General features: G+C 68.4%; 45 protein-coding genes and 3 tRNA genes (1 of these 48 running past the window's edge). 19 read left to right on the top strand and 29 right to left on the bottom strand.

The features are described 5' to 3' along the window. Positions 1-1118 (top strand): Ig-like domain-containing domain (locus AC5RTY_RS16250; RefSeq protein WP_494139927.1); only part of this gene is annotated, 1118 nt, incomplete at its 5' end. A 270-nt stretch (positions 1119-1388) separates the two neighbouring features. On the opposite strand, the gene AC5RTY_RS16245 is transcribed toward AC5RTY_RS16250, so the two are convergent. The 4 genes from AC5RTY_RS16245 to AC5RTY_RS16230 form a co-directional block, all read right to left on the bottom strand. After that, positions 1389-2195, bottom strand: coding sequence for a carbon-nitrogen hydrolase family protein (locus AC5RTY_RS16245; protein ID WP_494139926.1), 807 nt, complete (start codon positions 2193-2195; stop codon positions 1389-1391). 222 nt (positions 2196-2417) lie between these two features. Beyond that, entirely contained in the window at positions 2418-2666 is a 249-nt protein-coding gene (locus tag AC5RTY_RS16240; RefSeq protein ID WP_494139925.1) for a hypothetical protein, read from the bottom strand. Beyond that, positions 2573-3814, bottom strand: a complete 1242-nt coding sequence (locus AC5RTY_RS16235) for a pyridoxal phosphate-dependent decarboxylase family protein (RefSeq protein WP_494139924.1) — start codon at positions 3812-3814, stop codon at positions 2573-2575. Before AC5RTY_RS16235 ends, AC5RTY_RS16240 begins: the two co-directional genes overlap by 94 nt. A gap of 343 nt (positions 3815-4157) precedes the next feature. Beyond that, positions 4158-5447 carry an adenylosuccinate synthase gene (locus AC5RTY_RS16230; protein ID WP_494139923.1) on the bottom strand — a complete coding sequence of 430 codons (1290 nt, stop codon included), beginning with the start codon at positions 5445-5447 and terminating at the stop codon, positions 4158-4160. Positions 5448-6067: 620 nt separating this feature from the next. Between AC5RTY_RS16230 and AC5RTY_RS16225 the strand changes: the two genes are divergently transcribed. Next, positions 6068-6931: a DUF72 domain-containing protein gene (locus tag AC5RTY_RS16225; protein WP_494139922.1), complete on the top strand. Its 864-nt coding sequence runs from the start codon at positions 6068-6070 to the stop codon at positions 6929-6931. A gap of 96 nt (positions 6932-7027) precedes the next feature. Here the strand turns inward: AC5RTY_RS16225 and AC5RTY_RS16220 are convergent, their stop codons facing one another. Both AC5RTY_RS16220 and AC5RTY_RS16215 read right to left on the bottom strand, forming a co-directional pair. Next, positions 7028-7648: a thymidine kinase gene (locus AC5RTY_RS16220; RefSeq protein ID WP_494074387.1), complete on the bottom strand. Its 621-nt coding sequence runs from the start codon at positions 7646-7648 to the stop codon at positions 7028-7030. A 199-nt stretch (positions 7649-7847) separates the two neighbouring features. After that, positions 7848-8276: an SRPBCC family protein gene (locus AC5RTY_RS16215; RefSeq protein WP_494013306.1), complete on the bottom strand. Its 429-nt coding sequence runs from the start codon at positions 8274-8276 to the stop codon at positions 7848-7850. 70 nt (positions 8277-8346) lie between these two features. Here AC5RTY_RS16215 and AC5RTY_RS16210 point away from each other — a divergent pair, with 70 nt between their 5' ends. After that, the gene (locus tag AC5RTY_RS16210) at positions 8347-8676 is read left to right on the top strand and encodes an ArsR/SmtB family transcription factor (protein WP_494139921.1); all 330 of its coding nucleotides are present in this window, start codon (positions 8347-8349) and stop codon (positions 8674-8676) included. Further along, entirely contained in the window at positions 8673-9065 is a 393-nt protein-coding gene (locus tag AC5RTY_RS16205; protein ID WP_494139920.1) for a VOC family protein, read from the top strand. Before AC5RTY_RS16210 ends, AC5RTY_RS16205 begins: the two co-directional genes overlap by 4 nt. A gap of 58 nt (positions 9066-9123) precedes the next feature. Here AC5RTY_RS16205 and AC5RTY_RS16200 read toward each other — a convergent pair whose 3' ends face one another. From AC5RTY_RS16200 to fbaA, 3 genes are all read right to left on the bottom strand, one after another. Beyond that, positions 9124-9903 (bottom strand): cyclodeaminase/cyclohydrolase family protein, encoded by a 780-nt coding sequence (locus AC5RTY_RS16200; protein WP_494139919.1) that lies wholly within the window; start codon positions 9901-9903, stop codon positions 9124-9126. A gap of 190 nt (positions 9904-10093) precedes the next feature. Continuing rightward, positions 10094-10516, bottom strand: a complete 423-nt coding sequence (locus AC5RTY_RS16195; RefSeq protein ID WP_494002017.1) for a DUF3151 domain-containing protein — start codon at positions 10514-10516, stop codon at positions 10094-10096. After that, on the bottom strand, positions 10516-11538 hold the full coding sequence (gene fbaA, locus AC5RTY_RS16190; protein ID WP_493977221.1) for a class II fructose-bisphosphate aldolase: 1023 nt from the start codon (positions 11536-11538) through the stop codon (positions 10516-10518). Before fbaA ends, AC5RTY_RS16195 begins: the two co-directional genes overlap by 1 nt. Before the next feature lie 242 nt (positions 11539-11780). On the opposite strand from fbaA, the gene AC5RTY_RS16185 reads away from it, so the two are divergent. Then, positions 11781-12860, top strand: coding sequence for an NUDIX domain-containing protein (locus tag AC5RTY_RS16185; RefSeq protein WP_494139918.1), 1080 nt, complete (start codon positions 11781-11783; stop codon positions 12858-12860). A gap of 278 nt (positions 12861-13138) precedes the next feature. On the opposite strand, the gene AC5RTY_RS16180 is transcribed toward AC5RTY_RS16185, so the two are convergent. Further along, complete coding sequence (locus AC5RTY_RS16180; RefSeq protein ID WP_494139928.1) at positions 13139-13741, bottom strand: TrmH family RNA methyltransferase; 603 nt, start codon at positions 13739-13741, stop codon at positions 13139-13141. Between the two features lie 400 nt (positions 13742-14141). On the opposite strand from AC5RTY_RS16180, the gene AC5RTY_RS16175 reads away from it, so the two are divergent. Continuing rightward, on the top strand, positions 14142-14633 hold the full coding sequence (locus tag AC5RTY_RS16175; protein WP_494139917.1) for a YciE/YciF ferroxidase family protein: 492 nt from the start codon (positions 14142-14144) through the stop codon (positions 14631-14633). A gap of 200 nt (positions 14634-14833) precedes the next feature. Here the strand turns inward: AC5RTY_RS16175 and AC5RTY_RS16170 are convergent, their stop codons facing one another. The 4 genes from AC5RTY_RS16170 to AC5RTY_RS16155 form a co-directional block, all read right to left on the bottom strand. Beyond that, positions 14834-15844, bottom strand: a complete 1011-nt coding sequence (locus AC5RTY_RS16170; RefSeq protein ID WP_494002014.1) for a thioesterase domain-containing protein — start codon at positions 15842-15844, stop codon at positions 14834-14836. A gap of 26 nt (positions 15845-15870) precedes the next feature. Continuing rightward, positions 15871-16449, bottom strand: a complete 579-nt coding sequence (gene pyrE / locus AC5RTY_RS16165) for an orotate phosphoribosyltransferase (protein ID WP_494002013.1) — start codon at positions 16447-16449, stop codon at positions 15871-15873. A gap of 209 nt (positions 16450-16658) precedes the next feature. Further along, positions 16659-17081 carry a hypothetical protein gene (locus AC5RTY_RS16160; RefSeq protein ID WP_494013314.1) on the bottom strand — a complete coding sequence of 141 codons (423 nt, stop codon included), beginning with the start codon at positions 17079-17081 and terminating at the stop codon, positions 16659-16661. A gap of 95 nt (positions 17082-17176) precedes the next feature. Next, positions 17177-18379, bottom strand: a complete 1203-nt coding sequence (locus AC5RTY_RS16155; RefSeq protein ID WP_494023874.1) for an ROK family transcriptional regulator — start codon at positions 18377-18379, stop codon at positions 17177-17179. A gap of 116 nt (positions 18380-18495) precedes the next feature. Here AC5RTY_RS16155 and AC5RTY_RS16150 point away from each other — a divergent pair, with 116 nt between their 5' ends. From AC5RTY_RS16150 to nadE, 8 genes are all read left to right on the top strand, one after another. Continuing rightward, positions 18496-20214: a sugar ABC transporter ATP-binding protein gene (locus tag AC5RTY_RS16150; protein ID WP_494139916.1), complete on the top strand. Its 1719-nt coding sequence runs from the start codon at positions 18496-18498 to the stop codon at positions 20212-20214. After that, positions 20211-21260: an ABC transporter permease gene (locus AC5RTY_RS16145; protein ID WP_494139915.1), complete on the top strand. Its 1050-nt coding sequence runs from the start codon at positions 20211-20213 to the stop codon at positions 21258-21260. Before AC5RTY_RS16150 ends, AC5RTY_RS16145 begins: the two co-directional genes overlap by 4 nt. After that, positions 21257-22363, top strand: a complete 1107-nt coding sequence (locus AC5RTY_RS16140; RefSeq protein ID WP_494074395.1) for an ABC transporter permease — start codon at positions 21257-21259, stop codon at positions 22361-22363. The genes AC5RTY_RS16145 and AC5RTY_RS16140 overlap by 4 nt, the downstream gene beginning before the upstream one ends. 1 nt (position 22364) lies before the next feature. Then, complete coding sequence (locus AC5RTY_RS16135) at positions 22365-23600, top strand: substrate-binding domain-containing protein (protein WP_494024856.1); 1236 nt, start codon at positions 22365-22367, stop codon at positions 23598-23600. Between the two features lie 202 nt (positions 23601-23802). After that, the gene (locus AC5RTY_RS16130) at positions 23803-24651 is read left to right on the top strand and encodes a sugar phosphate isomerase/epimerase family protein (RefSeq protein WP_494101453.1); all 849 of its coding nucleotides are present in this window, start codon (positions 23803-23805) and stop codon (positions 24649-24651) included. Positions 24652-24737: 86 nt separating this feature from the next. Beyond that, complete coding sequence (locus tag AC5RTY_RS16125) at positions 24738-25931, top strand: Gfo/Idh/MocA family protein (RefSeq protein WP_494139914.1); 1194 nt, start codon at positions 24738-24740, stop codon at positions 25929-25931. Beyond that, positions 25921-26916 (top strand): sugar phosphate isomerase/epimerase family protein, encoded by a 996-nt coding sequence (locus AC5RTY_RS16120; RefSeq protein WP_494139913.1) that lies wholly within the window; start codon positions 25921-25923, stop codon positions 26914-26916. Before AC5RTY_RS16125 ends, AC5RTY_RS16120 begins: the two co-directional genes overlap by 11 nt. Positions 26917-27251: 335 nt before the next feature. After that, positions 27252-28076, top strand: a complete 825-nt coding sequence (gene nadE, locus AC5RTY_RS16115) for an NAD(+) synthase (protein ID WP_494139912.1) — start codon at positions 27252-27254, stop codon at positions 28074-28076. A gap of 117 nt (positions 28077-28193) precedes the next feature. Here the strand turns inward: nadE and AC5RTY_RS16110 are convergent, their stop codons facing one another. Then, positions 28194-28796, bottom strand: coding sequence for a uracil-DNA glycosylase family protein (locus AC5RTY_RS16110; RefSeq protein ID WP_494139911.1), 603 nt, complete (start codon positions 28794-28796; stop codon positions 28194-28196). Between the two features lie 105 nt (positions 28797-28901). On the opposite strand from AC5RTY_RS16110, the gene AC5RTY_RS16105 reads away from it, so the two are divergent. Both AC5RTY_RS16105 and AC5RTY_RS16100 read left to right on the top strand, forming a co-directional pair. Further along, complete coding sequence (locus tag AC5RTY_RS16105; protein WP_494139910.1) at positions 28902-29705, top strand: exodeoxyribonuclease III; 804 nt, start codon at positions 28902-28904, stop codon at positions 29703-29705. A 1-nt stretch (position 29706) separates the two neighbouring features. Continuing rightward, positions 29707-30531 carry a DUF8083 family protein gene (locus AC5RTY_RS16100; RefSeq protein WP_494002000.1) on the top strand — a complete coding sequence of 275 codons (825 nt, stop codon included), beginning with the start codon at positions 29707-29709 and terminating at the stop codon, positions 30529-30531. Between the two features lie 25 nt (positions 30532-30556). Here the strand turns inward: AC5RTY_RS16100 and AC5RTY_RS16095 are convergent, their stop codons facing one another. The 4 genes from AC5RTY_RS16095 to AC5RTY_RS16080 form a co-directional block, all read right to left on the bottom strand. After that, the gene (locus AC5RTY_RS16095) at positions 30557-31567 is read right to left on the bottom strand and encodes a LacI family DNA-binding transcriptional regulator (RefSeq protein ID WP_494139909.1); all 1011 of its coding nucleotides are present in this window, start codon (positions 31565-31567) and stop codon (positions 30557-30559) included. A 7-nt stretch (positions 31568-31574) separates the two neighbouring features. Beyond that, positions 31575-32531 carry a carbohydrate ABC transporter permease gene (locus AC5RTY_RS16090; RefSeq protein ID WP_493977240.1) on the bottom strand — a complete coding sequence of 319 codons (957 nt, stop codon included), beginning with the start codon at positions 32529-32531 and terminating at the stop codon, positions 31575-31577. Beyond that, positions 32528-33493, bottom strand: coding sequence for a carbohydrate ABC transporter permease (locus AC5RTY_RS16085; RefSeq protein WP_494001997.1), 966 nt, complete (start codon positions 33491-33493; stop codon positions 32528-32530). Before AC5RTY_RS16085 ends, AC5RTY_RS16090 begins: the two co-directional genes overlap by 4 nt. A gap of 97 nt (positions 33494-33590) precedes the next feature. After that, positions 33591-34940, bottom strand: a complete 1350-nt coding sequence (locus tag AC5RTY_RS16080; RefSeq protein ID WP_494139908.1) for an ABC transporter substrate-binding protein — start codon at positions 34938-34940, stop codon at positions 33591-33593. A gap of 242 nt (positions 34941-35182) precedes the next feature. Here AC5RTY_RS16080 and AC5RTY_RS16075 point away from each other — a divergent pair, with 242 nt between their 5' ends. Further along, a complete protein-coding gene (locus tag AC5RTY_RS16075; RefSeq protein ID WP_494139907.1) occupies positions 35183-37036 on the top strand; it encodes a glycoside hydrolase family 13 protein in 1854 nt (617 codons plus the stop codon). Here the strand turns inward: AC5RTY_RS16075 and AC5RTY_RS16070 are convergent. The 10 genes from AC5RTY_RS16070 to AC5RTY_RS16025 all read right to left on the bottom strand — a co-directional run bounded on the left by AC5RTY_RS16070 (position 37033) and on the right by AC5RTY_RS16025 (position 41544). Further along, positions 37033-37644: a hypothetical protein gene (locus AC5RTY_RS16070; protein ID WP_494139906.1), complete on the bottom strand. Its 612-nt coding sequence runs from the start codon at positions 37642-37644 to the stop codon at positions 37033-37035. The genes AC5RTY_RS16075 and AC5RTY_RS16070 overlap by 4 nt on opposite strands. Then, positions 37641-38255 carry a hypothetical protein gene (locus tag AC5RTY_RS16065; RefSeq protein WP_494074404.1) on the bottom strand — a complete coding sequence of 205 codons (615 nt, stop codon included), beginning with the start codon at positions 38253-38255 and terminating at the stop codon, positions 37641-37643. The genes AC5RTY_RS16070 and AC5RTY_RS16065 overlap by 4 nt, the downstream gene beginning before the upstream one ends. Beyond that, positions 38252-38716 (bottom strand): hypothetical protein, encoded by a 465-nt coding sequence (locus tag AC5RTY_RS16060; RefSeq protein ID WP_494139905.1) that lies wholly within the window; start codon positions 38714-38716, stop codon positions 38252-38254. Before AC5RTY_RS16060 ends, AC5RTY_RS16065 begins: the two co-directional genes overlap by 4 nt. Beyond that, on the bottom strand, positions 38713-38904 hold the full coding sequence (locus AC5RTY_RS16055; RefSeq protein ID WP_494001991.1) for a hypothetical protein: 192 nt from the start codon (positions 38902-38904) through the stop codon (positions 38713-38715). The genes AC5RTY_RS16060 and AC5RTY_RS16055 overlap by 4 nt, the downstream gene beginning before the upstream one ends. A gap of 31 nt (positions 38905-38935) precedes the next feature. Further along, positions 38936-39475 carry an Asp23/Gls24 family envelope stress response protein gene (locus AC5RTY_RS16050; RefSeq protein WP_494139904.1) on the bottom strand — a complete coding sequence of 180 codons (540 nt, stop codon included), beginning with the start codon at positions 39473-39475 and terminating at the stop codon, positions 38936-38938. A gap of 47 nt (positions 39476-39522) precedes the next feature. After that, positions 39523-40089, bottom strand: coding sequence for a hypothetical protein (locus AC5RTY_RS16045; protein WP_494139903.1), 567 nt, complete (start codon positions 40087-40089; stop codon positions 39523-39525). 222 nt (positions 40090-40311) lie between these two features. Continuing rightward, positions 40312-41082 carry an MBL fold metallo-hydrolase gene (locus tag AC5RTY_RS16040; protein WP_494139902.1) on the bottom strand — a complete coding sequence of 257 codons (771 nt, stop codon included), beginning with the start codon at positions 41080-41082 and terminating at the stop codon, positions 40312-40314. A 96-nt stretch (positions 41083-41178) separates the two neighbouring features. Then, positions 41179-41254: transfer RNA gene (locus tag AC5RTY_RS16035), tRNA-Phe, on the bottom strand. A 58-nt stretch (positions 41255-41312) separates the two neighbouring features. Beyond that, positions 41313-41386: transfer RNA gene (locus tag AC5RTY_RS16030), tRNA-Asp, on the bottom strand. 85 nt (positions 41387-41471) lie between these two features. Further along, positions 41472-41544: transfer RNA gene (locus tag AC5RTY_RS16025), tRNA-Glu, on the bottom strand. A gap of 146 nt (positions 41545-41690) precedes the next feature. Between AC5RTY_RS16025 and AC5RTY_RS16020 the strand changes: the two genes are divergently transcribed. Together AC5RTY_RS16020 and AC5RTY_RS16015 are read left to right on the top strand one after the other, a co-directional pair. Then, positions 41691-42062: a metallopeptidase family protein gene (locus tag AC5RTY_RS16020; protein ID WP_494001987.1), complete on the top strand. Its 372-nt coding sequence runs from the start codon at positions 41691-41693 to the stop codon at positions 42060-42062. 384 nt (positions 42063-42446) lie between these two features. Continuing rightward, positions 42447-42501, top strand: partial view of a C40 family peptidase gene (locus AC5RTY_RS16015; RefSeq protein ID WP_494139901.1) — the start only. It continues 1526 nt past the right edge of the window; the window shows 55 of its 1581 coding nt (coding positions 1-55); its start codon is at positions 42447-42449; the stop codon falls past the right edge of the window.

Here is a 42501-nt window from a genome sequence, read left to right as displayed (position 1 = left end):
GCACCACCTTCCGGGTCACCAACGCGGCCGGCACGGCAGTGACCGCAACCGTCAGCTACGACGACGCAACCCGGACGGCTACCCTCGACCCCGCCAATCTGCTGGCCAGCCGCACCTACACGGTGCAGCTGACCGGCGGCATCCGGGACCTTTCGGGTAACCCGATCACGGCCACCACGTGGAGCTTCACCACCGAGGCCGCACCGGTCATCACCGAACGGACCCCGGCGGTGAACGCCACCAACGTGGCCACCAACAGCAACATCACCGCCACGTTCAGCAAACCGGTCACCGGAGTCGACGGCACCACCTTCCGGGTCACCAACGCGGCCGGCACGGCAGTGACCGCAACCGTCAGCTACGACGACGCAACCCGGACGGCTACCCTCGACCCCGCCAACCTGCTGGCCAGCCGCACCTACACCGTGCAGCTGACCGGCGGCATCCGGGACCTTTCGGGTAACCCGATCACGGCCACCACGTGGAGCTTCACCACCGAAGCCGCACCGGCCATCGCCGGAAGGACCCCGGCGGTGAACGGCACCAACGTGGCCACCAATGGGAACCTGACGGTGACGTTCAGCGAACCGGTCCGGGGCGTCAGCACCAGCACGGTGACGCTGAAGACCGCCGCAGGCACGGTTGTACCGGCGACGGTCAGCTACAACTCTGCGAAGCGCACGGTCACCGTGACTCCCAAGGCGATTTTGCCGAGCAGCACCCGCTTCACGGTGAGCCTCAGCAACGGCATCACGGACGTCAACGGCAACCGCCTGGCGGCCTCCAGCTGGAGCTTCACTACGGAAAGCCGCCCCACGGTGTCCAAGCGGACGCCGGCAGCCGGAGCCACGTCGGTCAGCCGGAGCGGCATCGTGTACGTGAAGTTCAGCGAGGCTGTCTCCGGAGTCAGCGGGTCCAGCTTCAAGCTGGTCGACAGCAGGGGCAAGACCGTTTCGGCCAAGATCAGCTACAACTCGAGCACCAAGACGGCAACCCTGAACCCGTCGAGCAACCTGAAGGCCAATGCCAGCTACAAGGTTCAGCTGAGCAGCAGCATCAAGGATGCCTCGGGCAACCGGCTGTCGGCCACCAGCTGGTCCTTTCGAACCGGACGGTAAATAACCGCCTCAACCAATAGAGTCCAGGCTTCGGAGTAATCCGGGGCCTGGACTCTGTTCGGGCCCAGGAGCCCCGAGGCCCACCGGCGTCAGCACATCCCCGACCACCGGGATGACAGAAGCCGCGCCACAGCTTGTTGGGGGGTTAAGCTCTGGCGCGGCTTCCTCATCTACGTAATCGCGGCCGGATACGGAAAAGTTACGGGTTGGGTGAAAACTTTCTCGAAAATATTTTTGACCGTCCCCGGCCGCCGCCCGGCCGCCGCAGCATCAGTGCGCCGAGACGATCTCCACCGTGTTGGTGAGCCGCCGGTTTTTCAGCACCGGCAAAAACTCGCGCACCTCGTCGATCCGGCGCCTGGTCACGTCAACGGTGACCACGCCGCGGAGTTCGTCGTCCAGGAAGCCCTTCGGGATGCCCATCGGGTCCAAGATCGCCGAATGGCCCACGGTGTTGGTGCTCGACGTGCCGGCCGCGGCCACCCAGCAGGTGTTCTCGATGGCACGGGCGCGCAGCAGCGTTTCCCAGTGGTCGATCTTGTGGTCACCCTTGAACCAGGCGGCCGGAACGCAGAGTACGTCGGCGCCCTCCGATGCCAGCGCGCGGGCGAGCTCGGGGAAGCGGAGGTCGTAGCAGGTAAGCACCCCGAAGTTCAGGTCGCCCAGCTGCACGATCTTCAGGCCGCCGTCGCCGGGCTTGATGCGCTTGGACTCCTGATACGAGAACGCGTCGTAGAGGTGCAGCTTGCGGTAAGTGTCGACAATCCGGCCGGTGGCGTCGACGATCACCAGCGTGTTGTACGGCCGTTCCTCGCCGCTGTATTCGTAGCCGCCGGCGATGATCGCGATGCCCACTTCGGCGGCGATGAAGGACAGCTGCTGCACGAACTTGGTCCAGTTGGCGTCCACTGCGGCGGCGAGGTCGCCCTCGACGTGGCGCACGGTGAACATCGATTCCTCGGGAAACACGACCAGCTCGGCGCCGTCGGCCTTGGCTTCTTCCGCGAGCGAGCGCACCGTCTGGAGGTTCTCGGTCACGTCCCCGCTGGGGTTGAGCTGTCCGACGCTGATCTTCATGATGCGCTCCCGTCTTGATGGCGGTGTGTGTCCTTCCAGCCTACCTAAGACCAACTGGCCGGGCGCTTCGAGGAACGCGGAGGATTCACAGCCCGACGGCGGCGGGGCGGGGCCAGTGGGTACCGGGGCCACTCCTTGGCCCGGCCAGCGGAGTGCCCCGGCAATCCGGGCCTGCCCTGCAATGCCGGCGGCTTGCCGAGTTATCCGGCACTCCGGTCGGCCTCAGCCGCTACCGGCGCAGCGCAGGATCGCCTCCACGGAGCGGTCGGCGTCTTCTTCCGTGGTGGACCAGTTGCTGACGCTTATCCGCATGGCGGCCCTGCCGTGCCACGTGGTCCCCGAGAGCCAAAGCGTTCCGTCCTCCTGCACCCGGCGGACTACCTCGCGGGTGAAGTCGTCCGGGTCCGAGCCGTCCTCCGGCGTGAACCGGACCAGCACCTGGTTGAGCACCACCTCGTTGAGGATCTGCACGCTGTCCGCCCCGGCCAACCGCCTGGCCATCCGCGATGCCAGCGAACAGCAGCGCCCCACGAGGTCCGCCACCCCTCGCGGCCGAGCGTCCGCAGCGCGGCGTAGGCGGGGAAGCCGCGGGCACGGCGGGAGAACTCCGGCACCCACGCCACCTCGTCCCGTTCGGCCCCGTACTCCAGGTAGGCGGCATGCGGCGGGGACATGGTGCGCTGGTGCACCTCGGCGTCGCGGACAATGGCCACGCCGGAGTCGTACGGGACGTTGAGCCACTTGTGCGCGTCGGTGGCCCACGAGTCGGCCAGGTCCACGCCGTCGAGCAGGTGCCGGTGCTCCGGGCTGGCGGCTGCCCACAGCCCGAACGCGCCGTCGATATGGATCCAGGCGCCGTCCCGGCGTCGTACACGGTCCACCGCCGGCCGGATGGGATCGAAGGACCCGGTGTTCACATTGCCGGCCTGCAGGTTGACGATCAGCGGCATGTCGGCGGGAATCCGGTCCAGCACGGCGTCGAGCGAGTCCAGCGTGATGCGGCCCTGCGCGTCGGTGGCCACCGAGTAGACCCTGCGGCGACCCAAGCCCAGGTACTGCAGCGCGGTGAGCACGGTGCTGTGGGCTTCTTCCCCTACGACGACGGCGATCTCCGGCGCGCCGAACAGGCCGTCGCCCACCACGTCCCAGCCCATCCGTTCCAGCACTGCCGTCCGTGCCGCAGCCAGGCAGGTGAAGTGGGCCATCTGGCAGCCGGTCACCAGGCCGAAGCCGGAATCCGCGGGCAGCCCGAACAGGTCCAGCAGCCAAGCGCCCACTGCCTCTTCCACCACGGAGGCGGCCGGGCCGGCCACGTACAGCCCGGCGTTTTGGTCCCAGGTGGAGGTCAGCCAGTCGGCGGCGAGCGCTGCGGGCTGGGCGCCGCCGATCACGAAGCCGAAGTAACGCGGACCTGCCATCGCCACGGCGGCCCGCCCGCCGACGTCGGCCAGGTGCTCAATGACCGCCTGCGGATCTTCGCCCTGCCGCGGCAGCTCTCCCGCCAGCTCGCGGCGCAGGGCAGCCACATCCAGCCCCGATTTCACCGGTCGTCCGGGCAGGGATTGGAGGTATTTTGCCGCCAGCTCGGCCGTGCGGTGGAGAAGTTCGTCGTCCGCCATGACGAGCATGTTACGCCGCGGCCCTGCGCTGCGACAGGCGGGCGGGGGGCAGGAACACGCTTGCCGCGGGGACATCCCGCAGCAAGCAGGGCAGGTCCCGGCACTCTTGGGTCGGCCGGGACGGCGTCGGTGATCCGCGGCCCGAGGCGGGCGCAGAGCGGGGCGCGGACATCGCTGCCCGCGCCCCCCGTCGTCTTCTATTGGTGTCCGTTGAGGCCTTAGCCCCGTGCCCCGCCGTCGTCAGCTAATGGTGCCCGTTGAGGCCTTAGCCCCGTGCCCCGCCGTCGTCATCCAGCGGTGAGGGCCCGACTGCGCGCCCGACGCACCGCCGTCGTTGGTCCTGCTAGTCGCTGATCAGGTCCCGCACCACGATGGTCTGGTCGCGGTCGGGGCCAACGCCGATGGCGGAGAACCGGGTGCCGGAGAGCTTTTCGAGCGCCAGCACGTAGTTGCGGGCGTTCTCGGGCAGGTCTTCCAGGGTTCTGGCGCCGGTGATGTCCTCGGTCCAGCCCTCGAAGTACTCGAAGATCGGCTTGGCGTGGTGGAACTCGGTCTGGGTCATCGGCATCTCGTCGTGCCGGATGCCGTCCACGTCGTAGGCGACGCAGACCGGGATCTGTTCGATGCCGGTGAGGACGTCCAGCTTGGTCACGAAGTAGTCCGTGAAGCCGTTGACCCGGGCGGCGTGGCGGGCCAGCACGGCGTCGTACCAGCCGCAGCGCCGCGGCCGGCCGGTGTTCACGCCGAACTCCCCGCCCTTCTTCTGCAGGTACTCGCCCATGTCGTCGAACAGCTCGGTGGGGAACGGCCCGGCGCCCACGCGGGTGGTGTACGCCTTGATGATGCCCACGGCACGGTTGATCCGGGTGGGCCCGATGCCCGAGCCCACGGACGCGCCGCCGGCCGTCGGGTTGGAGGAGGTCACGAACGGGTAGGTGCCGTGGTCCACGTCCAGGAAGGTGGCCTGGCCGCCCTCCATCAGCACGACCTTGCCCTCGTCCAGCGCCTTGTTCAGCACGTAGGTGGAGTCGATGACCATGGGGCGCAGCCGCTCGGCGAAGGAGAGGAAGTACTCGACGACCTCTTCCACGTGCACGTCCCGGCGGTTGTACACCTTGACCAGCAGTTCGTTCTTCTGCCGCAGCGAGCCTTCGACCTTCTGCCGCAGGATCGATTCGTCGAACACGTCCTGCACGCGGATGCCCAGCCGGGCCACCTTGTCCATGTAGGCGGGGCCGATGCCGCGGCCGGTGGTGCCGATCGCGCGCTTGCCCAGGAAGCGTTCGGTCACCTTGTCCATGGTCTGGTGGAACGGGGCCACCAGGTGGGCGTTGGCGGAGACGCGCAGCCGCGAGGTGTCCGCGCCGCGGGCCTCGAGCCCGTCGATCTCCTCGAAGAGGGCTTCCAGGTTGACCACGCAGCCGTTGCCGATGATCGGAGTGGCGTTGGGGGAAAGGATGCCGGCCGGCAACAGCTTCAGCTCGTACTTCTCCCCGCCGACGACGACGGTGTGCCCGGCGTTGTTGCCGCCGTTGGGCTTAACCACGTAATCCACGCGGCCGCCGAGCAGGTCGGTAGCCTTGCCTTTTCCTTCGTCGCCCCACTGGGCTCCGACGATCACAATTGCTGGCATGGGATCCTCCCCCATTCGATGCGGCGGAAGCCCCGGACAGACTGCACATCAAGGAGCCGCTGCCGCGCATGAGAACGCCCCTCACTCCGGACGGAGTATTTGGGGCTCTTACCCGCCAAGTTTAGCGGATGGGCCTCAGTCGACCGGAATCCGCGCGGTCGGATGCGGTTTTGGGGCCGAAACCGGTGGGTGGTGGCGGACCCTGCGGCTCCTGGGAGCGGGATGTCGCTCGGCGGTCGAAACCGGGACGCGGCCGCAGCCCCTCCGGCTCCCCGGGACCCGACGTCGCCAGACCGGTCGCGCCTTGAACGCGACCGCAACCCCTCCGGCTCCCCGGAACCGACGTCGCCAGACCGGTCGCGCCTGGAACGCGTCCGCAGCCCTTCCGGCTCCCGGGACCCGACGTCGCTTGGCCAGCCCGAAACCGGGATGCCAGATTCGAGTGGTGAGAAGATGCAGCGAAACCGGGCGTTTGGCTGCATCTTCTCGCCACTCGATGAGGCTAAGGCTCTCGTGCCCGGATGCGGCAACGCTCCAACGGATGCCCAGCGCCCCGCAGCACGACGGCGGAGCGCGGCCTGCTCTGGCCTGCGCCGCCGGGGCCGGGTAGCGTGCGGGACATGGCGGCCTCTCAACCGATGGCACGGATCGGCATCTCCGGCTGGCGATACCCGCGCTGGCGCGGCACGTTCTACCCAAAGGGCCTGCCCCAGCGCCGCGAGCTGGAGTATGCCTCCGGCCGCCTGAATTCAGTCGAAATCAACGGCACGTTCTATTCGCTGCAGCGCCCCTCCAGCTTCCGGCAGTGGCACGCCGAGACCCCTCCGGACTTCGTGTTCGCGGTCAAGGGCGGGCGGTACATCACCCACATGAAGGGCCTGAAGGACGTCCGGGACGCCTTGGCGAATTTCTACGCATCGGGGGTCCTGGGCCTGGGCGAGAAGCTCGGACCGTTCCTGTGGCAGCTGCCCGAACGCGCCAACTACGACGCCGAGGTGATGGAGAAGTTTTTGGTCCAGCTGCCGCGCAGCACGCACGCCGCCGCCACCTTGGCCGCCGGGCACACCGACCTGATGAAGGACAGGACCTGGATTCCCGACGACGGCGCTGACCGGCCGCTGCGCCACGCCCTCGAAATCCGCAGCACCACGTTCATCAATGAGGAGTTCTACGACCAGCTGCGCCGGCACAACACGGCCCTGGTGCTGGCCGACAGCGCCGGAAAGTGGCCGATGCTGGACGAGATCACGGCCGACTTCGCCTACGTCCGGCTGCACGGAAAGGACGAACTCTACGTCAGCGGCTACCGGGACGCAGACCTGGACCGGCTGGCCTCGATGGTCACCGGGTGGCTGGACGGGTCGGGCTGCCCCGACGGCGCCGGCCGGGATGCCTATGTGTACTTCGACAACGACGTCAAGGTCCACGCACCGTTCAACGCGATCGGGCTGGCCGAACGGCTGGGCATTCCAGCCGGCACGTGACCCGGGGCTGCGCCGACACATGCCCGCTCACGGAAATCCTCCGCTGCCCGGCTCTGCCCATGGGCCGCGGCCCGCCGCCACCGCTGCCGCCGAACGCTAGAGCGCGCCGCCGGAGGCCTCAAGGTAGCAAGTGCCGCAGAGCGATTCGTACCAGACGTCCTCGCCGTCGATGGCGACCTGCTCGCCGTCGAACACAATCTCCCCGCCCACGCGGCGCGTGTTGAAGACTGCTTTGCGCCCGCAGCGGCAAATGGTCTTCAGCTCCTCGAGGGAGTGCGAGATTTCCAGGAGCCGCCGGGCCCCCGGGAAGGCCTGGGTGCGGAAGTCGGTGCGGATTCCGTAGGCCAGCACCGGCACGTTGTCCATCACTGCGATGCGGAACAGGTCGTCGATCTGTTCCGGTTCCAGGAACTGCGCCTCGTCCACCAGCAGGCACGCCACCGGCTGCACGTCCACATGTTCCAGGAGGGCTTCGGGGTCCTCGCCCGCGGCCACCCGACCGAAGTGTTCGCGCACGGATTCACCCGGCCGGATCAGGAAGTCCACGTCCCGGGCCATTCCCAGCCGGGAGACGATCTTGCTGTCCCCCTTGGTGTCCATCTGCGGCTTGGCCAGCAGCACGCGCTGCCCGCGCTCCTCATAGTTGAAGGCTACTTGGAGCAGTCCGGTGGATTTGCCGGAGTTCATCGCCCCGTAGCGGAAGTAGAGCTTGGCCAACGCAGTCCCTTTCAAGCGGTCCCAGCAGTCGATTCTACTGAGCCGGAAGCCGTGTGGGCGGCAGGAAGACCGGCGCGCGGCTCCCCCACAGCGCTCTGGGGGATCAAGGCGAAGCTTCCGCAGCGGCTTCCGGGATCGCGGCGGCTTCGCGCAGCGCAAGACCGGGACGGCGCGGCTCCAGCGAAGGACACGACCGGGATCACGGCGCAGCTTCCGCAAATCGCTTGAAGCGGGCCAGCTGGCCGGAATCGGCCTCCGCGATGGCCCGCCGGATCTGTTCTGCCATGGCGGCCAATTCCTCGCTGACCACGACGTCGGCGGTAAGCGTCAGCCGGGTCGCGCCGCCGTCGCCGTCCAACTCGTAGCGGTAGTCCGCCCGCACGTCCCCCTGCGAGGACGTGATGGTGATGCTGCGGCCGACGTCGAGCTCGGTCACCGTGCTGCTGCGGTCGTGGCCCTGGGAGCGGAAGCTGATGGATTGGCCGACCGCCAGCGGTCCCTCGGCGTGCATCTCGTTCACGCCGGGCATCCATGCGGGGGCCGCGGCCCAATCCGTCAACAGCGCCCAGGCCCGCGCCGGCGGCACAAAGACCTGCTCGGAGACCGTGAATGCCGTGGTCGCACCCATACCTGCATCATGCCTGCCCGGCTGCCGCGGCGAAAGACCACGCGGCCGAGCGCCAAGAAACCCCCCTCCCTTGATTGGCAACCTGCGGGTTGCCTATTATGGACGGGTGGACACGGTCTTCCAAGCCTTAAGCCATCCGACTAGGCGGATTCTGCTGGACGAACTGGCCGCGCACAACGACCAGACGCTGTTTGAGCTGACCGTGCGCCTGATCAACAACCATCATCTCGCGATCACCCGTCAGGCTGTCACCAAGCACCTCGCGATCCTGCGCGAGGCCGGCTTGGTGACCGCCAGCAATCGTGGACGCACCACCATCCACCATTTGAATACTGCCCCGCTCACCCCTGCGAGGGAATGGCTAGCCAATCTCCCGCCGTCTTCGAAGGAGACACCATGATCATCACCACCACCAGCGTCTTTGTTGACGACCAGCAGAAGGCCCTGGAGTTCTACACCGAGAAGCTGGGGTTCCAGCTCAAGAACGATGTGCCCGTCGGCGACGACCGATGGCTGACCGTTGTCTCACCCTCGGCCCCGGACGGCGTGGAACTGCTCCTGGAACCGTCCGGCCATCCGGCGGTGAAGCCGTTCAAGGAAGCCCTGGTCGCCGATGGCATCCCCTTCAACAGCTTCGGGGTGGACGACGTGCAAGCCGAGTACGAGCGCCTGTCAGCGCTGGGAGTGCAGTTCGTTCAAAAGCCCGCCGACATGGGACCGGTCGTCACGGCCGTGTTCGGCGACACCTGCGGCAACCTCATTCAAATCGCCAGCATGAAGGAGGCGTAGCCGGGGCCTCGCTCCGCCCAAGCGCGTGGCGGGGCCGCGCCCTGTCGATGGCGCTCGTTCAGTCCAGGACGCGGCGCCGGACCGACGCCGACAACTCCTCGGCACGGCGCACCACGTCGTCCGCCTTCCGCGTGTGGTCCTGCAGCGACTCCTGGATGGATTCCTCCCGGATGGACGTCAGGTTGGCCTCGACCGTGATCCGCGCCGTCGCCGCGGCGGCCCGCGCCGCTTCGGCGGCCACGGCAATGTCGCTCAGCACGTTTGGATTGCACACGCCCACCAGCTCTGTGCCCAGACGCACGACGGCGGAGGCCAGGTCCAGTTGGGCCCTCGCCGGGAGTGTCGCCTCCACGAGCGACTCCCGGATGGCCGCGCTGCGACGGCTGCACTCGTCGTCTGTTGTGTTGGGGAGCTTGTAGCAGTCAACGACCCTGCGGAATTTCTCCTCGTCGGACACCGCCGCGTGCACCGCCGCCCGGGTCAGGTCGCCGGCCTCGGCCAGTATGGCCTCCAGGTCAGGATCCGCGCTGGAGCCGGCGGAGGCGCCGCCGTCGTTGCGGGCTGAACCTGTGGAGCGGCCGCTGCGGTCCGTGCCTGAGGAGGCACCGCCGTCGTTGTGCGCCGACCCCGCGGCACCGCCGTCGTTGTGCGCCGAGCCCGCGGAGGCACCGCCGTCGTCGTTGTTCTTCGCCGCGCTCCGCTCGGTAAAACGCGTCACCATGCCGATCAGCGCCGCCGCCTGCGCCGCGTGGATCGCCCCCACCGCTCCGGCGCCGGGCGTCGGCTCGTTGGAACCGAGCCGGCCCAGGTACTCGTCGATGGTCTCCGATCCGCTCATGCTCCGGCTCCTTCCGTGGACCCTGCGGCCGTGCCGCCACTGCCTGCTCCCATGTCTGCATCATGCCCAACAACGGGTCGGCAGGAAAGTGCCCGACGGGCTGCTGGAGGCAGGACAGCCACCACCCGGGCACCGAAACGGGAGCTGCCGTGCGGCGAGCTCCCGTTTCCCTTCAGGGGATTGTTGCTGATCAGGCGCCTTCGATGGCCGCCCGGGCGTTCGGGTCGGAGTCGGCCAGGAACTTGCCGATCCGGTCCACTTCTTCCGCCTCGCCGATCGCTCCGGCGGCGCGGCCCAGGGCGTAGAGCGCGCGCAGGAAACCGCGGTTGGGCTCATGCTCCCAGGGGATGGGGCCGGCTCCGCGCCAGCCCGCCCGCCGCAGGGCGTCCAGGCCGCGGTGGTAGCCGACGCGGGCGTAGGCGTACGAGTCGATGGTCCGGCCCTCGGAGTACGCCTCGTCGGCGAGGATCGCCCAGACCAGCGAGGAGGTGGGGAACTTCGCGGCCAGGTCCAAGGCCTCGTCGCCGGCCTCCAGCCGGGCCAGGACGTCGGTCTCCTCCGGCAGGTAGGTCGGCTCGGGGCCCAGCAGGTTGGTGCGGAAGGGCTCGGTCATTACTTCACCGACTTTCCGGCCGAGCCCAGGCGCTCGGCGGCCTCGACGACCCGGGCGGCCATCGACTTCTCGGCGGCGGCGCCCCAGACGCGCGGGTCGTAGGCCTTCTTGTTGCCGACCTCGCCGTCCACCTTCAGCACGCCGTCGTAATTGCTGAACATGTGGCCGGCGACCGGACGGGTGAAGGCGTACTGGGTATCGGTGTCGACGTTCATCTTGATGACGCCGTAGGCCACGGCGTCGGCGATCTCCTGTTCGGAGGAGCCGGAGCCGCCGTGGAAGACCAGGTCAAACGGATTGGTCTTGCCGATCTTGGCTCCGACCTCGGCCTGGATCTGCTTGAGCAGTTCGGGGCGCAGCTTCACGCCGCCCGGCTTGTACACGCCGTGCACGTTGCCGAAGGTCAGGGCGGTGATGTAGCGGCCCTTCTCCCCCGCGCCGAGTGCCTCGATGGTCTTCAGGCCGTCGTCAACCGTGGTGTAGAGCTTTTCGTTGATCTCGTTTTCGACGCCGTCTTCCTCGCCGCCGACGGTGCCGATTTCCACTTCCAGGATGATCTTGGCCGCGGCGGTGCGGGCCAGCAGGTCCTCGGCGATGCGCAGGTTCTCCTCCAGCGTCTCGGCCGAACCGTCCCACATGTGCGACTGGAAGATGGGGTCCTCGCCGCGCTTCACGGCGGCCTCGGACTCGGCCAGCAGCGGCAGCACGAACCCGTCCAGCTTGTCCTTCGGGCAGTGGTCGGTGTGCAGCGCAACGTTGACCGGGTACTTCTTGGCCACCTCGCGGGCGAAGGCGGCGAAGCCCAGCGAGCCGGCAACCATGTCCTTGACCCCGGCACCGGACCAGTAGGCGGCGCCGCCGGTGGAGACCTGGATGATGCCGTCGGACCCGGCGTCGGCAAAGCCCTGCAGGGCAGCGTTGAGGGTCTGCGAGGAGGTCACGTTGATCGCAGGGTAGGCGAAGCCGCCCGCCTTGGCGCGGTCGATCATGTCGGCGTAGATCTCAGGGGTTGCAACGGGCATGCTGACTCCTTGGCTAGCGATACGGATTCGAAGGCGTTGCCTCTGAGCCCATCCTATCGACTCGTGTCCGGGCAGCAGTTGCCGCGACGACTGCGAAGCCGGGTTACCCCCGGCGGCCGGCGGAGCCACCGGGCCCTTGCACGTTCGCGAGCGGTCTTCACCCGGGCCCCTCCTCGTCTCCGACCAGGGCCGCTCCTTGCCCTCCACCTGACCCCGCCCGCCGACCGTGGCAAGCTGGAATCATGACTGAAACCCCACCGCCATTCCACGGTCCGCGCGATCCCGGCGACGCCTGGGTGGAGGGGCCGGACGGTACCCGGATGTGGGGCCGGTTCGGCTCCGCCGGGCTGCTGGCGGTGGACCGCGAGCGCGGCATCCTGCTCCAGCACCGCGCAAAGTGGAGCCATTTCGGCGGCACCTGGGGAATTCCCGGCGGGGCGAGGCATCAGGACGAACCGGCCGTCGATGCCGCCCTACGCGAGGCCAACGAGGAAGCCGACGTCCCGCTCGACGCGCTGGCGCCGCTGTTCACTACCGTCCTGGACCTGGGCTTCTGGTCCTACACAACCGCCGCCGCCAGGACTGTTCGCCCGTTCGAGCCGGAAATCACCGACGCCGAGAGTTTGGCCCTGGCCTGGGTCCCGCTGGACGAGGTGGACCAGTTGCCGCTGCATCCGCACTTCGGCGACGCCTGGCCGCGGCTCCGCACGCTGCTGGAGCACCCGCCGGTGCTTGTGGTCGACACGGCGAACGTGGTCGGTTCCCGGCCGGACGGCTGGTGGAAGGACCGCCCCGGCGCCGCGCGCCGGCTGCTGGCCTCGCTGCACGCCAGCCTGGCGGCGGGGCTTCCCGCGAGCCTGCTGGAAGTTCCCGCCGGCACCGTGTGGCCGCGCACCGTCGTCGTCCTGGAAGGCGCCGCGAAGGAGGCCGCCCTCGCCGGGCTGGCAGGCCCGGCAGGCGCGGGGAGCCCGGACGGCCAGGCACGCCACGTGGATATGGCAAACATGGATGGCCACGACGACGGGGCGAACCGGGCACGGACCGGTGTCGGCACGGACTCCGCGAGCTCCCCGGTGACGGCGCAGGACGGCGAAACAGCAGCCCAAGCCTCGGCCGCGCGCCGCCGAGGGGTGGAGTTGGAAGTGGTGCATGCTGCGGGGTCGGGCGACGACGAAATTGTGGCCCAGGTGGAGAAGGCCTCCGGCACGGACCCGGAGGCGCCCGTGACCGTGGTCAGCTCCGACCGTGGGCTGCGCGAGCGGGTTGAAGCCCTCGGCGCCCGTACGGTCGGCGCCGGAGCGTTGCTGGAGCTGCTCGGCTGACTGCTGGCTCCAGCTGCCGGTCCACTCCTGAAACCAACGGTCGACGCCGACCGACCGTCGACCGGACCCATCGACATGTTGGGCGCCTTTCCATGATGGGCGCCTTCCCGCGCACTAACTTCCCACGTTTCGACGGGGCCTGAAGCATCGCCGCAGGTCAGGGGCCTGTGGACAAACGAAACGTGGGAAGTTACAGCTAAAGCTGGGAAGTTAGGCGCGGCGGGACAGCGGCGGGACAGCGGCGGGACAACGGCGCACCGCACGGCCGGTCCTTGCCGCTAGACCGGCTGGGCGAAAACGTGGCGCCGAATCCATGCGTGCATCGCGATGGCCGCGGCGGCGGAAGCGTTGATCGACCGGGTCGAGCCGAACTGCGCGATGGACAGCGTGGCATCGGCTGCGGCGTGCACCTCCGGCGTCAGCCCCGGCCCCTCCTGCCCGAACACCAGCACGGCGTTCTCCGGCAGGTCGTAGGTCTCCAGCGGCACCGAGTCGGGGAAGTTGTCGATCCCGATGATCCGCAGGCCCTCGCCCTGCGCCCAGGCCACGAAGTCCTCCACCGTGGGATGGTGCCGGACGTGCTGGTAGCGGTCGGTGACCATCGCCCCGCGCCGGTTCCACCGCCGTCGTCCGATGATGTGCACTTCCTTGGCCAGGAAGGCGTTGGCGCATCGCACCACCGAGCCGATGTTGAGGTCATGCTGCCAGTTCTCGATGGCCACGTGGAAGTTGTGCCGGCGGGTGTCCAGGTCCGCGACGATCGCCTCGTGCTTCCAGTAGCGGTACTGGTCGGTCACGTTGCGGCGGTCGCCGTCGGCCAGCAACTGCGGGTCCCAATGGTCGCCATCGGGCAACGGCCCCTCCCAAGGCCCGACGCCGATGGCCGGCTCCGGTCCGTCCGCCTCGGAGCCGTTCGGGGCAACTTCCCGCGTGCCGGTCTCGGAGCCGTTAGGGGCGGGATCCGGGGTGCGGGCTTTGGAGCCACTCGAGGACGCCTCCGGTCCCGAGATTTCGAATCCGTTCGGGGTCGCCACCTGGGTATCCGGCCGTTCGCCAACCCGACCGGTCAACCTCGGTCCGGCCCCGGTTTCACCTGCTTTTTCTTCCACCCCACAAGCCTAGGGGACAGACCGCAGCCTCAGGCACCGTGGCTTGGAGGGGCGGCTCATCGCAGTGCGGAAGGGGCCGCCGCGGGAGCCGCCGACGCAGCTGCAGCGGGTTGTGTACGATTAACCAAAATGATAAGCATACTTATAACGACCCACAAGAAAAGGAGTTTCAATGGCTGAATTGACCACCCCCGAGGAACTTTTCGCTTTCAAGCTGGGCGTCGCGCTGCGATCCGAACATGACGTGCTCAAGATGCTTGAAGAGAACCAGAAGGTTGCACGGAGCCAAGAGCTGAAGGACATGCTCGGCCACCATCAGGACGAGACGCGTGAACAGATTACGTATATCGAAAAATGCTTCAAGGTCCTGGGCTTGGAGGCCAAGGAGCAGCGCTCCCCGGTGAGCAAGGGTTTGGCCGAGGAAGCGCAGGCCGCCTTGGACAAGGTGGATCCCAGCCTGGTGGACATGGTCATCGTGGCCGGGGCGCTGGACACGGAACATCATGAGGTCGCCTGCTACACCACGCTGATCACGTCGGCGGAGGCCCAGGGCCAGACCGAAGTCGTGGAGCTGCTTCAGCAGATCCTGGGCCAGGAAGAAAACACTCGGGACAAGCTGATCGAGTTCGGCCGGAAGCTCGCCCAGGAAGCCGCCGCCAAGTAGCGCGGCGGCCGGCGCGATGGCCGCCGGCGCACGCCAAGTAGCGCGACGGAGCGCGGCCGGACGGCTCGATGGTCTGGCCGCCGCACGGGGTAAACAGCGAAAGGGAGCGGAGCTGCGTGGGCGGCCCCGCTCCCTTTCGCGTGCCTGCCGCTCCGCTTCCCGTCGCGCGCAGCGGAAGTAACCTGCCGCCGGCCCCCTTACTAGTAGTAGGTTTTGCGCCCGCCGACCACCGGCAGCGGGAAGAATTCGTCCGCCACCTGCTGGACGATCGGCACGTAGATCGCTGAATTCCACTGCGGGCTGGCGTGGGCCGGCCGGGCGCCTTCGGTGACCAGGTTGTTGGTGAGGAAGTTCGCCTCATAGTTCACCAGCCAGCTGCGCCGCGCCGTTGCGTAGTTGACCGTCTGGTCCCCGGGGTTGCCCATCCAGGCGATGCGGGTGTCGCCGATGCTGTGGCGGAAGCGATACGCGTCAAAGTGATAGATGTACGAGGACTGGGACTGGATCAGCGTGCTGGACACGGCCAGCGGCGACAGCTGCTCCATGGTCTGCTCGACGATCTGCCGCCAGGTGCGCTCGTCCTTGTGCACAATGCGCTCGCCCAGCTCGTATCCGCCCCGCAAGTAGCTGGGCACCCGGTAGCCGGCCTCGTAGAGGAAGACCACGCCTTCGAACATGGTTTTGTCCAGCACGTCGAAGCGGCTGTACGGGGACGAATCCATCAGGATCAGTTCCACCGGGAAGCCCTTGGCGCGCAGCCGCGCGGTCATTTCCACGGCCACCATGCCGCCGAAGCTGTGTCCGTAGAAGTAGAGCCGCTGCAGGTCGTTGTCCTGGATGTGCTTCTGCAGCACCTCGGTCAATTCGGCCAGGTCCAGGCCGCGGTTCGAATAACCCGCCACCGCCAGCCGGCCACGATCCACCAGGCCGTCGCGCAACGAGTTCAAAATCCACAGCCCCTCTTCCCAGCTGGTCTTGTACCCGGGGAAGAGCACCCAGCTGCTGCGGGGGAAGCGCCGATCCGCGCGTTCGTCGTCCAGCGTGAGGATCTGCGCTTCGTTGCGCATCTCCTGGATGGCCCGGGTGGCCGCCAGGTCGGCGGCGGTGCCCAGCCCGAAGGCGGCACCGATCAGGAACGAGCGGCGCGAAACCCGGTGCAGGTTGCTGGCCAGGCGCAGCTGGCGGAAGGCGTGGTTCCTGCGGAGATCCATCATTCGAGCTGGCCGGCCACCGGCGGCTAGTCCAGCTCCAGTTCGTCCTTGCTGAAAGCGAACAAATAGGGCACGCCGGCTTCGGCCTCGATGCGTTCCTTCGCTCCGGTGTCGCGGTCCACAATGACTGCCACGGCCTGAACCTGCCCGCCGGCCTGGCGCACGCCTTCGACCGCGGTCAGCGCGGATCCGCCGGTCGTGGAAGTATCCTCCAGCACGACGACGGGGCGATCCTTCACCTCGGGACCCTCCACCTGGCGGCCCATGCCGTAGGACTTCTGCGCCTTGCGCACCACAAACGCGTCGACGGCTCGTCCGTCGTCTCCGGCCGCGTGCATCAGCGCCGTCCCCACCGGATCGGCCCCCATGGTCAGGCCGCCTGCTGCCTGGAATTCGATGCCGGCCTCGTCGAGCATGGCCAGCATGACACTGCCGACCAGCCGGGACGCCTCATGGTGCAGGGTGACCCGGCGCAGGTCGATGTAGTAGTCGGCTTCGGCGCCGCTGGAGAGGGTGACCCTGCCGCGCACCACGGCCAGTTCCTTAATCAGTTCGAGCAGGCGGGCGCGGTCGGCCGCTGGATCGGCCACGGGAGTCTGGGTCATGGCTCTTAGTCTATGGGGTTGCCCCCGCCGCACCGGCAATCCATGACAGGCCTCGCGGCCCCACCGGAGCCCTCAAACCGGGCGCCGCGGGACGCCGCCAACCCCCAGACGCCTCCGACCCCAAACCAGGCGCCGCGGGACGCCGCCGCCCCCCCCCAGATCCGACACCGTCAGGCGCCGCCGGACGCCGCCGGACCGCCCTGTGCCAGTCAGAGCCCGCGGACCAGCAGGTTCGGGTGCAGCTGCTCCCAGCCCTCGGCCAGGTCCTTGCCCGCGTCGTAGTGATCCTGGACCAGCTTGGCCCACACCCCGGACGTGCCGAGTTCGACCGGCTCGCGCCCAGTACCGCCGCAACCGCTGGATGCCCCGGAGGCTCCCACCTCCACGATGATCACGCACACGCCGTGGTCGGCCGGGTTGTCCGGGACTGCGGCATAGAAGGCGAAGTCGCTCGTTTCCGCCAAGGACCGGACGCTGCCTGGTGCCACGCGCAGGACCTCGGCTCCGCCCACCAGCTTGTCGTCCGGGCCGGCCGGCGCCTCCAGCGCGCCGATCCCAGACGTCGCCCCGGCGCAACCGGCGAGCGCCAGCAGGACGACGGCGCCGGCTGCCAGTGTGGTCAATGTGCGCATGACGCCCTGCCTCTCCCCAACTTCGTTTGTCCCACGCTAGCCGTGGAAGCATATGGACGGGACGCCCGCTCCATTACGAAGCGATAACTTCGCAGTCAGGCCGACGCGGCCGCTTCGATCGCTTCGGGCGAGAGGACGTGACCGATCGCCAGCGCCACCGCTCCCAGCACGCCGGCGCGCTGCCCTGCCACGGACGGGGCGATCCGCAGATGCTCGGTCGCCAGCGGCAGCGAGCGCCGGTAGACCACTTCCCGGATCCCGGCCAAGAGGTGCTCGCCCGCCTGCGCCAGCCGCCCGCCGATGACGATGACCGACGGGTTGATCAGGTTCACGCAGGTGGCCAGCACGTCGCCGATGTCCCGGCCGGCCTGGCGCACCGCCTGGATCGCTTGCGGGTCGCCGGAGCGGACCAGTTCGATCACGTCCTGGCTGTTTTCGGCCTTCTTTCCCCCGGCCGCAAGCACGGCCGCGAGGGCGGGCCCGCCGGCGAGCGCCTCCAGGCAGCCGGTGTTCCCGCACCGGCACACCACGTCGTCGCCCCGCGGCACCCGCACATGCCCCAAGTCCCCGGCGGTACCCTGGGCGCCGCGCTGCAGCTGCCCCGAGGAAATGATGCCGGCCCCGATCCCCGTGGCCACCTTGATCAGCATCAGGTCGGCGGTGTCGGGCCAGGCCATGGCCTGCTCGCCCAGCGCCATGATGTTGACGTCGTTGTCCACCAGCACCGGCACGTCGAAATGCTGCTGCACCAGCGCCGGGACGTCCACCCGGTCCCAGCCGGGCATGATCGGCGGATTGATCGGCCGCCCCGTGTCATGTTCGACCGGTCCGGGCAGCCCGATGCCGAACGCGCCCAGGTCCGCCGCGCCCCGCCCCGCGTCCTTCAGCAGCCGCGCCACGGCGTCGGTCAGCCAACCCAGCACGATGTCCGGGCCGCTGGCGATGCTCAGCTCGGCGCGCTCCTCGGCCAGGACATCGCCGGAGAGGTCGGCCACGACGACCCGGGCGTGCGTGGCGCCGAGGTCTGCGCCGACCACCAGGCGGGCGGCCGGGTTGAGCGCAAACAACGACGGCGGCCTTCCGCCGGTCGAGGTCGCTCCCCCAATGGGAGCAATCAGCCCCAGCCGCATCAACGAATCCACCCGGGCGGTCACCGTGGACCGCGCCAAGCCGGTCAACTGCGCCAGCTCCGCCCGGGTGCGCGGCTGGCCGTCGCGCAGCAGTTGGAATACCTCGCTTGCTCCGGCAGCCGGCTGGGCGGCCAGGCGCTGCGGCGGGGCGACATCGGACTTCAACACGCTTTCAGTACAGCACGCACCACTTCTGTTTGTCTCTACCGAAACTAACAATTCATGGTCAAACAACTTTTGCCTGACCCTCGACAAAACTATGTGATGCGTGCCACAGTGAGTGGGTGGAGCAGACGAGCAACACCGTGGCCGACAGCGGCGCCGGACGGGGGATACCCGTTCTCGAGGTCCGCGGCCTGACCAAGAGCTTCTTCGGCAATCCCGTGCTGCAGGACGCGTCACTGACGCTGCACGCCGGCGAGGTGCACGGCGTCGTCGGGGAGAACGGCGCAGGAAAGTCGACGCTGATGAAGATCCTGGCGGGCGTGTACCAGCGGGACTCGGGAACTGTGCTCCTGGACGGCGAAAGCGTCCAGTTCAGCCATCCCACCCAGGCACACGAAGCCGGGCTGTCCACCGTCTTTCAGGAATTCAACCTGCTGCCGGACCGCACGGTGGCGGAGAACATCTACCTGGGCCGCGAGCCCCGCAAGGGCCTGCTGGTCAACCGGGCCAAGATGAACGCCGCCACCGCGGAACTGCTGGAGTCGCTGGGCATCGGCTCCATCCGGCCCACGGCGCTGGTCCGATCGCTCTCCGTGGCCGAGCAGCAGATCGTCGAGATCGCCAAGGCCGTCAGCTACGAGGCCCGGATCATCTCCATGGACGAGCCGACCGCCGCGTTGTCCGGGCCGGAAGTGTCCCTGTTGTACGGGATCGTGGGGAGACTGGCCGAACGCGGCACCGGCATCCTCTACGTCTCGCACCGGCTGCGCGAGGTCTTCGACCTCTGCCAAACCATCACCGTGCTCAAAGACGGGCGGGTCGTGGGTACCAAACCGGCCGCCGAACTCGATGATGCCTCGCTGGTCCGGATGATGGTCGGCCGCCCCATCTCCGCGTACTTCCCGGACAAGCTCCCGCCCGCGCCCGCGGCACAGAGCACCGACCGCAATGCCCCGCTGCTCGAACTCGCCGACGCCGGCAACGACCAGCTGGACGGCATCAGCCTGCGCCTGATGCCCGGCGAGATCGTCGGCGTCGCCGGCCTGCAGGGGTCCGGCCGCACCGAACTGTTGCAGGCGATCTTCGGCGCCGCGCCGTTCAACCGCGGCAGCATGCAGCTGGCGGGCCGTCCGGTCCGTCCGCATTCTCCCCGCCAGGCGGTGCGGCACGGCATCGCGCTGATCACCGAGGACCGCAAGGCGCAGGGCCTGAGCCTGAACCAGTCCCTGCTGGACAATGCGCTGGGCGTGGTCCGCGCCGTGTTCCCCAAGCGCACCGCGACCGTACGCCGCGCCGTCGCCGGCTCCTTCAGCGCGCTGGAAGTCGTCGCCCGGGACCTGGACCAGGAGGTGCAGTACCTCTCCGGCGGCAACCAGCAAAAGATCGTGCTGGCCAAGTGGCTGGCGGTGTCCCCGGGCGTGGTGCTGCTGGACGAACCGACCCGGGGCATCGACGTCGGGGCCAAGGTCGCGGTGTACCGGCTGATGCGCCAGCTGGCGGCCGAGGGGAAGGGCGTCCTGATGGTCTCCAGCGAACTGCCCGAGGTGATCGGGATGTCCGACCGGATCCTGGTGATGCGCGACGGGCAGATTGCCGGCGAGCTGCCGGCCGGCGCCACCGAGGAGGAAATCCTGCGGCTGGCCACCGGCGCGCGGGTAGCGGGCGCGGCCTCCGACGGCACGCCGCCGGCTCCTAACCACGACGGCGGCGATCGCCTCGCGGTGGCGGGGCACGTTGCGGACGCGGGGCACGACGACGGCGCCCGCCTAGGGGACGCAGGCCACGGCGGCGGGTCACATGTGGCGGAGGACAGCGGCACCACGGGAGGGACACCATGACGACCACGCAAACCCCGGTCCCCACCCGGCGGGCACGGGCCGGCGGCGGATTCTTCGCGCGGCTGACCTCCACCCAAATCGTGTACCTGGTGGCCCTGCTGACCCTGATCGCCGGCAGCATCCTGGTGGCCACCGCCGGCCGGAACTTCTTCAGCCCGGGCAACATCTCCGCCATCCTGACCGGTACGAGCGTGCTGGGCTTCATCGCCATCGGCCAGACGCTGGTGATCCTGGTCGGCAGCCTGGACCTCTCGGTGCCCTACGTGACCAGCCTTGCCAGCCTGATAGCGGCCGGGGTGATGGCCAACCGGAGTGAAAACGTGCCGGCCGCCGTGCTGCTGGCACTGGGTGTCTCCGCCGTCATCGGTCTGGTCAACGGACTGATTGTTGCCGGCCTCAAGGTGCACGGGTTCATCGCCACGCTCGGCATGGGCCTGGTGATCAGCGGCTACCTGGGCACCAACTACAAGGGCAGTTTCGGCCAGACCCCGTTCTCCTTCCGGCTGATCGGCGCCACCGGGATAGGGCCGGTGCCGATTTCCACGCTCATCATGCTCGCCTGCGCCGCCCTCGTGCTGCTGATGCTGCACCGCACCCGCATGGGGCACCACATCTATGCCGTCGGCGGCGACAGCAACGTGGCACGGATGTCCGGCATCCGCGTCCCGGGCGCCGTGATCACCGCCCACGTCATCTGCTCCACCCTCTCCGGCATGGCCGGGCTGCTGCTGGCCAGCCGGCTTGGCGTCGGCAGCCCCACCGTGGGCTCGCAGGGCGGCTACGACCTGCTCTCGATCGCCGCCGTCGTCCTGGGCGGGACGCTGCTGGCCGGCGGCAAGGGATCCGTCACCGGCACCCTGGGCGGCGTCCTGATCTTCGCGATGCTGGACAACATCATGTCCGTGCTCCAGGTCAACCCGTTCCTGAAGGACGTGGTCCGCGGCGTGGTGATCGTGGTCGCCGTCGCCGTCTATGCCCGCCGCACCATCGTCGCCCGGCCGCCGCGCTACGGGCACGGCGCCCAACAGCAGGAGGTGCAGGCATGAGCACGGTTCTGGATTCGGAGGCCGGCGGCAGGGTGCTGCAGCAGAACCGGGCCGGACGCGGCCAGCGCTTCCTGCGCAGCCTGCGGACACCCGGCGGCGGCATCTTCGTGCTCCTGGCCGCGCTGCTGGTGGCCATCATCGTCCTGAACCCGTCGTTCGGCGAGCCCGGGTCCTTCATTCGCTTCATAGGCCGGACCGCCCCGATTGCGATCGCCGCCATCGGGCAGTACTTCGTCATCGTTTCCGGCGAGTTCGACCTGTCCATGGGATCGGTCGTGACCATGCAGGTGATCGTGGCCGGCAACCTGATCGGCCAGGACGACGCCAAGGTCATCCCCGTGCTGGCGCTGATGTTCGTCCTCGGGGCGGTCATCGGGCTGATCAACGGGCTGATCACCACCCTGCTCAAGGTCCCCAGCTTCATTGTCACCTTGGGCATGATGCTGGCGCTGCTGGGCCTGGTGCTCAACTGGACCGGCGGCGCCGCCCAGGGCAACCCGGCGGACAGCTTCCGGCAAATAGGCCGCGGCGGCATCGACAACGTGCCGGTGCTGGACGTCATCCCCTACCCGGTCATCATCCTAGCTGCCGTCGCCGTGCTCGCCGTCTGGATGATGCGCCGGCCCTACGGGCGCACGCTGGTCGCCGTCGGCGACAACGACGTGGCCGCAGCCCTGACCGGCGCCCGGGTCTGGTGGGTGCGCACGCGGGCCTTCATGCTGTCGTCGCTGGCCGCCACCGTCTCGGGGATCCTGCTGGTCGGGTATGCCGGGGTCCATCCGTCGGTGGGCCAAGGCTACGAGTTCACGGCGATCACCGCCGTCGTACTGGGTGGGGTGGTGCTCGGCGGCGGCCGTGGCTGGGTGCTCTCTGCGGCGGCGGGAGCGTTCGCCCTGGAGTTGCTGTTCACGCTGCTGAATTTCCTGGGCGTGGCATCCACCTGGCGGGACACCGTGCAGGGCGCCATCATCATCGTCGCTGTTGCTGCCGCCGCGCAGTCGTGGCAGCGCAAGCGGCGCGGGGGCTCTGCGGCCGCGCAGTCCGAACAACACATTATCGCGGCACCAGAGCCCGCTGAGGGCACCGACAAGGGAGGGAACTGACATGACGAGGAAACGTCTAAGTACCGCGGTCGCGCTCACAGCGGCCGCGTCGTTAATGGCCATGACCGGCTGTACCACCGATCCGTCGATCACCGAGGAGACCGGCGGCCCCGGCGGCGCGGCCAGCCCGTCACCGGCGGAAACTGCGGAGGCCTCCACGGAATGGTTCGACCAGGCCGTCTACGACGAGCAGTTCGAACAGCGGACCGCCGAATTCGAGGGCGACCCGGAGCAGCCGTGGCTTCAGTACATCGACGGCAAGATGACCGACACCAAGAAGTTCGCCTCCGAGGGCGCCAAGAAGGTCTGCTTCGCCAACGCGTCGATCTCCAACCCGTGGCGGCAGACTGGCTGGATCACCATGAACCAGCAGTTGAAGGTGCTGCAGGACGAGGGGGTTATTTCCGAAATGGAGACCCGCGACGCGCAGGACGACTCGAACACGCAAATTGCCGACATCGACTACTTCATCAGCGAAGGCGAATGCGACGCGTTTGTTATCTCGCCGAACGCCACTGCGGCGCTGACGCCTGCGGTGGAGCGGGCCTGCGACACGGGCAAGCCCGTGGTGGTGTTCGACCGCGGCGTGGAGACCGACTGCGCCACCACGTTCATCCACCCGATCGGCGGTTTCGCCTGGGGCATCGACACCGCCAACTTCCTCTCCGAACGGCTGCAGGAAGGCGACAAGGTGGTGGCGCTGCGCATCCTGCCCGGCGTGGATGTGCTGGAACAGCGCTGGGCGGCGGCGGAGAAGATCTTCAAGGAGAACGGCATCGAAGCCACCGACTACTTCACCGGCGCCGACCCGACCGAGATCAAGAAGATCATCTCCGACGAGCTCGCCACCGGCGATGTCCAGGGTGTCTGGATGGACGCCGGGGACGGCGCGGTCGCCGCGATCGAAGCGTTCGAGGACGCCGGCAAGGACCTGCCGGTCATGACCGGCGAAGACGAGCTGAGCTTCCTGCGCAAATGGAAGGACACCGGTATCGACGCGCTGGCTCCGGTTTACTCCAACTTCCAGTGGCGCACGCCGCTGCTGGCCGTGCAGAAGATCTTCGCCGGCGAGGAAATCCCGGCCGAGTGGGTGCTGCCTCAGGTTCCGATCCCTGCCGACGAGCTGGACGACTGGCTGAAACGCAACGACGGCATGCCGGACGGCCACTACGCGAAGTTTGGCGGGGAAGACCTGCCCGGCTATCCGGAGGTCTGGCAGGAACGCCAAATTCCGTAGAACGTGCGGGTCGGCCGGGCCCGGGGAGGGTGCCCGGCCGGCCCGCCAACTCCGGCGGGGACAGGTGACCGCCGGCCCCCCGGCGGTCAGCCGGGCGGGACCGCGGCGCGGCGTCCGGCGGCAACCGGACGAGCGAGCTGCCACCAGCAGCGCGGACCGGACGATGTCCCCACCAGCAGCGGCAGATGAAGGAGAAGGATCAATGGACCGGCCGATCGGCGTCAACACCTGGGTGTGGCAGTCGCCGCTGCGCGACACCGAGTTGCCCGGACTGCTGGCGAAGATCGCCGGCATGGGCTTTGACGGCGTCGAACTGCCGCTGGAAAACGTCGGCGACTTCACCGCCGGCACCGCCCGGGACGCCCTCGCGGCCACGCACCTGTTGCCCTACATCGTGGGCGCCATGGCACCCGGACGCGAATTGGTCCTGGCCGACGCCGGGTCGGTGCAGGCAACCCAGGACTATCTGGCGGCCTGCATCGACCTGGCGCACGACGTCGGCGCGCCGGCGGTGTGCGGTCCGTTCTACGCCAGCACGGGGCGGGTGTGGCGGATCGACGCCGAAGACCGCGCCGAAGCGTACCGCCAGCTCCGGGAGAACCTGGCGCCGCTGGCCGCCCAAGCCGAGGCGGCCGGCGTCGTACTGGGAATCGAGCCGCTCAACCGGTACGAGACCTCGCTGGTCAACACCGTGGAACAGGCGCTCGACGCGCTGGGTCCGCTGCTCGGCCACGGGGTGGGGTTGGCGCTGGACAGCTACCACCTGAACATCGAAGAACGCTCCAGCGCCGCCGCCATCCGTGCGGCCGGCGAACACCTGGTCCACCTGCAGGTGTGCGGCAACGACCGCGGGGCGCCGGGCGGCGACCAGACCGACTGGCCGGCGCTGGTCAAGGCGTTGGACGACGTGGGCTACGCCGGCCCGTTGAACATCGAGAGTTTCACCGCGGAGAACGCGGCCATCGCGACGGCCGCATCGATCTGGCGGCCGCTGGCACCAAGCCAGGATCAACTGGCAGAGGACGGGCTGGCATTCCTGCGCAGCCTCTAACCCGTTCCCGCGTCGAGGCGCAGCCCGGGCCCGGAGGGCAGCCCATCCCGCCGCACCACCGACCGACGAGCACGAAGGAGAAGACGATGACCGCCAATCCGGAGTCGCCGCCGCTGGGGGTGGCGGTGCTGGGGCATGCCTTCATGGGCAAGGCCCACTCCAATGCCTGGCGCAACGTGTCCGCCTTCTATCCCGGCCGGCCCGCGGTGGCCCGGCGGGTGCTGGTCGGCCGGAATGCCGACGGCGTGGCAACGGACGCGGCCCGGTACGGCTGGGCGGAGGGCTCCACCGACTGGCGGGCCGTCCTCGAGCGCGACGATGTGCAGATTGTGGACATCTGCACCCCCGGCCACCTGCATGCCGACCTGGCCGTCGCCGCGCTTCAGGCGGGCAAGCACGTGATGGTGGAGAAGCCGCTGGCCAACTCGGTGGCCGAAGCCGAGCGCATGGCCGCCGCGGCCCGTACCGCCGGGGCGGCCGGCGTCCAGTCGATGGTCGGCTTTAACTACCGGCGGGTGCCGGCGCTGGCCCTGGCGCGCCAATTGATCGCCGACGGCAGGATCGGCGCCGTGCGGCAGGTGCGGGTCGCATACCTTCAGGACTGGCTGGCCGACGACACCGCCCCGATGACCTGGCGGCTCCGCCGCGAAACCGCCGGCTCCGGGGCGCTCGGCGACCTGGCTTCGCACGCGGTGGACCAGATCCACTTCCTGCTCGGTGCGCGGGTCACGTCGGTCTCCGCCACGCTCAACACGTTCGTCGAAACCCGGCAGGGCCCGGGCGGCCCCGAACCGGTGACTGTCGACGACGCCGCGTGGGCCACCCTGCGGCTCGATTCCGGCGCGGTGGCCAGCCTGGAGGTCAGCCGGATGGCCGCGGGCCGCAAGAACGCGCTGCGGATCGAGGTCTACGGGTCCGCCGGGCACCTGGGCTTCGACCTGGAGCGGCTCAACGAGCTCTCCTATTACGACGCCGGGGCCCCGCCGGGGCTCGCGGGTGCGGCGAGGATCCTGGTCACCGAGGAGACGCACCCGTACCTGCAGGCCTGGTGGCCGCCCGGGCACGTGCTCGGCTGGGACCACACGTTCACCAGCCAGGCCGCCGATTTCCTGGCCGCGGTGGCAACCGGCCGGGCACCGAGCCCAAGCTTCGAGGACGGCCTGGCCGTGCAGAAGGTGCTGGACGCCATGGTGCGCAGCGCCGGGCAGGCGGGCACCGCCGTCGTCCTTGCCGAAACCGACACCCGCGCCGACTATGCAGGAGCAACCGATGGCCCGTAATTTCACGCTGTTCACCGGCCAGTGGGCGGACCTGCCCCTGGAGAAGGTGGCCGAACTGGCCGCGGGCTGGGGCTACGACGGCCTGGAGATCGCGGTGTCCGGCGGCCACCTCGATGCGTGGCGCTGGGACGACGACGACTACATCGCCGACCGGCTCGGCATCCTGGAGCGCAACGGCCTGCGGGTATGGGCGATCTCCAACCACCTGAAGGGCCAGGCGGTATGCGACGACCCGATCGACTTCCGGCATCAGGCGATCGTCGGCGAGCGCGTGTGGGGCGACGGCGAGCCGGAGGGCGTGCGGGCGCGGGCGGCCGAGGAGATGAAGCACACGGCGCGGCTGGCGCAGCGGCTCGGCGTGAAGACGGTGGTGGGATTCACCGGGTCTTCGATCTGGCAGTACGTGGCGATGTTTCCGCCGGTGCCCGCGGACGTGATCGACGGCGGCTACCGGGACTTCGCCGACCGGTGGAACCCAATCCTGGACGTGTTCGACGAGTGCGGGGTCCGGTTCGCGCACGAGATCCACCCCTCCGAGATCGCCTACGACTACTGGTCGACCGTGCGGGCGCTGGAGGCCTTGGGGCACCGTGAGGCGTTCGGCATTAACTGGGACCCCAGCCACATGATGTGGCAGGACATCGACCCGGTCTCGTTGATCTGGGACTTCAAGGACCGGATTTACCACGTGGACTGCAAGGACACGAAGCTGCGGATCACCGGGCGCAACACGCGGCTGGGATCGCATCTGCCGTGGGGCGACCCGCGGCGCGGCTGGGACTTCGTCTCCACCGGGCGCGGCGACGTGCCCTGGGAGGCCAGCTTCCGGGCGCTGGCGGCGATCGGCTACGACGGGCCGATCTCGGTGGAGTGGGAAGACGCCGGAATGGACCGGCTGCAGGGAGCGCCGGAAGCCCTCCGGTTCCTCAAGGGATTCGACTTCGATCCGCCGCAGGCCTCCTTTGACGCCGCGTTCAAGCAGTAGGGGCTGGCGGGCACAGGTGGCACCGTGGCAGACCCGTTCGCTCCCACGTATGGGCATAACTTCCCACGTTTCGGGAGGTCTTAAGCCCCTGACCTGCGGCGATGCCGGAGGTCCCTTTAAGACGTGGGAGCGAAAGTGCTCCCTGCCTGCCCGAACACGCTGGGCTGTCCAAGTTCTGCAGGAATTGTCCACGTTCTGGAAACCGATGCGGCCCTGACCTGCGGCGATGCCGAACGGCCGCCCAAAACAAGGACAACCGTGGCCCCTGGGCTGAGCCGTGCGGACCTGCCCGCCGAACTCCTGCAGCTGGCCAGGACCTTTAGTAGGCTGTGGCCATGCGCGAACTCCAGGCCACGATCATTGACGAAATGGGTGTCCAGCCCTCCATCGACCCGTCACAGGAAGTCGCACGGCGCGTCGGATTCCTCAAGGAGTACCTCAAGACCACCGGCAGCAAAGGCTTTGTGCTGGGCATCAGCGGCGGCGTCGACTCCAGCCTCGCCGGCAAGCTGGCCCAGCTGGCGGTCGACGAACTCGAGGCAGAAGGCGTCGAAGCCACCTTCGTGGCCGTGCGCCTCCCGTACGGCGTCCAGCACGATGAAGCCGACGCGCAGGCAGCCATGGATTTCATCCGGCCGAAAACGTCGTGGACGTTCAACATCAAGTCGGCCATGGACGGCTTCGAGTCCGAATTCACGACGACGACCGGCGAAGAGATCACCGACTTCAACAAGGGCAACATCAAGGCCCGGGCACGGATGATGGCCCAGTACGCGCTGGCCGGCCAGCACAACTACCTGGTGCTGGGCACAGACCACGGCGCCGAGTCGGTGACCGGCTTCTTCACCAAGTTCGGCGACGGCGCCGCCGACGTGCTGCCCCTGTTCGGACTCAACAAGCGGCAGAACCGGCAACTGTTGGTGCACCTTGGTGCCAGCGACCAGGTGGCACACAAGGTGCCGACGGCAGACCTGTTGGACACCACGCCCGGCCGCACCGACGAGGACGAACTGGGGATCAGCTACGACCACATCGACGACTACCTCGAGGGCCGCACCATTCCCGACGAGGTCGCCGAAAAGATCGAGCATCGCTACCTGATGACCCGGCACAAGCGGACCACCCCGGTGTCCATCCTCGACAAGTGGTGGCAGGGCTAGGCGGAACCGTCAGCCGAACAGGCGAGGCAAGGCCGGCCGGCCTCCCGCTGACCGCCATCTGGCCGGGTGAAGCACAGCCCGCCTGAGGATCTGCCACAAGCTCGGGCGGCTGAAGCGTCAGCCGACCAGGCTCTTCGCCCGCATCACTGCCTTGCGGAACTCATCCTGGTTCTTCCGGCTGATCATCGCCCTGCCACCGGGGCTTGGCGCCTTGATGACGGTCGGGCGGGTGAACGCACCCATGTGTTTCGCCCATTGAGTCTTGGTGAACGTCCCGCACAGCACGACGGCTTGGAGCCGAGGCAGCAGCCCCAGGACGGACTTCAGCGCCTTGACGCCGGCTATCGTCTGGACCGGAGTGGGCTCGGCGCCGTCGAGGAAAAACGGCACCGTATTCCAGAGGAGAACCCCCTCGTGCAGCTCCGCTTCCTGGCGTTCGTTCCAGCACCGCTCGGCCGCCTGGTCGGGGTTGTCTACCGAGACGAATCCCGGCCCCTCCGCGGTGACCGTTTGGCTTCCCGGGCTATCGAGCAGGAAGAGCACCCGCGCCTCGACGCCCGCATCCGCCGGGTCAAAATGCGGGACGGGTTCGGTGCGGGTCCGCGCGTAGGCGTCCCGCCATTCCTCAAGCTTCTGTATGGCCGGCTCGGATGACAGCATGGCTTGCCGCCGCTGCCGTTCGAGTGGATCTGCTAAAGACTGCGGCTTATCAGCAAACATCTATCCAACATACCCCTCAAGCCATGGGGCCGTGAGGGCTCCGACGGCGGGCCCAGCCGCCCGAGCGGCGAGCACAGCCTGCCGCCGTTGGGTAACGTAGCTGTTGTGAAGATTGCTACCTGGAATGTGAACTCGATCCGTGCCCGCGCCGACCGCGTTGAGTCCTGGCTGCAGCGCTCCGACGTGGATGTGCTGGCCATCCAGGAGACCAAGGCCAAGGATGAGAACTTCCCGTGGGACCTGTTCGAGAAGAACGGCTACGAGGTGGCGCACTTTGGCCTGAACCAGTGGAACGGCGTGGCCATCGCCTCGCGGGTGGGCCTGGATGACGTGGAACGGACGTTCGACGGGCAGCCGCACTTCGGCAAGAACGAGGACACCACTGCCGCCGAGGCCCGTGCCATCGGGGCGACCTGCGGCGGCGTGCGCGTGTGGAGCCTGTATGTCCCCAACGGCCGCACGGTCGACGATCCCCACATGCCCTACAAGTTGAACTGGCTCAAGGCCCTCAAGGAAGAGGCCGCCGGCTGGATCCAGGCGGACCCGGCGCTCCCCGTCGCGCTGATGGGCGACTGGAACATCGCTCCCACCGACGACGACGTCTGGGACATCGATTGGTTCCGGGCGCAGAACGCGACGCACGTGACCGAACCCGAGCGCGCCGCCTTCCGCGCGTTCGAAGAGGCCGGATTCGTCGACGTCGTCCGCCCGCACACCCCCGGGCCCGGCGTCTACACCTACTGGGACTACACGCAGCTGCGCTTCCCCAAGAAGGAAGGCATGCGCATCGACTTCATCCTCGGCTCCCCCGCGCTGGCCTCCCGCGTCACCGGGGCGATGATCGACCGCGAAGAGCGCAAGGGCAAGGGCGCCTCGGACCACGCGCCGGTCATCGCGGAGCTGGACTGAGATGAAGTTCCCGTACGTCTCCTACCTGCGGGTCTTCGAACCACTGGATGTGTTCGACGACGACCAGCAGCTGCTCATCATGAGCCAGCGCGGCCGGGGCAGGGACGTCACGGAGGACCTGGACCGCGGTGACTCGCTGCGCAGGATCACCCGCACCGTGTCGGACCCATTTCCGCACTCCAGCGACGACTTGATCCGGGTCCTCCACTATCCGACGCCCGAGGGCATCACCACGCCGCGGTACTGCCCCAACCAGCTGGCCGTCCGCAGCACCCTGGCCGCGGAATCGCTCTCCAGCAGCCTGCGCGATCCGCTGCTGGGGCTGCTGGTGCCCGAAGCGGCGAGGGACGCCCAGCAGTCCCGGCTGGACCCGGACAACTTTGTGGACGCCCTGGCCAAGCTGCACACGCGCAGCTCCACCTGGGGCATCCCGTTCGGCTGGTTTGTGCTGTTCCGCGAGGACGACCACACCGAAAAGGTGGAGAGCGACCACACGCTGCAGACGGTCCGCCTGGCCGCCCCGGTCCCGCAGTGCATCGACCGGGCCCGCTACGCAGCGGCTTCCCTGGCCCTCGCCGCCCCGGGCCTGGACCTGCTGGAAGAACTGACCGAGCTGACCGAGTGGCTGGAAACCTTCACGGCGGACGGCATTGTGGAGCTGGATTACGGCCGCGTGGCCGAGCTGGTCTACCCGGACGAATCGCCCTCGGACGTGCATGCCGGCATCGAATCGCTGGCCGACGGAGACATGACCGGCGCCGCCGCCGCGTACCGCCGCCTCGCCGGCCGCTGGATCAAGATCCGCCAGCTCGCCCGCGCGTCCTGACCGCCGGCCCGGAGCCTCCCGGCAATCACGACGACGGCGGGGCGGTCGAGGCCCGGACCACCAGCTCGTGAGGCTGGACACGCGGCACGTCCAGCCGCGCCTTCCCCTGCAGTTCGGCCAGCAGCAGCCGGGCCGCGTAGGCCCCCTGTTGGTCCGGCCGTTGCCGGACGGTCGTCAGCCCCATCGGCTCGGCGAACTCGTGGTCGTCGATGCCCACGACGGAGACGTCCTCGGGCACCCGCAGCCCGCGCTCCTGCGCGGCCCTCAGGGCGCCGAAGGCCATCTCGTCCGCGGAGGCGAAGATCGCCGTCGGCCGTTCCCCGGGTGAGTCGAGGAGCGCGCCTGCGGCAGTCCTGCCGCCGGAGAACCGGAAGTCGCCCATGGCCAGCCATTCCGGCCGTACCCGCAGCCCGTGTCGGGCCATCGTGTCCCGGAAGGCCAGCTCGCGGCGGCGCGGTACGTCGAAGTCAATCCCGTAGACGCCGCCGCCCTGCAGGTGCGCGATCCGCGTGTGCCCGAGCCCGATGAGATGCTCGACCGCCTCGGCGGCCGCGGCGGTGTCATCCACGCTCACGCTGCGCAAACCGTCCACCTGCCCGCCGACGATCACGTTCGGATACTCCAGCGCCTGCAGCGCCGCCAGTTCGTCCGCGGTCAGCTCCATGCACATCACCAACAGCGCGTCGATCCGCTTGCGCAGCATGGACCGGTGGAACACCCGTTCGCGGTTGGTGCCGGTGCCGCCCAGACTGAACACGACCAGGTCGTAGCCGGCCGCCCGCAACACCCGGTCCACGCCTTCCAGCGCGGACGCGAAGTACCACCGGTCGATCACCGGCAGCAGCACGCCCATGGCCCTCGTGCGGCCCGAGGCCAGGTGGGCCGCCGACGACGACGGCACGTAGCCCAGCGAGTCGGCGGTCGCCAGCACGCGGTCGCGGGTGGCCGTGGAGACCCCGGACAATCCGCGCAGGGCACGGGAAACCGTTGCGGTCGAGACGCCGGCGGCCCGCGCGACGTCGTCGATCCCGGTCACGGCGCGCTCACCCCTTGAGGCCACCAGCCAGCAGGCCGCGGACAAAGTAGCGCTGCAGGCCGAAGAACACCGCCAGCGGCACGATCATGGAAACGAACGCGCCGGCGGTCAACCGGTGCCACTCGTCACCGCGGGTGCCCGTCAGTTCGGCCAGCCGCTGGGTGATCGGCGCGACGTCGGCGGTGCCTCCGGAGAACACCAGGGCCACCAGCAGGTCGTTCCAGACCCACAGGAACTGGAAAATGCCGAAGGAGGCGATCGCCGGCACGGACAGCGGCAGGATGATCCGCCAGAAGATTGTCGCGTGCCCGGCGCCGTCCACCCGAGCCGCCTCGATGACCTCCCCGGGGATCTCCGAGATGAAGTTGTGCAGCAGGAAGATGGCCAATGGCAGCGCGAAGATGGTGTGCGCGATCCACAGCTGGGCGTATGTTCCGGCCGGCAGCAGCTGGAACTCGCCGATCTTGAGGTTGATGAACAGCGAGAGCAGCGGGATCAGCGCCATCTGCAGCGGCACGATCTGCAGCGCGAACACCACAATGAACAAGGTGTCCTTGCCGCGGAACCTGCCCCAGGCGAAAACGTAGGCCGCCATCGAGGCGATCACCAGGGGGATCAGGGTTCCCGGGATGACGATCGCCAGCGAGTTGATGAAGTACTGCCCCAGGTTGGACGCGGACCCGCCCTTGGAGGCCAGCACGTCGGTGTAGTTCTCGGTGGTGAACTGCAGGTCGCCCAGGATGTTCCACCAGCCGTTGGCCTGGATGTTGTCTTCCGGGCGCAGCGAGGAAATGAACAGGCCGAAGGTCGGCACGGTCCAGATGACGGCGATGATGATCGCTGCCGCGGTGGCTCCGCGCGAGGTCAGGCGCTGCTTGACCCGCCGGGTGATCGGGATCTGCTGTTCGGTGGTGCTGGCGAGGACGGCGTCGGGAGCGGTGGGGATGGCAGGCGTTGCGCTCATCGGATTTCCCTCTGCTTCTTCAGCTGCCGGGCGTTGTAGACGACGATCGGCAGCACCATCAGGAACAGGATCAAGGCCAGCGCGGCGCCGCGTCCGGGTTCGTTGGCGCGGAACGCCTGGGTGTACATCTCGTTGGCCACCACCGAGGTTTCGAAGTTTCCGGCGGTCATGGTCCGCACGATGTCGAAGACCTTCAGCGTGCCGATCGTGATGGTGGTGACCACCACGATCAGTGCCCCCCGGATGGACGGGATGGTGATGGAACGGAACTGCTGCCAGGCGCTGGCCCCGTCCAGCCGGGCGGCCTCGACGATTTCGGTGGGGATGCCCTTGATCGCCGCGGAGAGGATGACCATGGCGAAGCCGGTCTGGATCCAGACCATGACCGCGATCAGGAAGAACGTGTTCTCCGGCGCGTCCAGCAGGAACTGCTTGGGTTCGCCGCCAAACCACACCAACACCTGGTTCAGCAGGCCAATCTGTTCGCGTTCGCCGCCGCGGTACGTGTACATGAATTTCCAGATCACGCCGGCGCCCACCATGGAGATGGCCATCGGCATGAACACCAGCGCCTTGAGCGCCTTCTCGCCGCGCGCCCGGTCGATGAACACCGCGTAAGCCAGGCCGATGCCGGTCGACAGCAGCGGCACCAGGATCACCCACAGCAGCGTGTTGCGCAGCGTAACCAGCGCTTCGGGCTGGGTGAACATCCACACAAAGTTGTCCAGGCCGTTCGGCGTTCCGGTGCGGTCCGTGAACGCCAGGTACGTGGTCTGGATGGCCGGCCACACCAACCCAATGGTGAGGAGCACGACGGCGGGGGCCAGGAACCCGATGATCGTCGCCTTATCGCGGAACGACTTCGGCGCCCGGTCCACCAACAGCATGATCAGGGCGATGATCGCGGCGAAGACCGCCAATGCGATCGCCACCTGCACGAGCTTCTCGCCAACGTCCTCCATGGCACTTACCTCCTTGGTGCGTGGAAGGGACAGGCCGTGCCCGGCCGCACCGCCTGCATCGGGTCGCAGGCGGTGCGGCCGGGCTGCCGGCGGCTGCCTAGTCCTTGGGCCAGCTGGCCTCGATGGAATCCACGACCTCTTGCGTCGACTTGCCGTTGATCCACTCCACGATGCCGCTCCAGAAGGAGTTGGCGCCGACCGCGCCCGGCATCAGGTCCGATCCGTCGAACCGGAAGGTGGTGTCCTCCGACTGCAGCAGTTCGATGGACTGGCGGTCCAGGTCGCTGGCGGCCAGCGCCGGGTCGAGGCCCTTGTTGGCGCTGATCGCGGCGCCCTGCTTCACGCGGTTGTTGGCGAACTCGGCCGAGGCCATGAACTGCAGGTAGGCCGAGACCTCATCGCTTTCGGTGTAGGCTGCCACGAACTCGCCGCCGCCGGTGATGGCGCTGGCGCCGGCCTCCTGGCCGGGAGTGATGAACGCCCAGACGTCGCCGTCCTCGGCCACGTTGGTGCCTTCCGGCCAGTTGGCCGCCTGGAACGTGGCCTGGTGGTGCATGGCGCAGGTGCCGTCGATCACCGGGATGCCGCCGTCGTCCACCGAGGTGGAGATGATCGAGCGGACGTCGCCGATGCCGCCGTTGACGTAGTCCTCGTTCTTCAGGATGTCGCCGACGGCGTCGAAGGCCTCGGCCACCTGCGGATCGTTGAACGGGATCTCGTGGTTGACCCACTGGTCGTAAACATCCGGTCCGGCCTGGCGCAGCAGCGCGTCCTCGATCCAGTCGGTGCCCGGCCAGCCCGTGGCCTCGCCGGACTCGAACCCTGCGCACCACGGCTTCATGGTGCCCTCGTCGGCGATGGTCTGGGTGAGTTCCATCATCTCGTCCCAGGTCTTCGGAACTTCCCAGCCCTTCTCCTTGAACGTGGCCGGAACGTACCAGACGTAGCCCTTCACGCTGGCCAGCATGGGGGCGGCGTAGAAGGTGCCATCCACGGTGCCGTAGGTCTTCCAGTCCTCGGACCAGTTCTCGTCGACCAGGTCGGACACCTCCTGGGGCGCAGGCTTCAGGTAGCCGGCCTGGGCTTGGGCGGCCAGCAGTCCGGGCTGCGGGAAGATCGCCACGTCCGGCGGATTGCCCGCCTGGGCGCGGACACCGATCTGCGTCTCGAACTCGTTTGAACCCTCGTACACCACGTCGATCCCGGTACACTCCTCAAAGTCCACCCAGGAATTCTCCAGCAGATCCTGCTCGGCATCGGTGATGGTCGAGTAGACGCTGACCTCGGCGCCGTCGAAGGTGCCGTAGACCTCATAGGCGGCGCAGTCTGCGGCGGGCGCCGGCGACTCTTCGGATTCTGTTCCTCCCCCGCAGGCGGACAGTGTCAGTGCCATGGCGCCGAGCGCGGCCACCGGCAGGGCGGCCTTTCTGGAGCGTGCATAGTGCATGTTGTGACTCCTTTGTCCGGTGGCCCCGACAGAGCTGAGCTGGTCAGGAAGAACCCACCAAGTACCCATCTGATAACTCGTAACGTAAACGCTTACACAGTGTGTCGCAAGGCACATTTTCGAGGCGGTGGCGTTCGATGCCGAATCGTGATGTGCGCCGCATCCGCGGCCCGCGCTGTCTGTTCGGCCTCAAAGATCATTAGGCTGGAAGTGGTCCTGACCCCCCGAATCGAGGAGAGCCAATGACCGCAGCAAACGCTCCCTGGTGGCGCGACGCCGTCATCTACCAGATCTATCCGCGCTCCTTCGCCGACCACAACGGCGACGGAATGGGCGACCTGGCCGGAATCAGCGCCAAGATCCCTTACCTAAAGAACCTGGGGGTGGACGCCATCTGGCTGTCGCCCTTCTACGTCTCCCCGCAAAACGATGCCGGCTACGACGTGGCGGACTACCGCGACGTCGACCCGCTGTTCGGCAGCCTGGACGACTTTGACTCGTTGCTGGCACGCGCCCACGAGCTGGGCCTGCGGGTGATTGTCGATCTGGTGCCGAACCACACGTCCGACCGGCACGAATGGTTCGTGGACGCGCTGGCCTCCGAGGCCGGATCGCCCGAACGTGCCCGCTACATTTTCCGGGACGGCAAGGGCCCGGACGGTGACGAGCCGCCCAACAACTGGCAGTCGGTGTTCGGCGGCGATGCCTGGACCCGGATCACCGAACCCGACGGCACGCCCGGGCAGTGGTACCTGCACCTGTTCGACTCCTCGCAGCCGGACCTGAACTGGGAGAACCCCGAAGTCCGGGCCGAAATGGTCTCCGTCCTGCGGTTCTGGCTGGACCGCGGCGTGGACGGCTTCCGGATTGACGTGGCCCATGGCCTGGTCAAGGCCGAGGGCCTGCCGGATTGGGCGGCCAAGACCTCGATGGTGGCCGGCAGCGAGCGGCTCCCGGGCGACGACGCACTGCCCGACGGTGACGAAACGGCGGTCGGCCGGCCCGCGGGCGCCTCGCCCACCCCCGATGCCCGTGCGTCCGAGGAACAGGTGCTGGAACCCGCCGCGGCGGATGCCCGCGAAGCGGCGGCACAGCAGGCAGTTGCCCGGGAGGAGGAGCGCCTGCATCCGGAGACCCCGCCCTACTTCGACCAGGACGGCGTGCACGAGATCTACCGGGAATGGCACAAGGTCCTGGCCGAGTACGACGGCGACCGCATGCTGGTCGCCGAGGCCTGGGTCGAGCCCGCCGAGCGGCTTTTTGCCTACGTCCGGCCCGACGAGATGCAGCAGGCCTTCAACTTCGACTTCCTGCTCGCCGGCTGGGATGCCCGACGGATGGCCCGCAGCATCGACGATTCGCTCGCCGCTGCATCATCGGTGGGTGCGCCAAGCACCTGGGTGCTGTCCAATCACGACACCGTCCGCCACAGCTCCCGGTACGGGTTGGCGGATCCCACCACCTACCCCAAGGGCATTGGCCCCGGCGACGAACAGCCCGATGAGGAACTCGGCCACGCGCGCGGCCGTGCCGCGGCGCTGGTGATGCTGGCGCTGCCCGGCTCCGCCTACATCTACCAGGGCGATGAGCTGGGCCTTCCGGAGCACACCGCCCTGCCCGCCGAAGTGCGCCAGGACCCCGCGTTCTTCCGCACCGGCGGCGAAGAGCGTGGCCGGGACGGCTGCCGGGTGCCGATCCCCTGGCGCGCGGAGGCGCACGGCTACGGCTGGGGCTCCACCCAGCATGAACCGTGGTTGCCGCAGCCCGAGAGCTTTGCGCGCTATGCGGTGGATCGGCAGGTGGGAGTAGCCGCCTCCACCTACGAGCTGTATCGGGCGGCGCTGCGCCTGCGGGCGGAACAGAAGCTGGGCCACGGCAGCCTGGAATGGGCCGCAGAGCATAATCCGGGATCTGGGATCCTGAGCTACCGCAACGGGACCCTGCAGGTCCTGGCCAACATGGGCAGTTCCGCCATCCGGCTGCCCGACGGCGCCTCCCTGGTGCTGGAGTCGCAGGAGGGAGCAGTCTCGGACGGGATGCTGCAGCCCAACGGGGCCGTCTGGCTTACCCCTGCCGCCGACGGGCAGTCCGGCTAGCGGACGCGGTCGGCGCGGACCAGCCGCGAGCGCGCGCCGGCCACCAGGTGGATGACCACCGGGAAGCTGAACCCGACGGTCAGGTCCAGCGCCTCCACGAGGTCGGAGACTTCGTCCGCCACGGCCTGCGGGGACACCCCGAGGCGCGGAGCCACCCGGACGCGCAGGCCGCCGCCGCCCTCGTAGTCGAAAGCGGTGACCGTTGCCTGCAGGATGCTGTCGCGTTCCCGCAGCGCATCGCGCAGCGCCTGCTCGGCCACGGCGGCACTGAGCCAGACGGCGCCGGGGTCGCCCGCGCCGTCGTAATCCGCGGCGATGGTACCGGTGCGGCCCTTGCCCTGCTGAGCGGCCCACGCGATCATCAGCAGCACCATCAGGAGCAGCACCAGCGCCACCACAATCCACAGCCAGCTGTCCCGCTGGCCGGGAAGGGTGGTGGCGTCCAAAACCGTCCCCAGGTTGGCGCCGGCTTGCTCCGTGGCGGCCTGCCACCGGCCGGCGAGCGCGGGAACCAGCGCCAGCGCCAGCGCGGTGCCGCCGGCCAGCATGAGCAGCAGCCCCAAAAGGGTGATCAGGATGCGGTTTAATGTCCGGGGTGTCTGGTTCACTGTCCCACCACCCCCGAACTGGAAACGAACACGCGCACCTGCGGAATCGGGCTGATGCGCGCCCTACGGACCTCGTCTTCCACCGCGGTTTGGACGGCGTCGGAATCCACCGGCTGGCCGGAGGTTGGCCGGAGCCGGACATCCACCAGCCCGCGCGAGACGACCACCAGCACCTGCTCACGCGTCACCTGCGCCTCGATACGCGCGCGTCGCGCCAACGAGGCGGCGATGACCTCATCGTCCACCACCACGACGCCGCGGCGGCCGGGAATGCGGTGCCGGTGCAGGTGTCCGGGGAGCACGCCCTGCAGGAAGAAGAGCAGACCGAGGAACAGGATCAGCGCTCCGGAGGCACCCAGGACGGTCGGCGCGACGTTTCCCGGCAGTTGGTGGATCCAGCCCGCCATCTCTTCCGGTGTGGCCAGCCACGGGCGCTGCCCGATCGCCTTCAGCGCCGCTTCTAGCAGCAGGTAGAGGCAGGCCAGCCCGACGAGGACGGCGGCGATCACCGCGGCGATGGCGCGGGAACTGCGCAGTTCCCGGCTCGCCAGGCGCTCGTCGCCCGGGCGCAAGTCAGCCGGCCCCCCGCCGGTCTTGACGTCGGTGCTCACCGGACCCGGCCTCCTTCCTGCACGCGGATGCCGGTGACCCTGATGTCCACCCGGCTCAACCTCGAACCGCTGATCCAGGAGATCCTCTCCAGGATGGCTCCCTTGGCGGCGTGCGCCCGGTCCCAGACCGATCCGCCAAAGCCGTCCACCAGGTGCGGGTCCCGCACTACCCGGTTCAGCGAGGGAATGCCGACGGGAAGGGCCAGGTACAACGCGAGGGAACCGGCATCGTCCCGCCACGTCGCACGGACGAGGGAAGGTGAAATGCCCAGCACCTCCGCCGCAACCCCCTGCGCAGTGCTGGTCAACGCCTGCGTGCTGACCCGGGTATGTCCGGCATAGTGTTGCCCGGGCGGCGCGGCGGGGAGCGACGCCGGGGGCGGTCCGTCCGGCCGCCCGGCCGGCGGCCGTCCTTCCGGGCGGGGAGGCAATTCGTCCGCGTCCACAACGGGTTCCGTCATGAAGACGAGCGGCGTCCGGTCAGCGCATCCCGGATGCTGCGCCAGTCAAGCTTGCCCTCCGCGGCGCGGCCCAGCAACGCCCCCACCATCAGGAAGACCGCCATCAGCAGGAAGCCCCAGAAGTTAAACACCAGCGCGGCCCACGCCAGCACCGCACCGACGCCCATGCCGACTACCGTGTAGCTCATCCCTGTTCCTCTCGCCGTCCCGAACATCCGGTTACTGGGCCGCCTGCCGCACCGGCTTCTCCGCCGGAGCCTTGGCGTCCAGACCGGGCACGTGGACGTCGTTGATCTCCACGTTCACCTCGATCACGTCCAGCCCCACCAATTGCTCGACGGCGGTGTACACCGCCGCGCGCACGGCGCCCGCCAACTCCTGCAGCGGCTTGCCGTATACGGCCACGAGGCTGATGTCCACGGCAACTTGCGTCTGGCCGACCTCCACGTGTACGCCCTGGCCGGCGTCGCTGCCGCCCACGACATCCCGCAGCGCACTCAGCGCCCTTGCCGTGCCGCTGCCCAGCGCGTAGACCCCCGGGACGGAGCGTGCGGCGACGGCCGCGACCTTTGCCACGGCGGCTTCGGAGATGGTGGTGCGTCCGGGGGCGTCCGGGATGCCAAGGCCTGCAGGCTGATGCGGGTCAACCGCTGCCGGGGCCGGCGCCGGCGCGCCCGGGACGCCGACAGGGGCGGTCACCGGGTGTGCCCCGGGCGAATCGCCCGCGGACGGGGCAGCCGGCCGATCCTCGTTGTGCATCTGTTCTCCCCTGACGCTGTGATGACTCTCAGGGCAAGCCTAACGCCTCATTCCCCGCAGTGTTCGGACAGCCAGTCCTTCACCGGTTGCAGGGCCCGGGCAAACCCGGCAGCGTCGAAGCGGCCGGTTGCGGACGCGTGATCCAGTTGGTCCTCCACCCTGTCCAGGTGGTCCCCCAGCCGCGGCGGAACGTCGCGGCTGAATTCGTCCAGCTCATCCTGCAGCGCCTCCAGGTCGGAGTCCTCCACGCCGGTCATGAAGCCGAGCGGGACCAGCAGCAGGGAGGCGACGTTTGCGGCCACGGCGGCGCAGGCGTGGTCCCGGCTCTTATAGCTGCCCCAGTCAGCGGCGCCTCCTCCGGCTCCCCCGCTCCCGTCGACGGGACCAGCCGAGTCCGACGTCGGCGCCTGGCCGGGCGGCGACGTGGCCGGTCCGTCGGTGGCGGGGACAGATGCGGGGGGTGTTTCCGCGGGCGCCGTCGCTTCGGTGTCGTCCAAAGCGACGGGGGCGGGCGCCGTCGTCGCCGATTCCGGCGTTGGGCCCGCGTCGCTGCAGGACGTTAGCAGGACGGCGGTTGCCATGCCGACGGCCGTCGCCTTCAAAAGGGCCTGCACGATGCTCCTCGCTCCAATCGTCCCCCTGGTCCGGTGCCTCATCAGGTGCAGGCGGCACGGGAAATCCCTTCCATGGTAGGCCAGTGAGCCTGAGTGGAAACTGGGAGCCGGGAGCGGCTGCCGCGGGACGTGGACCGGCTTGTCGGTGGTCGACTCGATGAGTTCGGCGACCAGTTCGGCGGTAGCGTCCAGCTGGCCGGCGGATCGGGCAGCCCGTGTCAGCTACAGGGCCAGCTTCCGCCCCGGGGTGGGGATGCGGAGCCGGTCCTCGAGGCCGGCGGCGGAGAACCGGGCGCGGAGTTCTTCGTGACCTTCGCTGAAGTGCTTCCAGCCCTCGGCGTGGACCGGCACGACGGTGGCCGCGTCCAGTGTGCGCGCCGCCTCGACCGCGGCGTCGGCGGTGAGGGTGAGCGGGGCGTTGTCGAAGGCTCCCACGCGGGCGGCTCCGGCGAAGAGCACCGCCGTGGCGATCGGCGCGAAACGTGCCGCGACGGCGTCGACCACGTCCAGCGAGGCATTGTCGCCGCTGATGTAAACAGTCGGGAGGTCGAACCCTGTCAGGACGAATCCGGTCACGGTGCCGGTCACCGGTTCGCATCCTTCGGGTCCGTGCCGGGCCGGGACGGCGGTGACCGTGACTGTGGTCCGGTCGGCGGCTTCGAGGACTGTCCGCTCCCACGGGGCCATCCCGGTAACCGTCGCGAGCCGGTCTGCTGCCTCCAGGGTTCCGAGGACCTTGGCGTCGCCGGATTCCACCAGGCGACGGCCGGACGTATCCAGGTTGTCCGCATGCTGGTCATGCGAGAGGAGGATGGCGTCCACCACCGGCAGGTCTGGGACTTGAACGGCAGGCCCGGAGGTTTTCACCAGCGTTCCGGCTGTTGTCGGGTACTCGCCGGGTTCATCAAAGGTGGGGTCGGTCAGGAACATCCAGCCGCCGAACTCCAGCAAGGCTGTCGGACCGCCAATGTGGGTGATTGCGGTTTCGTTCATGCACCCATGGTGCCCGACGAAGCCGGAGGTGGACAGAGCGGGCGGACACGACGAAGCCCCGCACCCTGAACCAGGACTGCGGGGCTTCGTTTTTGCTGGTGGCTCCGACCGGCGTCGATCCGGTGACCTTTCGATTTTCAGTCGAACGCTCTACCAACTGAGCTACAGAGCCGTGGCAACATCTTGCGATGATCACCGATGGCGTTCCGAAATCGCTCCGGAAACCAAAGCGACCCTGACGGGACTTGAACCCGCGACCTCCGCCGTGACAGGGCGGCGCGCTAACCAACTGCGCTACAGGGCCTTGCATTTTTTACGAGACTCAATCCTACCAGCCTTTCGAAGCGGTTCTGACCACTCCAGCGGGCTGCCATTCATGACGTCTCGCGTACCCCCAACGGGATTCGAACCCGTGCCGCCGCCGTGAAAGGGCGGTGTCCTAGGCCGCTAGACGATGGGGGCCAGGACCACTTGGGATTCATTTCCCCGCTGTGGACCTATAAAACTATAGGGCCTGCTCCGGGAAAAACCAAAACCGGCCGACGAGGCCTGCCGCGGCCTCCACCCGGGCGCTTTCGAGGCCGCAGCCCGCGGGTAAAGTCGGCTGTATGCCGATGGAGATGTCCCTGCCGGAATTCGAGGACGCGGTAAACGACGCGATCGACCAAATCCCGGAAGACATCATGCGCGAGATGACCAACGTGGGCATCTTCGTCGAAGAGGAATACACCCCGCAGCCCTGGGAAGACCCCGAGACGGAACTGCTGGGCGTCTACGAAGGCACGCCGCTCACCGAGAGGGACCACTGGTGGGCTGCCGGGTCCATGCCGGACCGCATCGTCGTCTTCCGCGGCCCCCTCCAGCGGATGTGCTCCTCCCGCGAAGAATTGGTCCACGAGGTCCTGGTGACCGTGATCCACGAGGTCGCCCACCACTTCGGCATCGACGACGCCCGCCTGCACGAACTGGGCTGGGGCTGACCGCCGCCTCACCCGTCTGGGGCGCACTTGGCCGCCGAGCAAAGCAGGCCCGTTGGCCGCGGTACAGCAGGCCCGTTGGCCGCGGTCGGCGCAGCGGGACACGCCGGCGCGGCTCCCGGCCCGACGTTTCAACTGCCCTGAAACACCCTCGTGACACGCCGGTTCCTCGGCAATGCTGTTCAAATGACACTATTGTTGTTTATGTTATCCATGGGACAAATGTTGCAACTGTGACTGATGTTGCATATCCTCAACGTGCTGTGTGAATGCAGTTCGGTCTAGTTGGGGTGCCACCCGTTCGCACATTTGACCGTTCCGGCCCCAAGGCCGGCCGTCCCGAAAGGGCGCGTGCATTTACCGCGCTCCTAGTAAGGACCCGTTCGGATGAGGCTGCTTCCCTCGGGGCGTCCCGCCCCGCATCGATCGACGACGCCGCGGC

The organism is Arthrobacter sp. Y3224055 (assembly GCF_059090825.1).
Note: the sequence above shows the minus strand (reverse complement) of the source record. Positions and strands in the feature narration are given on the sequence as shown.

Bases quoted from the DNA above. Each gene is read 5' to 3' on its own strand.
- AC5RTY_RS16080 (WP_494139908.1), bottom strand. From the start codon at position 34,940: ATGCACTATGCACGCTCCAGAAAGGCCGCCCTGCCGGTGGCCGCGCTC.
- AC5RTY_RS16090 (WP_493977240.1), bottom strand. From the start codon at position 32,531: ATGAGCGCAACGCCTGCCATCCCCACCGCTCCCGACGCCGTCCTCGCC.
- AC5RTY_RS16200 (WP_494139919.1), bottom strand. From the start codon at position 9,903: ATGAGCGGATCGGAGACCATCGACGAGTACCTGGGCCGGCTCGGTTCC.
- AC5RTY_RS16055 (WP_494001991.1), bottom strand. From the start codon at position 38,904: ATGAGCTACACGGTAGTCGGCATGGGCGTCGGTGCGGTGCTGGCGTGG.
- AC5RTY_RS16040 (WP_494139902.1), bottom strand. From the start codon at position 41,082: ATGAACGAAACCGCAATCACCCACATTGGCGGTCCGACAGCCTTGCTG.
- AC5RTY_RS16050 (WP_494139904.1), bottom strand. From the start codon at position 39,475: ATGCACAACGAGGATCGGCCGGCTGCCCCGTCCGCGGGCGATTCGCCC.
- fbaA (WP_493977221.1), bottom strand. From the start codon at position 11,538: ATGCCCGTTGCAACCCCTGAGATCTACGCCGACATGATCGACCGCGCC.
- AC5RTY_RS16230 (WP_494139923.1), bottom strand. From the start codon at position 5,447: ATGCCAGCAATTGTGATCGTCGGAGCCCAGTGGGGCGACGAAGGAAAA.
- AC5RTY_RS16130 (WP_494101453.1), top strand. From the start codon at position 23,803: ATGGACCGGCCGATCGGCGTCAACACCTGGGTGTGGCAGTCGCCGCTG.
- AC5RTY_RS16175 (WP_494139917.1), top strand. From the start codon at position 14,142: ATGGCTGAATTGACCACCCCCGAGGAACTTTTCGCTTTCAAGCTGGGC.
- AC5RTY_RS16110 (WP_494139911.1), bottom strand. From the start codon at position 28,796: ATGTTTGCTGATAAGCCGCAGTCTTTAGCAGATCCACTCGAACGGCAG.
- AC5RTY_RS16135 (WP_494024856.1), top strand. From the start codon at position 22,365: ATGACGAGGAAACGTCTAAGTACCGCGGTCGCGCTCACAGCGGCCGCG.
- AC5RTY_RS16225 (WP_494139922.1), top strand. From the start codon at position 6,068: ATGGCGGCCTCTCAACCGATGGCACGGATCGGCATCTCCGGCTGGCGA.
- AC5RTY_RS16195 (WP_494002017.1), bottom strand. From the start codon at position 10,516: ATGACCGAGCCCTTCCGCACCAACCTGCTGGGCCCCGAGCCGACCTAC.
- AC5RTY_RS16160 (WP_494013314.1), bottom strand. From the start codon at position 17,081: ATGCGCACATTGACCACACTGGCAGCCGGCGCCGTCGTCCTGCTGGCG.
- AC5RTY_RS16140 (WP_494074395.1), top strand. From the start codon at position 21,257: ATGAGCACGGTTCTGGATTCGGAGGCCGGCGGCAGGGTGCTGCAGCAG.
- AC5RTY_RS16020 (WP_494001987.1), top strand. From the start codon at position 41,691: ATGCCGATGGAGATGTCCCTGCCGGAATTCGAGGACGCGGTAAACGAC.
- nadE (WP_494139912.1), top strand. From the start codon at position 27,252: ATGCGCGAACTCCAGGCCACGATCATTGACGAAATGGGTGTCCAGCCC.
- pyrE (WP_494002013.1), bottom strand. From the start codon at position 16,449: ATGACCCAGACTCCCGTGGCCGATCCAGCGGCCGACCGCGCCCGCCTG.
- AC5RTY_RS16120 (WP_494139913.1), top strand. From the start codon at position 25,921: ATGGCCCGTAATTTCACGCTGTTCACCGGCCAGTGGGCGGACCTGCCC.
- AC5RTY_RS16185 (WP_494139918.1), top strand. From the start codon at position 11,781: ATGACTGAAACCCCACCGCCATTCCACGGTCCGCGCGATCCCGGCGAC.
- AC5RTY_RS16245 (WP_494139926.1), bottom strand. From the start codon at position 2,195: ATGAAGATCAGCGTCGGACAGCTCAACCCCAGCGGGGACGTGACCGAG.
- AC5RTY_RS16100 (WP_494002000.1), top strand. From the start codon at position 29,707: ATGAAGTTCCCGTACGTCTCCTACCTGCGGGTCTTCGAACCACTGGAT.
- AC5RTY_RS16205 (WP_494139920.1), top strand. From the start codon at position 8,673: ATGATCATCACCACCACCAGCGTCTTTGTTGACGACCAGCAGAAGGCC.
- AC5RTY_RS16215 (WP_494013306.1), bottom strand. From the start codon at position 8,276: ATGGGTGCGACCACGGCATTCACGGTCTCCGAGCAGGTCTTTGTGCCG.
- AC5RTY_RS16075 (WP_494139907.1), top strand. From the start codon at position 35,183: ATGACCGCAGCAAACGCTCCCTGGTGGCGCGACGCCGTCATCTACCAG.
- AC5RTY_RS16170 (WP_494002014.1), bottom strand. From the start codon at position 15,844: ATGGATCTCCGCAGGAACCACGCCTTCCGCCAGCTGCGCCTGGCCAGC.
- AC5RTY_RS16235 (WP_494139924.1), bottom strand. From the start codon at position 3,814: ATGGCGGACGACGAACTTCTCCACCGCACGGCCGAGCTGGCGGCAAAA.
- AC5RTY_RS16060 (WP_494139905.1), bottom strand. From the start codon at position 38,716: ATGACGGAACCCGTTGTGGACGCGGACGAATTGCCTCCCCGCCCGGAA.
- AC5RTY_RS16125 (WP_494139914.1), top strand. From the start codon at position 24,738: ATGACCGCCAATCCGGAGTCGCCGCCGCTGGGGGTGGCGGTGCTGGGG.
- AC5RTY_RS16085 (WP_494001997.1), bottom strand. From the start codon at position 33,493: ATGGAGGACGTTGGCGAGAAGCTCGTGCAGGTGGCGATCGCATTGGCG.
- AC5RTY_RS16145 (WP_494139915.1), top strand. From the start codon at position 20,211: ATGACGACCACGCAAACCCCGGTCCCCACCCGGCGGGCACGGGCCGGC.